The sequence below is a fragment of the Panacagrimonas sp. genome, from assembly GCF_965216805.1.
GTDB lineage: Bacteria > Pseudomonadota > Gammaproteobacteria > Nevskiales > Nevskiaceae > Panacagrimonas.
This window is the reverse complement of sequence record NZ_CBDCGN010000003.1, coordinates 2000630-2058300: the sequence shown is the minus strand read 5'-3', so window position 1 is coordinate 2058300 and position 57671 is coordinate 2000630. Positions and strand designations below refer to the sequence as shown.

Here is a 57671-nt window from a genome sequence, read left to right as displayed (position 1 = left end):
GGCGGTGCAGAATATTCTCGGTGATCTGTTCGCCAGTCTGTCCATCATTGTCGACAAGCCCTTCGTCATCGGTGACTTTGTGGTGGTCGATGATTTCGCCGGCACCATCGAGCACGTCGGCCTCAAGACCACGCGCATTCGCAGCCTCAGCGGCGAACAGCTGGTGTTCTCCAACAGCGATCTGCTCGGCGCCCGCGTGCGCAATTACAAGCGCATGTATGAGCGGCGCATCGTGTTCAAGTTCGGCGTGCTGTACCAGACCACGGCGGACCAGCTCGAACAGATTCCGCACATGGTCAAGCAGATTGTCGACGCACAGGAAAATGCCCGCTTTGACCGCGCTCATTTCTTCGGGTTTGGTGATTCGTCGCTGGACTACGAGGTGGTGTTCTGGATGAAGACGCCCGATTACGGGATTTACATGAATACGCAACAGGCCATCAATCTTGCGCTGGTGCGTCGGTTTGCCCAGGACAAGATCGAGTTCGCGTATCCCACGCGCACGCTGTTCATCGAAGGCGGCATCACACCCCTGAGCGTGAGCGCCACCACCAACGCCGCGCCAGGCAACCCGACAGAAGCGCCGCTCACCGCGCCGCAGCGCACGACCACACCGCCGGTCGCCTGATTGCGGCTGCGGCGGTCGCCGGATCGGTCGTGCCGCCGCTTGTAGCAGCGGGGTCCGCACCCTAGGCTGCGCACGTGTCCGTCCCGTCCCGGGGCGGACCGTCCAGGGAGCCATCCATGATCGTCACCCCGCTATACGCCGGCCTGCTTGCACTGTGGTTCGTCGTGCTGAGCCTGCGCGTGGTCGCACGCCGTCGTGGGCAGTCGATCAACCTCGGAGACGGCGGCGACGCCGAGATGCTGCGCCGCATTCGCGCTCACGGAAACTTCGCCGAATTCGTGCCGCTGGCGTTGCTGCTGATCCTGATTCTGGAAGTGGCTTCCACCGTGCCGCAGTGGGCGCTGCACGCGCTGGGCCTGATGTTGTTGATCGGGCGCCTGCTGCACGGCTACGCCTTCTCCTTCACCCCGCACTTCATGCTCGGTCGCGTGCTGGGCACGCTGCTGACTCTGGCGACACTGGTGATCGCCGGTGGCTTGTGTGCGTGGCGGGGCATCGCGGCGCTGCTGGTGTAAGCGAACCGATGGGTGCCGACGACGTATCCGCGGTGCTGGGCTTTTGGTTTGGCGACGAGCCGGACGACACTCGCATGGCAGCGTCACGCAACGAACTCTGGTGGAGCGGCTCGCCAGCCGTGGACGCCCGGGTTCGGCAATTCGCGCCGTTGCGCGCCGAGGTCATCGCGCAGGCCGATTCGATGCCCGTCGATGCCGCCCCTGCGCAGCTAGTCCGCATCCTGCTGGTGGATCAGTTCTCTCGTAACCTGTTTCGCGGTCAGCCGGCAGCTTTCGAGCACGACGCGATCGCGCGGCGCTGGCTCGCCAAGGGCTGCCGCTCCGGTCTGGATTTGCAGTTGCGCCCGATTCAGCGCGTGTTCTTCTACCTGCCGCTGGAACACTCCGAGGATCTGACCGACCAGGACCGGTGCGTCAGCCTGTTCCAGAACCTGCTCGACGCCGCGCCCGCGCCGCATCGCGACTTGTACGCGGGGTACCTGGACTACGCGGAGGCCCATCGCAAGGTCATTCGTCGCTTTGGCCGATTCCCGCATCGCAACGCGATCCTCGGCCGTCCATCGACGCCGGAGGAAATCGAGTTTCTGCGCCAGCCGGGCTCGTCGTTCTGAGACGCCGCGTTGGCCGCAGCGTGGGCTTTGCGCTCAGGCGTCACGGCGCGGCTTGGGCGCCTTCTTGAAATCCTTCTTGCCGTGCTCGGGCGCGCCCACCCGGCTGATGCGCAACTGCTGACCTGACACCCACACCTTCTGCAGATCGCGAAAGATCTTGCGCGGCATGCCGGCGGGCAGATCGATGAAGCTGTGGTCCTGCTGAATGTCGATGCGACCGATGTACTGACCCTCCAGGCCGGCCTCGTTGGCGATGGCGCCGACCAGATTGGCGGGCTTGACGCCGTGCTTTTCGCCCACCTCGACGCGAAAGGTCTCCATCGCCTCGTCGTCCTTGCGTTTGTCCTCGCGTGAAGGCTTGGTGCGCGGCGCTGCAGCGGACTCGACCGGCCGTGCCGCAGGCGCTGCGGAAGCCGGTCGCGCCGTCGCCGCAATAGCAGCCGGCGGCGGCGACACCAATCGCACACCCGGCGCCGGCGGTACCCGCGGCGGATAGGTGGGATCGTCGTCTCGGCTCAGCACTTCACGGCGCGGTCGCGGTCTGGCCGACGGTGGTCGCTCGCCGGCGTAGGCGGCGCTGGATGGCGTGAATTCCTCGGCCTTGCGGGCACTGGCCGCGGGCGGCACCAGCGCCGGCTTTTCCTTTTGCAGCAGGCGCGCCAGCGCCGCGGCGATGCGCGCGGCCGGCAGTTGCTGGTCGCGCTCGATGCGTTCGATCAGCCCCTGCAGGTGCGTCAGCTCCTGGATCTGGGCGGCGTCGCCGAGCACGTCCAGCAGCGCCTGCTGGAAGCGTTGCAGACGCTTGTCCTGCAGCACCTCGTCGCTGGGCAGGGCCATGGGTTCGATGACCTGGCGGGTGGCGCGCTCGATCGCCTTGAGCAGATGCCGCTCGCGCGGCGACACGAACAGGATCGCCTCGCCGCTGCGCCCCGCACGGCCGGTGCGACCGATGCGGTGCACGTAGGACTCGGTGTCGGTGGGTATGTCGTAGTTCACCACGTGGCTGATGCGCTCCACGTCCAGCCCGCGCGCGGCGACGTCGGTGGCCACCACGATGTCGAGTTGGCCGTCCTTGAGCCTCGCCACCGTGCGTTCGCGCTGCTTCTGGTCCAGATCGCCGTTGAGCGCCGCCGCCGCAAACCCGCGGGCGGCGAGCTTCTCAGCCAGTTCGGCGGTGGCCAGCTTGGTGCGCGCAAAGATCAGCATGCCGTCGAAGGTTTCGGCCTCCAGCACCCGCGTCAGGGCTTCGAGCTTGCTGGCGCCGGCCACCAGCCAGTAGCGCTGGCGGATGTTGGTGGCGGTGGTGGTCTTGCTGCGGATGTGGATCTCAGCCGGATCGCGCAGATGGGTCTGCGCCACCCGGCGGATCACCGACGGCATGGTGGCGGAGAACAGCGCCACCTGGCGCTCCGGCGGCGTCTGGGTGAGCACCCATTCGACGTCCTCGATGAAGCCCATGCGCAGCATCTCGTCGGCCTCGTCCAGCACCAGCATCTTCAGCGCGTCGAGCTTGAGGGTGCCGCGCTTGATGTGGTCCACCACCCGGCCCGGCGTGCCGACCACGGCGTGGACGCCGCGGCGCAGACCCTTCAACTGCGGCTCGTAGCTCTGGCCGCCGTAGATCGGCAGCACGTGAAACCCGGGCAGATGCACCGCATAGCGCTGGAACGCCTCGGCGACCTGGATCGCCAGTTCGCGGGTCGGTGCCAGCACCAGGGTCTGCGGCACCGCGTGGAACAGCTCGGTGCGCGCCAGCGCCGGCAGCGCGAATGCGGCGGTCTTGCCGGTGCCGGTCTGCGCCTGGCCCAGCACATCGCGACCGGCCAGCAGATGCGGAATGGTCTGCGCCTGGATGGGAGACGGCGATTCGTAGCCGACCTCGTCCAGCGCACGCTGCAGGGTTTCGGGTAACGCGAGGTCGCGGAAGCGGATGCCGGATTCGGCGGATTCGGAAGACATGAGGGGTCGCTGCGAGGGGCGTGGAGGCGCCGACGCCGTCATTGTCGCGTGGATCGTGTTTCGGCGCCGCCCGAAACCGAGCACGACGTACACGACCTATGGCGATCACTGAGGGGATCCGCGGCACGCCCTCGCCAATTACGGGAGTAGCCCCCTCTCACTCGATCACAGGAGACGTCGATGCCACACCCTACTCAAGCTGAGGTACTTCAGGCGCTGAACACCGGCGCCGCCATCTTCGGAGAACGCCACAAGGATCCGGCTGCAAGGAACATGGCGGTTGCTTGCATCAACGCCAAAAAGGTTCGCTGGTTACTGGTCGAAGCGCTGGAGGAGGAGACGAACCAGAGAGAAGTTCTCGCAGCCCTTCTCGACGGACACGTGCCGAACGTCGATCAAGGGTGCTGGACCCCGATGACGTTGCAGCCCAGCGGCGACTGGCTTCCTGTGATCAACGCCTGCTATCAGCAACGTACGCCCATCGTCTTCGCAGATTTTTCGCCCACGATCGTTGGCAAAGACAAGACGATCCGACTGAAACCGGAATCGCCTGACGGCATGACCATGCGGAACGAGCACATGGCCGGGAAGGTCAATCTCATCAGTAGCATCCAATTCCCGGGCACCACCCGCGGGCAGGGTGTTCTATTGGTCTGCGGAAACTCTCACGTTGCGGGGGTCATGGCCGGCGTGAAGGACTTTCCCATCGCCGGATTCGATTTCACCTGAGCCTTCAGCCGGTTCGCTCGCGCTGCACCGTCACCCAGCAGCCCAGTGGCCCGGGGTGCAACCCGGGGTTCCACGTGCCGGCGCAGGCAAACCCCGGGTTGCACCCGGGCATACGCTCGGAATGACAGAAAGGAATATCCGTACTTGAGTCGCAAAATGCTCTAGCCCGCATTTCTCACAGGGGGATCGAGCGATGGCCGTATGTCGAGGACGTGCAGTGCGCTGGGACGGAGCGAACCCCATAGTGGTTCTATGGGGTGAGTGAGTCCCAAGCGATGCGCGCCGCAGACAGGCCAGCGCCGATCCAGACGGAGAATCTCGCTACAGTCTGTTTCGGAACCGAAGTCGAAGAACGTTGTGCGGATTGGCGATGGCAAGGGATTCTCCGGCGACCTGTGAGAAATGCGGGCTAGCGCGTGACCAGGCCCTGCTCCCGCACCGCGCGCAGCAAGGCGGTGCGATTGCCGACTCCGAGCTTTTCGTAAAGATTGTGCAGGTACCACTTCACCGTGCCTTCGGAGATGAAGCAGCGCTTGGCGAGCTGGGCATTGCTCAAGCCTTCGTCGAGCAGTCCCAGGATCTGGCGCTCACGCTTGTTGAGCGTGGGTGCGGAGCCCGGGCGGGCGCCCGGCGCAGCGCGGTCCGCGCCCAATTCCAGCAGCCGGTCGGCCAGGGCGAGGGTCGGCCGGCTGGCATGAGTCCGGTGCCTGAGCCAGCGCGAGATCAACTCGCACAGCGCGGGACCCTCGTCGACGAACGAGCGCACGTAGCCTTCCGCACTGCCGATGTCCAGCGCCTCGACCAGCGCCGCGAATGCCGCCGTGTCGTTGCCGCAACAGGCCTCGGTGAGCGCCTCCTGCAACAGGATCTCGCACAGCCGATTCTGCCGGCCGAACTTGCGCGCCTTCTCCAGGACCGGCTGCAACAGCCGCCGGGCGGCAAGTCCGTCGCCATCGGCCAGGGCCAGCCTGGCCCGCAGCAGATTGACGGTGGTCTTGGCGCAATCCGGATCGGTCAGCGCATCGATGAGCTTGCGCGCCTGGCCCGGCGCTCCGCTGCGCAGCAGCAGCAGTGCGCGTTCGGCACGCAGGATGAATGTCAGACGCGGAAAGTCGCGCTGCAGGCCGATCAGTTCGCCTTCGGCGAGCAGGTCCAGTGCAGTGTCGAAGTCGCCGGCAGCGGCGCGCGCACGCGCTGCGGCAATGTAGCCCAGACCCACCGGGTCGACGGTGCCCTGGTCCGACAGCAGCGGCAAGGATTCGTCGAGCACTTCGCGCACGCGGTCGAGTTCGTTGCGCTCGTAGATCAGGAACGCTTCCAGCGCCCGCAGCAGGACGCGCAGGCCGCCGAAACCCTGCGATCCGGGACAGCGCACCAGGCCGCTCTCGGCCTGCGCCAGCGCGGCACGATAGTCGCCGGCCTGGATCAGCATGATCGCGCCGACCACGTGCGCCCAGCCGATACCGTAGGCTGACTGCGCGAGGTTGAAGCCGTACATCGCTTCGCGCAGCGCCACATGCGCCTCGTCGAAGCGACCGACGCACTTCAGGCTGAACGCAAACACGGTGGAGGCCACCCCCATCATGAAACTGTGATCGCCCTGGTGATGCCGGATCCAGCGCGCGGCCAGCTCGCCGCCCTGCACGTGATCGTCCTGCAGCGACAGCAATACTGCCCGCTGCAGCACCGTGGTCGCCTGCGGCTGCGCCGGCGCGGCCTGCTCGAACCGGGCGATCCGCGCCTCGGCTGCCACGAACTGACGCTGAAAGATCAGCGCCCAGGCAGCGGTTTCGTCGATCAGTGGGTCGGTTCGCCCCGACACCTGCTCCCACTGCGCCACCAGGTCCAGCAGGGTCTGATGCTGGCCGCTGCGAAAGACGAAGCCATGCCCGAGTTGCACCAGCCACTGGCAGGCGAAATCCAGCAGTTCGCGCCCGCCCTCCAGCGCGAGCCGCACCGCCGCGGCGCCGTGACCGCTGCGCCAGAACCAGTGGGCCGCCTCGCGGATCAGTTCGCGGCGACTGGGCGTGCGTTCGTTGTTGAGCAGTCGCAAGGCGCCGTCGCGAACCAGTGCATGCAGGCCGACGATCGCGCCCTCGTCGGCGTCGCGGTGATGCACGATGCCCAGCGCGCGAAAATGCAGCAGCGCCAGTTCCACCTTGGCCGGTGCCGGATCGAGTTCGGTCAGCAGCGCCACCGGCACGTTGCCCAGGCAGGACAGCATCCACATCACGTCCTGTTCGTCGGCCGACAGTCCGTGCAGGAAGCGTTCGTAGATGAACTCCCGCAGCGGGCCGCTCTCGCCGATGCTCGCGTCAGGCGCAGCATCCATAGGCGTGGCCAGTGCCAATTGCGTGAGCGCTGGCCAGCCCTCGGTGGCGCGATACAGCCAATCGAGCTGCGCCTTTTCAAGCCGCTGTCCGCGCAAGCCGGCGAAGGTGGCGACTTCCTGGCGCGTCCATGCCAGGTTCTTGCCGGGAATCCACGAGGCTTTGCCCTGTTGGGTGAGCCGCCCCAGTCCAACATCCAGCGGGATCGGATGCATGGTCAGACACAGTCGTACGCGACTGCAGGCGAGTTCCAGCAGCTTCTCCAGATACACGCGACTGGCGCTGCTGGCGATCACGTGGGCGTCGTCGTCGACGATGCGAAACCCCGCCGCTTCCTCGGTCAGTCGCACGCACAGGCGCGCGAAGCGTTGCGCGCGCCATGACTCGTCGTCGATACCCGCCTCCTGCCGGCAGGGTTCGTCGGCACCCGCCGCGCGCAGCACCTGCTCGATGAAACGCACCGGGTCGCAGGAGGCGGCGTCGAGCGACACCCAGCAGCGCCGCGCCGCACAGTCCTGGCGCGCCAGCCACATCTCCGCGAGCGAGCTCTTGCCGTAACCCGAGGGGCCTTCGATGACCAGGACCGGCAGACCCTTGTCCAGCGCCAGAACGCGATCGCGCTCGAGCAGCACGCGAGGGGCATCGGTCAGGGTTCCATCGAGCGCCTTGTGCAGGTACTGGCCGGTACTCATCCCAGATTCTCTCCTGCGCGCGGACTCACATTCTGCTCGCATCGGGGGTGTCGTGGCCGCCCGAACATCGGCAGCCGTCGCACGCGCCAGGACCGCGGCCATCCACCCGGCTGGGTGGATGACCGCATCGATTTCATGGCGAAGGACCCAGCGCTGCGTGTCGGCTGCGAGTTTCGGTGCGCCGATCAGTTATTCAGGGCGATGAAGTCGGGCTTCTCGCGCACGGCGCAATCGGGACAGGGCCAATCCTCGGGCAGGTCGGACCAGCGGGTGCCGGCGGGATAGCCCTCGTGCGGAACGCCCCGCGCCTCGTCGTAGATGTAGGCGCAGTTGGGGCAGCGGTGCTGCGCCGGCGTCAGTTCAAGCTGCGGCTGCGCGGTGTTGTCGGCATCGGCGCTATGCACCACCAACTCCTGCCGCGCCTGCGGCGCGTACTTGGCCAGCAGTCGCTCGCGCGCCGCCGGGTGCAGGTTGGCCTTGGTCAGGTCGCCGCCGTGATGCGCCACCACCAGCGGGTCCATCTGGCGGAACCAAAGGAACGGAAAGTAGGCGATGAGAATCATGCCGGCGTACCCGGAAGGCAGCTGCGGGCTGTCGTCAAAGTGACGCAGGGCCTGGTAGCGGCGCGTCGGGTTGGCGTGGTGATCCGAATGGCGCTGCAACTGGTACAGCAGCAGGTTGGTGACGACATGGTTGGAGTTCCAGGAATGGCGCGGTTGGCAGCGCTCGTAACGGCCGTCGGCCAGCTTCTGGCGCACCAGTCCGTAGTGCTCGAGGTAGTTCACCACTTCCAGCAGGCAGAAACCGTAGATCGCCTGCGCCACCAGGAACACCAGCGCCCAGGGGCCGAGCCAGACGGTCAGCGCGCCGAACATCACCACGGTCATCGCCCAGGCCTGCAGGTCTTCGTTCTCCACCGACCAGGCCGACTTGCCCAGGCGCTTCAGACGATCCGCCTCGATGTGCCAGGCCGACTTGAGGCTGCCGACCACGGTGCGCGGCAGAAAGGCCCAGAAAGATTCGCCCATCTTCGAGCTGGCCGGGTCCTCCGGGGTGGCCACGTTCTTGTGGTGACCCTTGTTGTGCTCTATGAAGAAGTGTCCGTAAGCCACTGGCGCCAGAGTTATTTTGGCCAGCCAGCGCTCCAGCGAGTTGGTCTTGTGACCGAGCTCGTGGGCGGTATTGATGCCGACGCCGTTGATCATGCCCACGGTCAGCGCCAGGCCGATCAGCTCCCACCACGCCAGATCGCCGGTCACTGCAAACCAGGCCCCGACGATGGTCAGGATGTACTGGCTGGGAATGTAGAGACCGACGATGACGCTGTACCAGCGGTCGCGATCCAGTTCGGCGACCGCCGACTCGGGTGCGTTGACGCGATCCTCGCCGATGAACCAGTCCAGAAACGGCACGATGCCGTAGAACACCAGCGGCAGCAGCCACAGCAGCAAGGCAGGGCCGCCGGCGACGGTGCCGAGCACGGACAGCAGGCCGATCAGCGGCAGCGCCGGACTGAGCAGCCACCAGTAACGCTTGCCGTCGGTCCAGCGTGCGGCAGCCGCGTCAACTTGCATGTTTACGGTTGAGTTCATGAGCTTTCCTCCTCTAATCGAGAGTTGCATCCTGCTCCCGGCTAGCACCGGGAACTTGTGATTTCGCGACACCCTCTTGTGAAAATGCGCCACCCTGGGAGCCTGGCCGCCACCAGCCGACCCCACCCGATGGTGTCCGGCCTCAGAACCCGCGCTTGGCGATCTGCAGGCTCAACCAGCGACGCAGCGGACGCGGCTGCAGACGGCCGAGCTCCACCGCAGCCAGATTGCCGACGCCGTTGACGTACAGCGGCTTGCCGGCCATGCAGGCCTCGAAGCCCTGTCGAGCGACCTCGCCGGGTTCCAGATTGCGGATCAGCGGCACGCTCATGGACTTCCTGCCGCCCTCCTTGGCGATCATGTCGGTGTTGACGAAGCCGGGGCACAGCGCGGTCACGGTCACGCCGCGGTCGCGAGCTTCGATCCACAGCGCTTCGGACAGCGACAAGAGGTAGGCCTTGCTTGCGGCGTATACCGCCAGATTCGGCAGCGGCTGGAACGCGGACGTCGACGCGACGTTGAGAATGCGGCCCGATTTGCGCTTGAGCATCGGCGCCAGAAACAGGTGGGCCAGCGCCGTGCAGGCCACCACGTTGACCTGCAGCAGTTGCAAGTGATCGGCCAGCGCAATGTCCGCGAATGCGGCGCTGTGCAGCAGGCCGGCGTTGTTGACCAGCACGTCCACGCGCAGCCTGCGTCGCTTCACCTCGTCGTAGAGCACCTGCGGCGCCTTCGGGTCGCCGAGGTCGCTGCCGATGACGACGCACTTCGTCCCATGCTGCGCTGCAAGTTCGAGCGCAAGCGCTTCGAGCTTGGCCTGCGAGCGCGCAACGAGAATCAGGTCATGGCCCTCGGCGGCGAACACGCGGGCGAACTCGGCGCCGATACCGGCAGAGGCGCCGGTGATCAATGCAGTGGGCTTGGTCCTGGCCATGTCGGAGCGCTCCTCAATCGGCTTCGAGTTCGTCCAGCGCCTCGCCGAGGTAGACCGCGATGCGCTGCAGGTGCGGCAAGGTGTCGCGGCTGCCGGTGATGCCCACCGCGAACTGTCCTGCGTAGCTGACGCAAGTGATGTTCAGCCCCAAACCCTGAAACGGGATCGAAACCGGGTACATGCCCTCCAGCCGCGCGCCGCCCAGGTACAGCGGCTCGCCGGGGCCGGGCACGTTGGAAATGACCACGTTCATCGGCGGGCGCAGGCGCGGCCCCAGCCCGCTCGCCAGCACCGCGATCGCCGGGCTCATGGCCAGGGTGGTGAAGGCCATGCGCGCCTGCGCCGGCAGGCTTTGCAGATGCTGCTTGCTGGCCTGCATCGACGCCTGGATCGCCCGCAGGCGCGCCCGCGGCTCATCGAGGTCGGTGCCGAGCCGGGCCCACAGGAACCCGACCGCGTTGCCGGCATCGGCCGGGCTATGCTCGTCGCGCAGGCTGACCGGCACGCCCGCAATCAGTGAGTCGCTCGGCAGCGCACCGCTCTCCTGCAGATGGCGCCGCAGCGCGGTGCTGCAGAGCGCAAGGAACACGTCGTTGACCGAAGCGCGGTGCTTCTTGCCCACCGCCTTGATGCGCGCCAGCTCCAGGCGCTGAGTGGCCACTCTGCGCGCCGCGGTGACCCGGCCGTTGAGCACGCTGCGCGGCGCCTCGAACGGCCGGCGGACCGGCTCGCTGCCGGCCTCGCGACGCAGCAGCGGCTTGAGCGCGCGCGCCATCAGGCGCGGCCATTCCAGGGTGGGGATCGCGTGCGGGCGCGCGGCCGCGGGTCGCGCGGTGCGTTCGCGTCCGGCGTCCTCGCGCTCGGCCCAGAACGCCTGCCAGTTGCCCTCGCCAGGCGCGCTGCCCAGGCAGCGCGTGAACAGTTTCATCGCACGCTGGCCGTCGACCAGCGCGTGGTGGATCTTCACGTACAGCGCGAAACGCCGGCCCTGCAGACCCTCGATGACATGGCAGGTCCACAGCGGCCGCGAGCGATCCAGAATCTGCCCGTGCAGGTGCGACACCAGCTCGCCGAGTTCGCGCTCGCCGCCCGGGTCCGGCAGCGCCGAGTGGCGCACGTGGTAGTCCAGATCGATGTTGCGGTCTTCTATCATCGCGGGCGCCACCCGACCGAGCGGCACGTCGGCGAGCTTGAGATTGAACGGCCTGGCCAGCGGCCCCGCGGCGCGCAGGGTGTGCACCACGCGCTTGATGAAATCCCGCGGCACTTTCGGCGGCAACTGGAACACCTGCAGGCCGGCGACGTGCATCGGCGCATCGCGCGTCTCGATGTTGAGAAACGTGCCATCGAGCATGGACAGTCGACGAGCCATCACGCGGTCTCCTTGTTCGGCGTCGCCGCCTTGGCCGGAATGAAGGACATCGCGCGCTCGGCCAGCGCGGTGATGGTCAGGCTGGGATTCACGCCCAGATTCGCACCGAGCATGGAGCCGTCCACCACATAGAGATTCTTGTAGTTGAACACCCGGTTCCGCGCGTCGATCACGCCGTGCTGCGGCGTCTTCGCGATGGCACAGCCTCCCATGCAATGCGCGGTGAACGGGATGTTGAAAAGGATCTCGGTGATGGTCGTCATCGGCGATCCACCAAACATCTTCGCGACCTTTTCGGTGAAGGCATTGGCCTGCGGGATGTAGGTGGGAATCGGACCGCCTTCGCTCGACAGCAGCTTGGCGAAGGGCCACCACCAGTTGCGTTTCAGGCGCATGCGCAGCGAGGCGTCCACGGTCTGCATCACCAGGAACACCAGGGTCTGGCGCGCGAAGCCCACCGGGTTGCTCATGCGCAGAAACACGAGCGGATGGCGGATCGCCGCGCCCAGCCAGGTGAAGATGCGCGTCCAGCCAGCGCGGCCGCCAACCATCATCGTGGTCATCAGGCCCATCGCGTCGGAACCGCACGGATAGCGCGTCGCCTCGATGTGGGTGTGCTCGTCGATGTAGATGGACGAGCCGATGCTGACGCCGGTGCTCATGTCCACGTCCTTGCCGGGAAAGCGCACGCCGAGGATGGATTCGGCGTTGGTGCGCACTCTGTTGCCGAGGTCGTCGGACACGTTCGGCAGCGAGCCGCCCTGCTTGAGGCGGAACAGCAGTTCCTGCGTACCGAGCGAGGAGCCGGCGAAGATCACGTTGCGCACCCTGTAGCGACGCGTCTGCTTGCGCAACCAGGCAGTCGAGCGCTGTGTGGTCACCTCGTAGCCGGCGCGGCCGTCGTCCCAGCCGTTGAGCGGACGCACGTCGACAACCTCAGTCTCCGCGAAAATCTTCGCGCCGCGCTTCTCGGCGAAGTACAGATAGTTCTTGTCGAGCGTGTTCTTCGCGTTGTGCTTGCAGCCCATCATGCAGCCGCCGCAGGCCGTGCAGGTGCCGCGCGCCGGGCCTTCGCCGCCGAAGTAGGGATCGGGATAGGTCTTGCCGCCGGCCTCGCCCTCGGGCGGAAAGAACGTGGCGACCTGGGTCGGCTTGAAGGTATGGCCGACGCCCGCCGCCTCGCCCATCTTCTTGAGCATGTGATCGGCAAGGCCGAGCAGCTTGTTCTCGGTCACGCCCAGCATGCGCTTGGCGCTCGCGTAGTGCTGCGGCATCTCGTGCTTCCAGTCGGCGGCGCCCGCCCACGATCCTTCGTCCCAGATGTGATCGGGCGGCACCAGCAAGGTGTTCGCATAGGTGATCGAGCCGCCGCCGACCGCGTTGCCGCAGATGATCATCACGTGGCGGAACGGTCGCATGTTGAAGAAGCCGAACAGCTTCAGCCCGGGCCGCCATACCCAGCGCCGCGTATTCCAGCTCGTCTTCGGAAAGTCCTCGGCCTTCCAGCGCCGACCCATCTCCATCACCGCGACCGAGTAGCCCTTCTCGGCCAGCCGGCAGGCCGAGACGCTGCCACCGAAGCCGGAACCGACGACCAGATAGTCGAAGTCGTAGACGCCGTTGCGCGGCGAGCCCGATGCGTCCGCGGGTGATGGCGTCATGGATTCATCCTTTGGTCAGCCAATGATCGGGAAGCGGCGCTGCATCGCCAGCAAGCCCACCGCTTCCTGGATCTGTTCCTGCACCTGGCCGTAGATCCGGTCGACGTAGGCGTCGTCCTTCGCGCGCGCGGGATCCGCGCTCACGCGGATCGGCGGCAGGATCCGGTTGACGATCTTGGACGGCAGCGGGATGTGGCTGGGCAGCAGCTCGGGCCAGATGCCGAACGGAAGTCCCGCAACAATCGGCGCGACCTCGGAGCGCAGCAGCTTCTTGAGGCCGAGTGCTTTGGCCAGCCAGCGACCCTCGGACAGCACGAACACGGTTTCCGCACCGCCGACCGTCGCCACCGGCACGATCGGCACCCCCGACAGGATGGCCTGCTTGACGAAGCCGCGGCGCCCGGCAAACAGCACCTCGTTGCGATGCCGGTAGGCGCGCATCGCATCCACCTCGCCACCCGGCCACACCACCACGTCGTGGCCGGCCTCCAGCGCCGCGGTGACGGATTCGCGCGCCGCCGGCACCACGCCGACCTTGCGAAAGAACGCGCCGAGGCCGGGCATGGCCATGAGCGCATCGTGGGCGGTGCCGTGCAGCGGACGCGCGCGACCGAAGTGACGCCACCAGTCCAGCACCAGCGACCAGGCGTCCATGGTCAGCCAGGTGCCGGAGTGGATGCCGACGAGCAGGCAGGGTCCCTGCGGCAGATGCTCCCAGCCGGTGGTCTCCACGCGGAAATAGCGGTCGAGCATGAAGTCGACCACCGGGCGGATCTTCTCCATGTACGCGGCATCGGCGCCGCGCGCGTGCCAGTTGCGGCGCGCGCGGTCGCCGAGCGCCTTGCGCACAGTGACGGTGGTGTCGGGGACCAAGCGGTCTTCGGTACGGGAATGCGGGGATGCGACGAGGGTCATGGCAGGCTCGGTGACGTTCGCCGGTGCACTCCCCGGCCAGAGGTCGAAGCGCTGCAGGCCATGTCGGGCGGGACCCCGGACGCTGCCAGCGTTCGCGGATTCAATGGTGTGGCGCACCGGCTGGCGCTTCTTGTCATCGCGCGCCATCATCTTGTCGTTTTCGGACAGCGTATCCGGGAGGAGAGACCATGACGCGCCGCGAGCTGCGGGTACCCGTGCGCTACTACCTGCGCCTGGCCGATGTGCTGGCGCGCCGCGGGGTGGATATTGCGCAGGTGATCCGCGAGCTGGGTCTGCCGGCCAGCCTGCTGACCGAAGCCGATGCGACGCTGAAGTTCACCGATGTCGAAAAGCTGATCGAACGCCTCAACGCCCTGTCCGGGCGCAGCGATCTGGGCTTCGATCTGGGGCAGTTGCTGAGCGTCGGCACCCACAGCTTCGTCGGCTTCGGCATGTTGAGCAGCCCCAATCTCGAACGTGCGCTGAGCTTCGTGGCCCGTTACTTCCGGCTGGTGATGCCGAGCTTTCGCCTGCGTTACCACGGCGGTGCGGACTTTGCTGAGCTGCACTTCACCCCGACCGTGGCGATGGGACGCACCTGTCTGGCCTTTCATCTGGAAACCATCGCGATGGCGGCGCTGCGAGATGTGCGCGACATGGCGGGCGAGCGCACGCCACATTGCCGGATCTTCCTGTCGGTGCCCGAGCCTGCGCACCTGCCGCGCTACGGCGAGCTGCGCGGCGTCGAGGTGCAGTTCGGGACCGAGCGCGTTCCCGGCGTGCGACTGCGCTTCGATGCCGACCTGCGCGCCTACCCGCTGGTGATGGCCGATCCCAATGCGCTCAAGGTCGCCGAGGAACGCTGTCGCACTCTGGTCGCGCAGGTGGCCGGCGTCCGCCAGTTCAAGGAATGGGTGACGATGACCCTGCGCGAGGTGGGTGAAGGCCTGCCGTCGCTGGCCGAACTTGCCGGCATGCTCAACATCTCGACGCGCACGCTCAATCGTTACCTGGAACGTGAGGGCACCAGCTTTCGCGAACTGTCGGGCCGTATCCAGTACGAACTGGCTTGCGAGCGGCTCGCCGCCGGCGGCATGACGGTGACCGAAGTGGCGTACTCGCTGGGCTTCGCCGACCCGGCCAATTTCACCCGTGCCTTTCGCGAGCGTGCGCACTGCTCGCCGCGCGAGTACCGGCAACGCACGCTGCAGCAGGACCGCTGATTGCCGCCGGCGCCCGAAACCGCGCCAAAAGTGCAGATCGTCGGGCGGGCAGAGCCGCATCAGTTGTCCGACCCGAACACCTCGCTTTCCGGTACCTGCTGAACGCCGCTTGCGGGCGGTGCCTCGTCGTCTGCGGCCGTAGCGGGTTCGGCCGCAGGCGGCGAGCCGAACACCTCGCTCTCCGGCACCTGCTGGACTTCGCCCGACGGCGCGGGGTCGCTGTCGGCCGTTGCAGCGGCATCCCCATCGGAACCGAACACCTCGGATTCGGGGACCTGCAAGGGTTCCTCCGCGGCGCCGGCCGACGATGGTGTAGGCGCCGAAAGGGTCGCGGGCATGGGCGTACTCGCGGGCCCCGGCGGCGCAGGTTCTGCAGCAGGCTCTGCCTCGGTCTCGGGCGGTGGCTCCGGCTCTGGTTCTGCTGCCAGGTCCGCCGGTTCCGAAGCCGGAGCTTCCTCGACCGGCGTTTCCGGCTCAGTGCTTGCAGGCGCGGTCATCCCGGCCGGATCGTCCGCGGGCGCGGGTTCGACCGCCGCGGCGGGCGCGGTATTGGGCGCAGGCGCCGCTGCGCAAGCGGCCAGGCCGGAGCCGGAACCTTCGAGGATCTTCAGCTCGACGCGCCGGTTCAGCTCGCGGCCTTCGTCAGTCTGGTTGTCGGCGACCGCCTGCGCTTCGCCGTAACCGGCCGGCGTCAGTCGCCCGGCCTCGATGCCCTGCCCGACCAGGTGCCGTGCCACCGAGCAGGCACGACGTTCGGACAGGCGCTGGTTGTAGTCGTCCGAGCCCAGTGCGTCGGTGTGGCCGCCCAGCTCGACGTTGGTGGTCGGTGCGGCCTGCAGTGCCTCGGCCACGCCCTGCATGATGGTCTTGGCGTTGGCGGTCAGGCGGCTCTGGTTGAACTCGAAATTGATGCCCTTGAGCACGATGACATCACCGCTGCCGCAGCCGGACAGATCCAGCTTCTCGCCCGGTTCGGGCGCCTTGCAGGCCGGCACCACCGAGCAGCCGCTGGCATCGACCTCGGTGCCGGCAGGCGTGCCCGGGCACTGATCGAGATCGTCGGTCACGCCGTCGCCGTCGCTGTCCGGCGGCGGCACCACGGCGACCACTTCGACCGGCTCGGGTTCGGGAGGTGGCGGCGGCTCGGGCACCGTGCCGAGCGGAATGTTGAGGCCGACATTGAGCAGCACGTCCCCAAAGGCCTTGCGGCCGTTGTCGACGGTGGAGCCGGTGCGACGGTCATTGTGCGCATCGAGCCGGTATACCGCTTCGGTGCGCAGCGACATGCCCTTGAACAGCAGGTCGAAGGGCTGCCACCAGTAACCGCCGCCGATGTTGAGCAGCAGTGCACCGTAGCTCTCGTCGCCACCCGGATGCGATTGCGCGTCACCGTAGCCGGCACCGAGCAACAGGTAGGCGGGAACCTTCTTGGTGGGGAAGAACAGGCTGTTGACGCCCAGGCCGATCAGGTCGGCGCTGTCCGAACCCTGTTCGTGATCGAAGCGGCTGTACTGCACGAAGGCTTCCAGCGCGAACACGTTCGACCAGCGCCGGCCGATGGCCAGCCCCACCGCCTGGCCATCGTCGGTCTCGCGACCGGAATCGGCGAACACCCAGGACAGCGAGGGGCTCAGGTAGTAGCGATCGCCCAGCTCGGTCCAGGCATTGACCTCGGAATCTGCCGCCGCAGGTTCCTGCGCGGCCGCCGCGACGCTGAACAACGCGACTGCGCTGCCGAGCATGATTCTTTTCATCATCTTCACTCCCCGGATGTACTGCACGGCGTCGCTCAGAAATCGTCGGTGGTCTGAAGATCCCGTGTCACCACGGCCGGGACGGTCGGTGCGGTCTTGGTCTGATAGGGCTGCACGCCGGATTCGCCGACCGTCATCAGTCCGCCGGGATGCCGCACGATGCCGGTGATGGTGCCGCTGCTGGCGACACCGGCGTAGGTCGCCACCCGCTCGACCGTTTCGTCCGGCTGTACCGTCAGCACCACAGCATCGGCGCCGACCAGGATGATCGAGCCGTCGCCCATCGCGTAGGCGCCGAACATCGAACTGATGGTGGCCAGATTGATCTTGCGCCACTGCCCGGCGCGCACATCGTCGGTCACGTAGGCGTTGCCGCGCATGCCGTAGATCAATGCGCCCTTCTCGCCACGCGGCAGTACGCCGAAGTAGCTGCCCTCGTAGGGCGACTCCAGGCGCCCCCAGTTGATGCCGTCGGCGGACAGGCCGAGCAGCCCGCTTTCGCCGACGATCAGGAACTGGCCATCCTTGAGCCGGGTCATGCCGTTGAGGTGAAAGCCCTCTTCGAGCACGGCGGGGGCATGCACCTCGGTCCAGGTCTTGCCGCCGTCGGCGGTCTGCCAGAACAGGCCGAAGGAACCGAAGGCAAAGCCCTGCCGGGTGTCGGCAAAGAAGACGTCGTGCAGCGGCTGCTCCAGCTCGGGGTTGAAGGCCTGCAGGCTCCAGGTGCGCCCGCCATCGGCGGTGTGGATGATGGCGGCGTCGTGGCCGACCGCCCAGCCGTGCTGGGTGTCGACGAACGACAGACCGGTGAGCGTCGCCCGAGTCGGGACGTTGACCTGCGCCCAGCGAATGCCGTCGCGCGACACCAGGATGTTGCCGCGTTCGCCGACCGCGATCAGCCGCTCGCCGGTGTAGGTGATGTCCAGCAGCAGGCCGTGGATGGCATAGGGCGACATCTCCGCCGGATTCGGCTCGATGTTCGAGCCCACCGGCGCTGCCACCGGCTCCGGCGGCAGCGGCGGAAGCTCGTCGGCAGCGGCATCGCCATCGGCCGGCACGACGCTATCTGCCACGGCCGCGGAGTCGGCAGACGGATCGGCCGGCTCGGCGGGGGGCTCATCCTGCGCGGACGCCGTTGCGAGCGGAATAAAGAGGGCCGCCGCCAGAGCGAGTGCACGCAGCGGGGAGGTCGATGCTGTCGCGCGGGAGGGCTCGTTCATGGTTGTCGGTCGACCAAGGAGGAGTGCGTGAACCCGGGCGATCGGGAAGGTCGGGGCAGTCATGGCGCTCATGTCCTCGCGGGCTCTGCGTGGGACTCCCCGCCTGTCGCCGGGAGCTCCTTGTTCGGCTTCAACAGGAAAGTGGCGAAGGCCGGCAGAATGATCACCGCGGCAATCGCATTGGCGGTGAACATGATCGTCAGCAGCAGGCCCATGTTGATCTGGAACTGCAGGTCGGACAGCACCCAGGTGGCCACGCTGGCGGACAGCGCCGCGGCGGTCACCGCCACCGCCTTGCCGGTCTTGCGCAGGGTGTCGAGATAGGCCTCGCGAAGCGCCATGCGCTTTTCCTTCACGTTTTCTTCGAGCACGCTGTAGATGTAGATGCCGTAGTCGACGCCGATGCCGGCCGCGAATGCCGCGACCGGCAAGGTCGCCACCGTCACGCCGATCTCCAGGAACACCATCAGGGCGTAGGTGAAGATCGACACCGCGATCAGCGGCAGCACGATCGACGGCACCGCGACCCAGCCCGAGAACGAGATGTACACCACGAAGGCGATGGCGACGAACAGGGTGATCAGCACGTAGCGATCCGCCACCCGCACGGTGTCGTTGGTGGCAGCCATGACCCCGACGTTGCCGGTGGCGAGCTGGATGGTCACCGGCGAGTCGGCGGGTTGTTCGGCGATGAACTGCTTGGCCGCCGCCACGATCACGTCGATGGTTTCGGCCTTGTGATCGACGGTGAACACCAGGATCGGCACCGCGCTGCAGTCCTTGTTGAGCAGGCCGGTGGAGGTCGGGAACGGCTGACCCGCCAGCACCAGACCGTCGGGGTTGCGCGGCAGGTTCCAGTACTTGGGATTGCCCTCGTTGAAGGCCTGGAACACGCTCTTCTGCGCCTGCGCCAGAGATAGCGTCGACTGTACGCCGGGAGTGCCGCGCATGCGCCACTCGAAGCGGTCGATTTCGGCGATGGTGTTGTAGTCGATACAGCCATCGGCCTTGCCTTCGGCCACGAACTTGATCACGTCGACACCGATGGCGAAGTTGTCGACGATGGCCTGGGAGTCGAGGTTGTAGCGGGTGTCGGGGCGCAACTCCGGTACACCGGGCTTGAGATCGCCATACTGCAGATAAGTGTGCTCGAAGTAGTAGGCGGCGACGAAGATGCCGGCACCGGTGAGCAGGATGCCGGCGGCGTACTTGCGCTGGGTGGTGAAGCTGGCGATGGCACGCCACAGGTGATCCAGCATGCGGTCGCGGGCGTGCTGCGAGGCGCGCCACTTGTCCGGATTGCCGAGCCGGGCGTAGGTCAGCAGCAGGGGCAGCAGCACCTTCTTGCACAGGATCACCGCGAGCAGACCGAACATGGCGTTGATGGCCATCTCGCGGATGATGGGCACCGGGATCAACAGGATGGTGCCGAAGCCGATGACGTTGGCCAGCACCGCGGTCAGGCCGGGGATCACCAGTCGCTTGTAAGTGTTGCGCGAAGCTTCGAAGGCATCGGTGCCGTGCTCGGCGACCTCGTTGAGCCAGAAACTGGTGATCTGGATGCCATGACTGACGCTGATGGCCAGAACCAGGAACGGCACCAGGATGGCGAAGGGATCCAGGCCAAACCCGGCCATGCGCAGAATGCCCAGTTCCCACACCACCGCCAGCAAGCCGCAGGACAGCGGCAGCAGCGCGATCCAGGGCGAGCTGCAATACCACCACAGAATGACCCAGGTCAGGAAGATGGTGAGCGCGAAGAACCCGACCACGCCCAGCACCGCGTCGCCGATGTCGCCGACCACCTTGGCAAAGCCGACGATCTTGATGTCGACGTTGGGGTTGTAATCCGGGTTGTCGACCTCGGTGACTTCCAGCTTGCTGCCGGGCACCTCGTGCCAGATGCTGGCACCTTCATCGCTGCGGGTTTCGGCCTTGATGGTCTCGAAGCGGAACAGCAGGCCGCGCTTGTCGATGTAATCGCGGTGGATCACTTCGCCGGCCTTGAACGGCTCATGGTCCTCGGTGATCTTGTACTCGTACATCTTGGGGTTGATGAAACGCTGACGTACGTTCTCGATCCGCGCGGCAATCTCGAAGTAGTCGGTTTCCACGCCGGTAACGGGGTGACGTTCGAGCATTTCGCTGAACACCATCGCGCCGGTCTGGTCGTTGGCCACAAAGCGGCCCACCGCCTTGGCCTTGGCCACGTTGCTGCGGATGCGTTCCATCATCTCCGGCGTCGGCGCGTACTCCGCCGGGATCACGTTGCCGCCGCGAAAGCCGCCTTCGATCGTCTCCAGGTAACGCACGTCCGGCGTGAACAGGGAGCTCACGCGCGGACGATCGATGCCCGGGGTGAAGAACACCGCCTGCGTCAGTTCCTTGAGCGTGCCCAGGAACTCGGGCTGATAGATGTCGCCCTTGCCCTCTTTCTGCATCAGCGCGAACAGAATCAGATTGGCACCGCCGAAATCCTTCTGGTACTTGTGAAAGATCTCGATGTAGGGGTGCCCGATCGGCAGGCCTTTCTCGTAGCCGGCATCGAGTTCCAGGTGCGCCGCGTTCCAGGCCATGAAGACGGTGATGATCGCCAGCACCGCCAGCGTGATCTTGCGGTTGCCGAACACGATCGGCAGCGTGACCTTGAGAAACAACTGGGCAAACTTGCCATGTGACTCGCCGTGCGCCATGGGATCACCTGCGGGTTGTAGGCTGGTGGTAGGTCACCAGCCGGGTGGCGAAAAGTAACGACAGCAACAGTGAATGCACGGGCGACGGCGTCGGGCGCCGACGCCCCGTCACCGGATCAGAACGCGTACTTGACGAACGCGCGGGCCTCGTCGCGATCGCCGAGGTTGTTGGCCACGCCGCCGCCAGCGATGGCGCGGTAACCGACGTTGAAGGAAAGACTGTTGCCGTAGCGGATCTCGACGCCGGTATCCCAGATGATGCGGCCTTCGATGTAGTTCGAAGCCAGACCCGGGGTAGTGTTGTAGATGTCGTGCTTGAAGATGATCTGCGGCTGGATGCTGATGCGCGGCAGCACCGACTCGTAGCGGATCAAGGTCACCAGCGAGTAACCGAGCGAGATGTCGTCGGGAAACAGATCGCGATCCTGCTGATGCGGATTGAAGCGCAGACCGTCGGGGCCGATGTTGCAGGCGATGTTGGTCGAGCAGGCCTGGCGCGATCCATCGGCGCCGGAACCGTCGGCACCGGCGCTGGCGTGATACTCGATGCCCGGCGCTTCCAACTGCAGGCGGTCCAGCGACGGCAAGGTCGGCACCCACACACCACCGAATTCGAGCAGCCAGATCACCTGATCGGCGCCGAGCAGTTGTGCACCCGGATCGGTATTGCCCTCGACATAGGTGGCGCCGATGTTGAAGGTGTAGGTCTCGAACTCCTCCCAGCCGCGGATATACGAATTTGCCGGGTTGTCGCCGACCACGCCGCCGCGATAGGGAACGACAAAGCTCGGAAAGGAACGGCCCGCTCCGGGCAGCGCGCCGACGATGGCGTCGACGGTGTCCGGAAAAGACCCCAGCACGCCGTCGATGCCGATGAAGTCGCTAGAGCCGTAGACCCCGATGCTGCCGTCCGGCTGCACGCCCAGTCCGGCGTTGCTGCCCAGGCATCCCGGCGCCAGATGGCAGTTGGTCAGCGTCGGCCCGTAGGCAGCGAACACCAGATCGACCAGCGCCACCTGCAACGGCTGCTTGGGGCGATACGCGAGTTCGGCCTGCATCGCCACCAGACCGAACGAGGTGTTGGCCGAGATGCCGTACATCTGGATGTCTTCGGGGTACTCGAGCACCGCCGCAGCGCTGTCCAGCGCCAGCGCATCGCCGGTCTCGTCCGGCCCCGCACTGCCCGGATTGTTTGGTGTCAGCAGGCCGCGGAAAATCGGCCAGTTCGGACAGGAGGTGACGAAACCGACCGGGGTCCTGACGTCCTTGGCACAGGAGCGGCTGGTCGAATAAAAACTGGCGATGGGCAGGCGCGAGTGGTAGTTGGCGAAGTACAAGCCGATATCGGTACCGTTGTTGAGATTTTCGGCGTAGTACTTCAGCTCGATACCGAACTGGTTCTCCCACTTGGGATCGCGGTCCGCCAGCCTGACGATCCGGCTCGACGTGTTGGTGATGGCGGTCAGCGGACTGTCGAGCTGAAAACCGAGCGCATCCGGATCGTGCGGAAACTGGCCGAAGCCGGTGGTCAGGAAATCGGGCCCGTCGTTGTTGGTCCCGATGTTCACCGGCGAATAGAACGTGCCCGCCGCCGGAACCACCAGCGGCTGCCATTCGAGCTGGTAGAAGCCGGAGATCGAGGCGCCGTCGAACAGGCTGGTGGAAAAGCTCAGCATGTTCACCGGCTGATAGAAGTCGTCGAGACCGTTGCCGCCGAGCCGGAACAGGTTGTGCAGATCCGCCGCATTGGCGACGTTGAGCGAGTCGAAGAACAGAATGGTGGACTCGCCCCAGTTGACCTGCTGGCGGCCGAGCTTGAGCGACAGTTCGCGTCCGCTGGGCAGGGTGAAAGTACCGAATACGTTGAGGTCCTGCAGCAGGAAGCCGAGTCCGGCGAGGCCGCGCGTCTGGCGATCGTTGCGCTTCTCGTAGACGGTCCCGCCGGGGCCGTAAACCAGACCGCAGGGCCCGCCGCCAGGATTGCGGGAAGCCGGGCACGGCCGCGAGTCGTTGCGCACGCCCAACACGGGAATCCCGGTGGGATTGGCCAGCAGTTCCGTGACGATGTTGGGCGGCAGCCCGAGCTGGTCCACCACCGGCGCCAGCAGACTCAGATTGGCGCCGGCACGGATGATCTCATCGCCGGGCATGGACGCGTAGCCGACCTGATCGACGTTGTCGGCGTTGATGTAGCTGGGATGGAATTCGTCGAAGTTGTAGTTGAACGGGTCGTAGAACGCGATACCCTTGAAGAACAGTCCGAAGTTGCCCCAACTCAGCAGCAGATCCTGATTGATCCGGATGCCGCCCTGAGTGACGTCGCCACGCGAATAATTGAGGTTGCCCTGGTCGAAATTGCTGGAGGCAAAGCCGGGTGCATTGACGATGCGTTCCGCCGGGAAAATCTGATCCTTGAAGATGCCCTGGCAGACCTGGTAGTAGACGCGCCCGTCGGGGCCGCGGCCGCATACCTCGGGGTCGAGATGCCCCTTGCCGATCATGCGCGTCTCCGGCGACTCGGTACGCACGCCCACGCCGAGGATGAAAGTCGAATTGGAAACCGCTTCGATACTCTGCCCCGCCAGATCGAAGGAAAACGTCTTGGCGTGTCCGATGTTGATCGCCCCTGCGAACAACGCCAACAACAATGTCGTGCTTGCAAGAACCGCCCGCAGCGGCAATCGGAATGACGAACTGGCGTACCCGGCTCTCATCTCGTCCACCTCTCCCCTACCCGATTTGTGATGACGCTTTTGTGATGACCCAAGCTAGACGGTGCAGCGGCTGCAATCACCTATGGTTCGATAGGTTTTGCGCTTCCCGTCCGGCGTCCCATGCGTCATCGCGAACCCGCCCCCGGGTGTTTTCGGCACGAACCGTCCCCGACGGGCGTGCCGCCTGCGTCGATCCGTGCAAGCCCTGAAGGAAACCGACTTTCCAACTAGCGGCGCCGGGCCCCTGCCCGTTTACGAACCGGGGAACCCGGCGCCGGATTTCCGCTTACTTCGATGCCCGCTTCTGCACCGAATTGGCGTTGAAGTAGTCGTCGCTGTAGTTCACCGAATAGTCGTTGGGTTTGCCTTCCGCGGTCAGCGCGGTGAGGAAGTAACGACCGGAGTCGAAGTGATAGATCACCTCCGGCACGGTGAACACCGTCTGCACGTTGTGCTGCGGCGTCAGATGCCCTTCCTGGAAGCGGAACAAGCCGTCGCGGGCGTCGTAGGCGTCGACCATCACGATGTTCCAGCTGTCTTCGTCGACGTAGAACACGCGCTTGGCGAAGGTGTGCGAAGTGCCCGGCTGCAGGGTCGCTTCCACCACCCAGACGCGATGCAGTTCGTAGCGCGGCAGGTCGGCATTCATGTGCTTGGGCCTGGCCAGTTCGTCGTACTTGGCCCGACCGATCTTGAAGCCGTTGTACGGCACGATCATTTCCTTCTTGCCGACGATCTTCCAGGTGTAACGCTCCAGCACGCCGTTGAACATGTCGACCTGATCGTAGAACTGATTGCCGTCGGTACCCTCGTACGGGTTGTCGCAGCAAACGGCCGGCGCGCGACGGATGCGCTTGAGCGCCGGCGAGTACAGCCAGGCGGCGCGACCCTGCTCGCCGGTGCCGCCGGACTCGTGAACCAGGATCATGGTGCCGGCGGTACGCGGCGGCGAGGTGATCAGCGAGAAGTACTTCAGGAACATGCCGGAGTCCTTGGTCAGCGGCACCGGGTTCTTCTCGTTGGCGTAGTCGAACTTCACTTCCTCGATCAGCTGCGCCAGGGCGTAAGTGCCATCGGGCTGCACGATCATCTGGTCGTTGTTGCGCTTGACGTTATTGCCGCGCCACTTGATGCGGTGATTCCAGACCACCTCGGCACCGGACTTAGGAATCGGGTAGGGAAAGCCCAGCTTGCAGTTGTCGGGCGAATCGATGCCGACCAGGTCGCAGTTGACCGCGTTTTCAGCGGTAGCCTTGTAAATGAAATCCGGGAACGCGGCCGGGCGGTGGCTCGGGTACACATTCATCTTGTAGCTGGCGTGCGTCTTGAGCAGGTAGCGATGACCGGCGCTGAGCTGGTCGGCGTATTGGTCGGCGTTGGCGCCGGTGATGGTGAACTTCGGCTGTTCGGCCTCGATCTTGGCATCGGTGGCATAGACGCCGCTCAGGGGGCCCGATTGCGGCGCAGGCGTCCAGACCGGAATGCTGCCGTCCTTGTTGGCCGCCTTTTCGGCCCCGATCGGCGTCAGTTCCTTGCCCAGCTTGGCGGCTTCTTCGGCACTCACCTTCGCCAGGGCCGCACCTGAGGTGACGGCGATGGCCAGACCCAGGGCACAGCCGCCGGCCGGTTTCCACATCGAGAACTTCATGATTGGCATCTCCTTAGTTTGTGCTGCCGGTTACGGGCACATCGCGATCCGTCCCGGGACCGGCCCAAGCGCCCGCGACCGTGCTTCGCATCAGGTGCTGGTTCCGCGATACGGCGTGTCGGGTGCACTAACGCCTCCCGCAGCATTCGGTGCTGATCACCCGGTACTCTCCTCGAAACACGGGACCGCCCCGAAGACGGCCCGACGACTCTGTAGTTATGGGGACAGCCGGATTGCGGTTGCCCGATGACAGCCGCTGATTGGCGCCCAGGTACGTTAGCCGGCACCGCTCGGGACATTCACCTATGGATCGATAGGTTTTGCGGAATCGCTGGGGCGCCGGTCAGGCCAGCCCCCCAAACTTGAGCATCATGATCACCTGGAACTCGCCGACCAGGGCACCGAGCACCGCGCCGACCATGATCAGAATCCATTCGTCCTGCTTGAAAGCCGGGCGCAGCAGGCCTTCGAACTCCTCGGCGGTGAGTTGCTTCATCTTTTCCGAGAGATCGTTCTGGATGTCCATGGCGTCTTCGGCATAGCGTTCCACGTGCTTGAGCGTCGCCGGCAGCCGTTCGATCAGCCGTTGTGCCACCAAGGTCTTCATCTCGTGGTAACGATTGCTACCGTAGGCGAACACCACCAGCGGACGCGCCACTCCGGCGCTGTCGTCGATGGTGCGCTCGACCTGGCGCTGTACCATGCCGAACAGCTTGTCGGACATCGGTCCGCTCAGGATCGATTCGATGATCGCGGCCGGCGTGAGCACCTCCTTGGCGATCAGGCGCCCGTACTCGCCCGCGACCTCCTTGCGCCGCTTCAGGAACAGACCCTGCCAGGTAAATACGCCGAAATAACGTTTGGGCTGCTTGGGCTCGAACACCATGCGCAACGCCAGCCAGTCGGTGAACCAGCCGGTGAGCCCGCCGAAGATCGGCATCACCCAGGGCGACTGGGTGACGGCCCAGGTCAGGGCCTGCACGATACCGAGCGCAAAACCGAAATAGATACCCGAGTTGCGGATGAAGCGGAACTCGCCGTGGCCGACGTCGCGAAAGATGCGATTAAGCAGCGGCTTGTTCTTGATCAGGTTGGTGACGACCATGTGCTTGAGGTCGAACACGCGGTTGACGTCCTTCTTGATCTCGTCCATCAGCTCGGCAATCAGCTTGGGCGCCTCGGCCTTGATGCGCCCGACCAGCGCGCGTCGCACCGACTCCGGCGCCGACTGCCACAGACCGGGCGAGTACACGATGGCGACCTCGCGCGTGATGTCCTCGATCGCCTCGATCAGGGGCTTTTCGATCTCGCTGGCGACCCGGCGCGCGTCCAGGCGGCCAAACAATTCTTCGGTCTTGAGCAGTTTCTGAGTCAGCGTATCGACCGCGATGGCCGCCATGCGCGCAGCATTGCGCGGCACGATGCCCTGCCAGCCGAAATAGGGCTTCTTGCCGACGAATTCGATCGGCTCGAACATCATGTGGATCGCCACGATCTTGGTGACATAGCCGATCAGCGCGGCGACGAAGGGCATCGACGCGTAGATGATCCAGTTGCGCTGAACGTCGACCAGAATCTCGGGGATTGTCTGCACGGCCTGCTCTCCTCATCCCGCGGTCCTGACCGTCAGGATGCGATCTGCTTTATCGGTATCGATTCGTCCGCCAGCCGCTCGGCCGCCAGCTCGGTGCGGTTTGCAATCCAGGTCTTGGCCAGGGCGAACTCGGCCGATCGATCGATCGCGTCGATCGCCAGCAGTCGCGGCCCGCGCAGGTAATAGACCGCAAAGGAACATCGCGACGGATTACCGCGCAGCACGCGCTGCTCGTGACCGCGTTGCAACCCGGCGCTCTGCAGCTTGACGTCGTACTGATCCGACCAGAACCACGGGATCGCACGGTTGGGCTGGCGCCTGCCGCAGATGGCGGCGGCCACCGTGCGTCCCTGTTCGATCGCGTTGGGCACCGATTCCAGCCGGATCTGTCGCTGGTCAATCGAACACGGTTGCTCGCTGCAGTCACCTGCCGCGTAGATTCCCGGCACCGAAGTTTCGCAGTACTCGTCGACGATCACGCCGCGGTTGCAGACCAGGCCGGCGTCTCGCGCCAGTTCGAGATTGGGCAGCGCGCCAACGCCCGCGACGACTACGTCGGCTTCGATGCGCTCGCCCGAGTCGATGCACACCACCGGGCTGCCCTGCGAGTCTTCGATGCGCGTCACCGCTGCCGCGCAGCGCACCTCGACTCCCTGCCGCATGTGCAGATCGCGATAGAACGCCGCAACCACCGGACTGGTGACACGCCACAGCAGATGCGCAGCGGCTTCGAGCACGTGTACGCGCAGGCCGATCCCGCGCGCCACTGCCGCAATCTCCAGGCCGATGTAGCCGCCTCCGATGAGCACCAGCCGCGCACCCGGCACCAGCTGCGGCTGCAAGGCGCGAGCATCGGCCAGAGTTCGCAGATAGAACAGTCGTGGATGATCGGCGCCGACCAGGTTGAGACTACGCGGCCTGCTGCCGGTGGCCAGCACCAGGTGATCGAACGCCAGGCTGCTGCCGTCGTCCATCTCCAGGGTGCGATCCGCCGGACGAATGCGGGTCACGGTGACGCCGAGCTGCAGTTCGATGTCGGACTGCACGTAAAAGTCGCGGCTCTTGAGCAGCAGTCGTTCCAAGGGGACTTCGCCGGCCAGGTAAGCCTTGGACAGCGGCGGGCGCTGGTAGGGCGGCAGCGGCTCGCTCCCGATCAGCACGATGCGGCCCACGAAACCCTCTTGCCGCAGGCTCGCCGCCACCTGCCCCGCGGCCTGTCCGCCGCCGACGACAACGACGATAGAAGCGGGCATGTCGTTCTTCGGAACCCTCGATCTGGATCGCGCCGGCTCGTGATGGGAAGCAGCGGACGTCCCCGGCCGGCGGCATTGACGCGGCCAATGACGGAATCGTTGCAGAGCGGGAAAGCCGCGACACCTATCGATCGGTCGGAATGCGCCGATGTCTCGCGGCGCGGCCACCCGCAGACCCGGAATGCCGGCCCATCCTACAATCCGGCGCGCCGGCGCCGACCCGCCCGGCGAACCACATCCCGGGGAGAACGATCTGTGCAGTCCGCCGCTGTAGTGCTGATGGGCATCGCCGGCATGTGTTTCGGCTGGTTCGTGTATTCGCGCTTTATCGCGACCCGCATCTTCCGGCTGGATCCGAACTTCGTCACGCCCGCGCACGCGATCAACGACGGCCGCGATTTCGTGCCCACCAATCGTTACGTGCTGTGGGGCCATCACTTCACGTCGGTGGCCGGCGCCGCGCCCATCGTCGGGCCGGCCATCGCGGTCTACTGGGGCTGGGTGCCGGCGGTGATCTGGGTGGTGCTGGGGACGATCTTCTTCGCCGGTGTGCACGACTTCGGCGCGCTGTGGGCCAGCAACCGCCACAAGGGCCAGTCCATGGGGGCGCTGGCCGGGGAGGTCATCGGCAAGCGCAGCCGCTCGCTCTACATGGTGGTGGTGTTCCTGGTGCTGCTGATGGTCAATTCGGTGTTCGGCGTGGTCATCGCCAAAGCGTTTGTCGATACGCCTGAATCGGTGTTCCCGGCCTGGGCGGCAATCGTGGTGGCGCTGGTCATCGGCCAGCTCGTGCATCGCAGGTTCAACCTGATCGTGCTCGGCCTGGGCGGTGTGGCAGTGCTGTACTGGACCATCTACGCCGGCAGCTCGATGCCGCTGACCCTGCCGGCCGAGCTGTTTGGACTGAGCGCGCAGGCCAACTGGATCCTGATCCTGTTCGTCTACGCCGCCATCGCTTCGATGCTGCCGGTATGGATGCTGCTGCAGCCGCGGGATTTCATCAACGGCATGCAACTGGTGGTGGGCCTGGTGCTGCTCTATGTGTCCGTGTTCATTTTCCTGCCGGACATCTCGGCACCTGCCTTCAACGATCAGGTCAGTGCCAGCGCACCGTCGATCATTCCCCTGCTGTTCGTGACCATCGCCTGCGGCGCGGTGTCGGGCTTTCATGGCATCGTCGCTTCGGGCACCACCTCCAAGCAGCTCGACAAGGAGACCGACGCGCGTTTTGTCGGGTACCTGGGCGCGGTGGGCGAAGGCTCGCTGGCGCTGATCACCATCGTGACCGTCAGCGGCGCGGCGCTGGCGGTCACGCCCGAAGCCTGGCACGCGATCTACGACGAGTTCGGCGCGGCCGGTGCCGGCGCTTTCATCTCCGGCGGTGCCAATCTGATCGAACAGGGCTGGGGCATTCCTGCGGATGTGTCGCGCACCATGCTGGCGACCATGGTGGTGCTGTTTGCCGGCACCACCATGGATTCGGGCGTACGGCTGCAGCGCTACATCATTCAGGAGTGGGGCCAGATCTACCGCATTCCAGCGCTCGGCAACGGCGTGATCGCGACCCTGATCGCGGTGGTCGCCTGCCTGGCACTGGCGTTTGGCGCGGGCGGCGCTGGCGGGACCGGCGGCATGGCCTTGTGGCCGCTATTCGGGTCCACCAACCAGATTCTGGCGGGCATGACCCTGCTGATCATCAGCGTCATGCTGATCCGGCTCGGCCGACCTTCGATCTACACCGTGGCACCGATGCTGTTCGTGCTGGCGATGTCCTTCTTCGCCGCCTGCGTGACCCTGGTGCAATTCTTCAAGGACGGCAACTACCTGCTGGTGGTGCTTGATCTGGTGGTGATCGTGACCAGCTTGCTGGTGATGCTGGAAGCCGGTTCGGTGGTCGTCGACATCCGGCGCCAGTGCAAAACTACCGGAGTGGAGTCGCGACCCTGAGCCGGCGCGTCATGCGGCGGCGGCAAACCACCGATTCCGCCTGCGCCGAATGTTTCGCGCCGGGGCGTTGAACCTCCGCGGCGGGCGCGTGTCTGTAGATTTCTCTCCCAGGCGGGCATTTCCCCAACCCGCCGAACTCCACTCCCCGGGCCTCGCGGCCCGGGATTTTTTTGGCCCGCATACGCCGGTGGTTTGCGGCAACGCCAGTTGATCGCGCCCGTCAGCCGCAGCGATCAAATCTCCACCATCTGGAAATCCGATTTCGGTGCGCCACAGTCCCGTACCCCTGGTGAAACCCGGGGTTCCACGTGCCGACGAAGGCAAACTACGCTGGCTTCCTTTGCGTTCAACCGCCTTTTGTAGGTTGATCGGCGCTGGCAAGAAGCCGACTTTCGATCCGTGTTATCCGTGAAATCCGTGGCCGATGCTTTTTTCCAGGTTCGTTGCCATTTCCTCCTATGCTTTCCCGCGGTGCGCTATCCCGCGGCGCCGTCGTCGAGTTTCACGAAATCCGCCTTGTCGCGTACCGCGCAGTCGGCGCAGGCCCAGTCCTCCGGGACCTGCGCCCACGGCGTGCCCGGGGCAAAGCCTTCGTGCTCGTCGCCCTTCTGCTCGTCGTAAACGTAGCCGCAGCCAGGGCATTGATAGCGCGCTCCGCTCGTTGCCCCGCTCGTTGACGTGTTCATGTGTCTGCTTCCCCCTTGGATTCGGCGCCGGCGTTGACGCCGTAGCGTGCCAGGATTTCGGCGCGCCGCGAGGGCTGGATGTTCACGCGGGTGATGTCGCCGCCATAGACCTCCAGCACCTTGGGGTCCATCACCGCGCGCCACAGCGGCGGAAAGTAGGCCAGCGTGAAGCACAGCGGATAACCCGATGGTAGCTCCGGCGCCTTGTCGCTGCGCAGCGCCTGGTAGCGCCGCGTCGGTCGCGCATGGTGATCGGAGTGGCGCTGCAGGTGATAGAGCATCAGGTTGGAGATCACGTGGTCCGCGTTCCATGAATGCTCCGGACGGCAGCGCTCGAAGCGGCCATCTGCCAGTTTCTGCCGCAGCAGGCCGTAGTGTTCGATGTAGTTGGAAGTGGACAGGAACTGCCAGCCCCAGAACGTGGAGATCAGCAGGAAGGGAATGATGATGGGCCCAAGCAGCACCAGCGCAGTGCCGTACAGCACCGCGGTGATGGCAAAGGACTGCAGCAGCTCGTTGGACGCACTCCACACCGGCTTACCTGCACGCGCCAGCCTGAGCTTCTCGTCGTTCCAGGCACGACCCAGCGCCCCGGGAATCTCGCGCAGCACGAAGCTGTACAGCGACTCGCCGAAGCGCGACGACGCCGGATCGTCCGGCGTCGCCACGTCCTTGTGATGGCCGCGGTTGTGCTCCGCCGAAAAGTGTCCGTAGGCCGGCACCGCGAGCACGATTTGCGCGAGCCGCTTTTCGAAGCGGCTGGTCTTGTGCCCGACCTCGTGCCCGACCACCAGCGCCAGGCCATTGGTCAGCGCCACCCCCAGGCTGACGCCCAGGTAACCCACCCAGCTATAGCCCTGAGTGGCTACCGCCCACACGCTGACGATCCAGGTGAGGAAGAACAAGGGGATCGAGGCGTAGACCAGGAACCGGTAGTAGCCGTCGGATTCCAGGGTCGGCACCGCGCTGTCCGGCGGATTGCGGGTGTCGCGTCCCACCAGCCAATCGGCGATCGGCAGCACCACGTACCACAGGATCGCGGTGATCCACAGCCAGACCTCGTGGCCGGTCACCGAGGTGAGGTAAATGCCCAGCACCGGGGAAACGGCGACGAACAGCGGCAGCCACCACCAGTGGCGCTTGTCGTCACGATAGGCGACCGCAGGGTCGGTGGCGGTTTCGGCGGTATTCATCATGCTGAGGTTCTCCGGAGGCAGACAGCGCTTGCGCTCGCCGCGGTGCCGGCCTCGGACCGGCCCGCAGCTTGTACGACCATGCTAGGCGCGCAGCCTCTGTCAAAAACCCCATCCAAGGATGGGTATGCTGACGCCCGTGAACGCACCTCGCCCCGCCCGCCGAGCACGGCCCGCACGCGCTGCCGACGCGCGGCCCACCGCCCTGCCCACGCCGTCGGCCAGCAGCGTGCTGCCGGAAGGGCTGATCGCCAGCAAACTGTTCCCGCCGGTGCAGGACATTCGCTCGATCGCGCGCACGCCTTTCCTGGCGCGGGCGCTGGACGATCTGCCCGGCGGTCGGGTGATCACCGTCGTGGCCCCGGCGGGCTCCGGAAAATCGAGCCTGATGACCCAGTTGCAGGCCGCCTTCAACGAGCGGCAGATCGCCACGAGCTGGCTGGGGCTGGACGCCGAGGACGACGATCCCGCCACCTTCGCGCTCTATTTCATCAGCAGCCTGCACGCGCTGGAACCCGGATTTGCGCAGGACGAGCTGATCGCCCTGAGCGCCAACCCGGTACGCGACTTCGATTCCCTGTTCGAGCGTCTGCGCAGTCGGCTGTCGATCCTGCCGGTCCCGGGCGCCATCCTGCTCGACGACTTCCAGCACATCCACGACCCACGCATCCTGCGCTTCCTGGATCAGTTGATCGCCCAACTGCCGCACAAGCTGTCGCTGGCCATCGCCAGCCGCCACCGCGTGCCGCTGCAACTGGCCCGCCTGCTGGTCTCCGGCGCAGTCATCGAGGTCGGTCAGGAAGAGCTGAATTTCGACAGCGCGCAGACCGATCTCTTTCTTAGGCGCTATCACCAGATCGAGCTGTCGCCCGCCGACCTGACCGCCCTGCTCGAATCCACCGAAGGCTGGCCGACCGGCGTGCAGCTCGCCGCGCTGGCGCTGCGCCGGCACAAGGGCGCCGCGGCCGAGCTGATCAAGACCTTCTCCGGGCGCGACCGCGACCTGACGCGCTACCTGGTGGAAAGCGTGATCCGCGCGCAGCCCGAAGCGGTTCGCAATTTTCTGCTGCGGACGTCGATGCTGCGGCGCATGTGCGCGGACCTGTGTGCGGTGACCACCGGCGAACCGCAGGGTCGCGAAATGCTGGAGTACATCGGCAGCGCCAACCTGTTCCTGATCGCGCTGGATCGTGAGGGACAGTGGTATCGCTACCATCACCTGTTCGCCGAATTCCTGCAGAACGAGTTCCGCAAGACCGATCCCGACGGCTACCGCGACGCCTGCCTGCGCGCGGCTCGGTGGTGCGAGGCGCAGGGACAGCCGGCCGAGGCGATCCGTTATGCGCTGGACGGCGAACACTTCGAGCAAGCGGCGCAACTCATCGCGCACCACGCGCTGCGCGCCTCGCTGTTCCGCGGCGATCACTACACCGTGCTGGACTGGATGCGCATCCTGCCCGCCGAATTCCACACGCGCCGGCCGGAGATTCTGCTGGCACACGCCTGGTCCTGCGCGTTCTCGCGCGACACCGGCCGCGCCATGGACATCTCCCAGCAGGCCATTGCCGAACTCTCGGTGGACGGCAGCGGACGCTGGGGCCTGTCACGCGCGGAGCGCGAAAAATGGCTGCTGTGGGCGCACAACGTGCAAGCCGCCACCAAGGCCTGCTCCGACGACATCGAGGATTGCGTGGCGCGCGCCACGGCGCTGTTCCCCCAGGTCCCGGCAACCGAGCCCTTCCTGATCGCCACGCTGTCCAACTGCCTGAGCTACGGCTATTTCGCGCTGCGCGACTTCGAGCGCAGCCGCGAATCCGCTGTCGCTGCACATGAGCACGGACATCGCGCAGACGCGGCCTATCTGTCCGCCTGGGGTGACTTCCTGCACGGCCTGATCGACGTCGAACTCGGCCAGCTGAATGCGGCCGAGCGCTTCAGCCGCCGCGTGCAGCGCGACTCGCAGGGGCTGGGGCTCGGTCAGAAGAGCTACGTGGCCGGCCTGTCGGCGTTGCTGGATGCCGAGATCGCGGTGCAGCGTTGCGACTTCGACAAGGCGCCCGCCCTGATCGAGATCGGCCGCGCGTTCAAGGAAATCTTCGGCCCGGTCGAGCCGCAGTTGGTCGCCTTGCGCAATCAGGCGCGATTGCAGGCGCACCTGGGAAATCTGGACCTTGCGCTGCAGACCCTGCAGGACGGACAGGACGCCGCCCTGCGCGAACAGCATCGCCGCCTGTACCTGTCGCTGGCGATGGAGGAGGTCGCGCTGCAGCTCAGCGCGGGCGATCCTGCCGCCGCCAGCGACACCGCGCGGCGCACACGCCTGCTGGACGACGATGCCGCCAGGCAGGGCGGCGGCTGGTACCGCGCCAAGCGCGACGCGCTCAGGCTGCTGGACGCGCGCCTCAGGCTGGCGCAAGGCGACGCCAGGTCGGCGACGCGCATCCTCACCAGCCTGCAGCAAGCGCGCAACGCCGAAAGCCGTGGCGGGTTCTTCCTGGCCGTCACCACCCACCGCGCCATCGCGCTGTGGGAGCAGGGACAGAAGAACGAGGCGGCGCGCCAGCTTGATCGGGCGCTGTCGTCGGCGGCCGCCGAGTTTCATGCCTATCCCATCACCACCGCCGGTCGCGCCCTGCTTCCGGTGCTGGAATTCATCATCGAGCGGCGGCTGGAGACCGCCGCCCACACCCTGCGCCCGCGGCTGCAGTTGCAGGCCTGGCTGCTGACCTATCTGCACGGCGAGCGCCAGACACCGTGGCCACAACCCGCCGCGGACAGCGCACAAACCACGGCGGCCACACAGAACGGCCTGATCGAGGCGCTGACCGGGCGCGAAGTGGAACTGCTGCGCCTGCTGCAGGCCGGTCTCGACAATCGCGCGATCGCGGACGCGCTACTGGTGTCGGTGCCGACCGTGAAATGGCACCTGCACAACGTCTTCGGCAAGCTCGCCGTGAGCAGTCGCGGCGCCGCCGTCGCCAAGGCGGTACAGCACGGGTTGGTGTGAGTCGGGACGCTCGATCTGGAGTAGGTCGGCACACCCATGCCGACGCACCGCCGCGCAAAAAGCACGGTGGCAACGGATTGCCGCTCTGCGGGTGCGCCAAACCGCCGCATGACATGTCTCGGGTAGGGCGGGCCGTGCCCGCCGTGAAAGGTCAGGTTGCGCACCAAACCCCGGCGGCCATGGGCCGCCCTACGGTGGCAGCGCTCGGTAACCTGTCCAGTACGACTCACGCCATCAACTGCAGGCTCGCCAGGCGCGCGTACAGCCCGCCGTTGGCGATCAGTTCGGCGGGCGTGCCGGTCTCGACGATGCGGCCTGCTTCCATCACCACGATGCGGTCGACGCGCTGTACGGTGGCGAGCCGATGGGCGATGACCAGGGTGGTGCGGCCTTGCATGGCGGCTTGCAAGCCGCGCTGAACGTGCTGCTCGCTTTCAGCGTCGAGCGCGCTGGTCGCCTCGTCCAGCAGCAGTAGCGGCGGATTCTTGAGGACGGCGCGGGCGATGGCGATGCGCTGGCGCTGGCCGCCGGACAGGCGCAGGCCGCGCTCGCCCAGGAAGGTCGCGTAGCCGTCGGGCAGGCGATCAATGAACTCGTCGGCGCGCGCCGTGCGTGCCGCGGCGCGCACCTCCTCGTCGCTGGCATCCGGATTGCCGTAGCGGATGTTGGCCGCGGCGTCGGCCGAAAAGATCACTGCGTCCTGCGGCACGATGCCGATGCGGGCGCGCAGCGCGGCCGGGTCCAGTTCGCGCAGATCGATGCCGTTGAACAGGATCGCACCGGCGCTGGCGTCGTGAAAGCGCAACAGCAACTGGAACATCGTGGTCTTGCCGGCACCGCTGGGCCCGACGAAGGCCACCGACTCCCCCGCACGGATGTCCAGCCGGATGTGGTCCAGCGCCAGAGTCTGCGGCCGCGAGGGATAGCGAAAACACAGATCGCGGAATTCGATCCGTGCCTGCCGCGAGTCCGGAAGCGCTTTGGGCAATGCCGGGGGCTGGATCGCACTTTCTGCATGCAGCAATTCGATCAAGCGCTCGGTGGCGCCGGCGGCGCGCATCACGTCGCCCCAGACTTCGGCGAGCACGCCGACACCGCCCGCGGTCAGCACCGCGTACAGCACAAAGGAAGCCAGTTGACCTGCACTCATGCTGCCGGCCACCACCGCCTGCGCACCCAGCCATAACACGAACACGATGGCGCCGAACACGCCGCCGATCATGCTCGCGGTGAGCAAGGCGCGCAGCCGCGTGCGGCGGATCGCCGATTCAAAACTGCGCTCCACGGTCTGCCGGTAGCGCTCATCCTCGCGGTGTTCCTGGGTAAAGGCCTGCACCGTCGGCACCGCGTTGAGGATTTCGCCAGCGATGGCGGAGGTATCCGCCACCCGATCCTGGGCGTCGCGCGACATCCGCCTCACCGCGCGCCCGATCGCCACCAGCGGCACCACCACCGCGATCAGCAGCACCGCGGTGATCGCGAACAATCGCGGCGAGGTCACGCCCAGCATCACCAGCCCGCCGCTGGACTGCATGGCGCTGCGCAAACCCATCGACACCGAAGAACCGACCACGGTCTGCACCAGGGTGGTGTCGCCGGTCAGTCGCGACAGCACCTCGCCGGTGCGCGTGGTCTCGAAGTAGGCCGGGGCCTGGAACAGCATGCGGCGATACACCGCGCTGCGCAGATCGGCAGTGACGCGCTCGCCGATCCACGACACAAAGTAGTAGCGCCCCGCCGTCGCCAGCGCCCACAGCAGCGCAATAGCACCCAACGCCAGGAAATGGCCGTTGATGTCGCCGCTGGTCGCCGTGCTGACAAAGCCCTTGTCGATCAGATCGCGGAACGCGAGCGGCACCGCCAGCAGCGCCGCCGAACTCAACACCAGCATGGTCGTGGCCATCGCCAGATAGCCGCGATACGGCTTCAGGAACGGCAGCAGACCCGACAGCGCGGACAGCTTGCGGCGAGGAGGCACTGCAGGCGCTGCTGCGCCGGGTGTCGCGGATGACATCGTGGGGTCTGCGTAACGGGAGCGACCGCGATTGTCGCCGCTTCGCCGTCGCCACGCTCTCCATGAACACAAAAAGACCGTCTGTCATGCTGAACGAAGTGAAGCATCTTCTTGCCGGCTGCCTGAGCGCAGCGACCGCGAAGAGGCGGCCTTAGAACCTGCACCTTCTCCCTCTTGTCGCGAGGGGTGGAGAGTAGATTCTTCGCTTCGCTCAGAATGACAGCTCGGATTTTTCTGGTGCATCGGGAATGTCGCCCTAACTCATGACTTCTGAGGACGAGGCAGTCGCCTCATTGAAGTCGCTCTGCGGGCGGCGTCTAATTCGCCATATGAATCGCCTGCTGCCCCGCATCCTCGCCTGGTGCCTCGTCGCCTGCCTGTTCGTACAGAACCCGGCGTCGGCAGCGGCAAGCCCCTGCGCGCATCAGCTTGCGCATGCGCTGCCTTCTAGCGATTCGACGACCCTGCAGCATCACAGTCATGGCCACGCGCACGACGGGCACGCCATGCAGGCATCTTCGGCAGACCCGCACGCGCCGCCGACGGTCATCGGTTGCGACTGCGGTTGCGATTGCACCCAGGCCTGCGCTGCGTCTTCGGCCCCTGCGGCGCATCACACGCCTGCACAGATCCGGATCGACTCCGCTGATCGATTCCGTTCGACCGCCATCGTCGCGGCCGCACCCCAGGTTCCGCTGGCGCCGCTGTTGAGACCGCCCATCGCCGTCTGACGCCTCAGTTGCGGGTCCGGCCCGGCCGGTCCTGTCTGCGTCCCGACGGAGAATCCCTTGAACCCGAATTCGCCTGTGCCGCGATGGCGCAGGGCACTATGGCTGGCTGCCTTGCTGACACTGGGCGGCTGCGCCAGCGTCCCCGCGGACCGCGGGCTGTCCGGCGTGCAGCGCCTGATCGCCGAGCGCGATGCCCGCCTCGCCGCCCTGCCCCATTCGCAGAACACCGCCCAGCCCGAGCTTGATCGTCAGGTCAATCGCCTGCTGGCCGACCCGCTCACCCCTGACCGCGCGGTCGCGGTCGCCCTGCTGCGCAATCCGAGCGTGCAATTGAGCTACGCACAGCTCGGGCTGGCGCAGGCCGATTGGCTGCAGGCGAGCCGGCTGTCCAACCCGGTGCTGTCCTTGTCGGTGCTCGAATCCGATGCCGATGGCGAGCGCAGCAAGCTCGGCTACGGCCTGGTGCAGAACTTCACCGATGCGCTGTTCCTGCGTCGCCGCGCCCGCAACGCCGACGGCGAGCTGGCGCACGCGCAATCCGTCGCCGCTGCGCAATGGCAGGCCCTGGCTGCGGACGTATACGCGCGCTACTACGCGGCGCTGGGTGCGCAGCAGATCGCACAGATGCGCGCGGTGATTGCGGAAGCCGCGGTGGTCTCGGCCGAACTGGCGGATCGCTTTCACGCCGCCGGCAACCTCAGCGATCTGGAACGCGCGCGCGAACGCGCGGCCGCCGAGCAGGCCATGCTCGACGTGGAGGCCGCGCAGGCGCAACGCGATGCCACCCGCATCGAACTGCTGACCGTCATGGGCCTGTCGCTGGACGCACCGGTCACGTTGTCGTCGGGTCTGCCGTTGCCGGTGACCGACGAGACGCCATTGGCGCACCTGATTGAGCTGGGCCTGAGCCAGCGGCTGGACCTGCAGCAACGACGGCAGAACCAGGCAGTGCTGCGCGCCAGCGCGGAGCTGGCCCGCAAGCTGCGCTGGATTCCGTTTCTGCAGGTGGGCGTGCAAGGCGAGCGTGAAACCGACGGCACCCGCCTGCTGGGGCCGACGCTGTCGGTGGAGCTGCCGATCTTCGGCCGCGACCGCAGCGGCGTGCTGCGCACCGAGGCACAACTGGAACAGGTGCAGGCGCAGACCGAGCTGCTGCGTGCTGCCATCACCGGCGAGATCGGCACTGCCTACGCCCGCATGCTCGCGGCGCAGGCCCGTGCCGCGCGGCATCGAGACGGATTGATCCCGCAGCGCGAGGCCATCGTCGCGCACACCCAGGCCATGCAGAACTACATGCTGGTCGGCCCGTTCGATCTGCTGCTGGCCAAGCAGCAGGAATACGCAGCGTACGAAGGCTATCTGCTCAGCCTGCAGGACTACTGGCAGGTGCGGGTGACGCTGGCACGGGCAGTGGGGGTCGCGCTACCCAGCGATGAAAACATCGGCCAAGCCAGCCAGTTGCCGGTGGTCTTGCCCGATAAAGCACCGGACAACGCCCATCAACACCACCACCATGCCGCGCCCGGCCAGGACGCACACGGCGGCGCGCACAGCAACGAACAGCAACCCGGAGGACATCCCTGATGTTCACACGCAGAAATTTCTTACAGGCGCTCGGCGTCGGCAGCGGCGGGCTGATGGCGGGCTTGAACGCTCGCGCGGCCGCGCAATCACCTCGCTCGGAACATCCGGGGCAGGAGCACGCATCGGCATCTACCGGGAATTACCGTCCGGTGCGCACGCTCAACGGCTGGACCCTGCCCTACGCGCTGCGCGACGGTGTCAAGGAATTTCATCTGGTCGCCGAAGAGATCGAGCACGAGTTCGCGCCGGGCTCACGCGCCAAGTGCTGGGGCTACAACGGCAGCACGCCGGGCCCGACCCTGGAAGCGGTGGAGGGCGACCGCGTGCGCATCCTCGTCACCAATCACTTGCGCGAGGGCACCAGCGTGCATTGGCACGGCATCGATCTGCCGGCCGGCTACGACGGCGTCAGCGGTCTCAACCAGCCTGCCATCGCGCCCGGCGAAACCTGGGTGTACGAGTTCACCCTCAAGCAGCACGGCAGCCACATGTACCACCCGCACGCCGACGAAATGACCCAGATGGCGTTCGGCATGATGGGCCTGTTCGTCATTCATCCGCGCGTGCCGGAAGCCGTGCCGGTGGATCGCGACTACGCGCTGCTGCTGCACAACTGGGCGCTGCATCCCGGCACCTGGCGGCCGGACCCTTCGGTGCTGCAGGACTTCGATCTGTGGACCTTCAACAGCAAGGCCTTCCCCGCCATCGAACACCTGGTGATGCGCACGGGCGAACGCCTGCGCATCCGCATCGGCAATCTGTCGATGTGGAACCACCCCATCCACCTGCACAGCAATCCGTTCTGGGTCACCGGCAGCGACGGCGCGCGCTGGCCGTCGTCGCAGTGGCGGCGCGAAGTCACCGAGATTGTCGGCGTAGGGCAGATGCGCGACCTGGAGTTCGTCGCCACCGAGCCCGGCGACTGGGCGTTTCACTGCCACATGGTTCATCACACCATGGGGCCGATGGGGCACGGCATTCCCAACCCGGTCGGCGTTGATCAGCGCGGTGTGGAGGAACGCATCCGCCGCCTGCTGCCAGGCTACGGCGCGATGGGGGAGCACGGCATGTCGGAGCACAGCGGCCATGTCGCCATGGGCTTGCCGGGCCCCACGAACACGCTGCCGATGATGGCCGGTGAGGGCCCGTTCGGGCCCATCGAGATGGGCGGCATGTTCACCATCCTGAAAGTGCGCGACGACCAGCCGCCTGGCGACTACCGCGATCCGGGCTGGTATCGCACGCCCGTAGATCGGATGGCGCAGCGGGTGAGCACCGACCCGACATTCGGCAATCCGCATCGGCGGCCGGGGTGAAAAGCCCAACGCATCGTGCCTATCACCACGCCGTCTTCAGTTCGCGGCCGCAGGCGGGCATCATTCGCGACCCCGATTTCACGAGTTCCCAGATCGATGCGCATTAGCCCGAATTTCTCGCGGGGGGATCGAGCGATGGCCGTAGGTCGAGGACGTGCAGCGCGCCGGGACGGAGCGAATCCCATAGTGTTTCTATGGGGTGAGTGAGTCCCAAGCGATGTGCGCCGCAGACAGGCCAGCGCCGATCCAGCCGGAGAATCCTCCGACTGTCTGTTTCCGAAACGAGGCCGAAGAACGCTGTGATAACGAGAGTTGGCAATGGATTCTCCGGCGACCTGTGAGAAATGCGGGCTAGCGCCGACCTCCACGGCGCTGCCCTGGGGCACGGTCACCTTGCTGGCGATGACCGCTTTTTCCTCCAGCGGCATGATGCGCATGCTGGATCCGATGCTGCCGCGCCTGGCGCTGGAATACGGCGTGCCGATCGGCCGTGCCGCCTGGACCATCACCGGCTTCGCGGTCGCCTACGGCCTGCTGCAGGCATTCTTCGGTCCGCTGGGAGATCGCCTGGGCAAGCTGAGGGTGATCGCCGGCACCGCCGCCATCGCGGTGCTCGCCTGTCTGGCCTGCGTGCTGGCCTCGGGTTCGTTCACCGGGCTGATCGTGGCGCGCGTGATCGCCGGCGCCTGCTGCGCGGCAGTGATTCCCCTGTCGATGGCCTGGATCGGCGACGCCGTCCCCTACGAGGGACGCCAGACCGTGCTCGCGCGCTTCATGATCGGTCAGATGACCGGCATGGCCAGCGGCCAGACCATCGGTGGCTTCGCCGCCGAACACAGCTTCTGGCAATGGCCCTTCATCTTCTTTTCCGCCGTCTTCGCGCTGGCCGCGCTACTGCTGTGGCGCTCGCTGGCGCAGGCTGAAGCGGCGCATACCCGCAGCCCGGCCCTGGCCGGAAACACCGCGCAAGCGCTGCTGGAGGTGCTGCGCCGACCCTGGGTGCGCGTGGTGCTGCTGGTCGTGCTGCTGGAGGCGATCTTCTTTCTCGGCGCGTTCACCTTCATTGCCACCCACCTGCACCTGGCCGGCGGCATGAGTCTGAAGGCGGCGGGGCTGACCTTGATCGCGTTCTCCGCCGGCGGGGTCGGCTTCGCGCTGATCATCAGCCGCTATTCCGGACGCATCGGCGAAGTGCGGATGGCCGCGCTCGGGACCTTGCTGTCGGCACTGCCGCTGATCGCCCTGGCCCTGTGGCCGCAGGCCTCGGTGGCGGTGGCCGCGGCGTTTGTCTCCGGCGTCGGCTTTTATATGCTGCACAACACGCTGCAGACCAATGCCACCCAGATGGCACCGGATCGCCGCGGCGCTGCGGTCGCCCTGTTCGCCACCAGTTTTTTCCTGGGACAGGCCATCGGCGTGGCGATCTTCGGTGCGGTCAACGACCGCGTCGGCACGCTACCGGCACTGTTGATCGGCGCGGTCGGTCTGCTGCCGGTGGGCTGGTGGTTTGCCTGGGCGCTTAGGGTCCGTCGCGATACGCTGTCGCGACTGAGTGCCTGACCGGGTCGCACGTCCGGCAGCTTACGAACGACGATATTGCTGCGGAATCGTCAGTTCGTAGGTCACACCGGTGCCCTTGGATAGCCAACCCAGATTGGGCCCCCGTTGCGAGCTGAAATACAGCCGGCTGCCGTCGGGCGAAAATGCCGGGCCAGTGAGCTCGGAATCCTGATGCCTGGCTTCCAGCAGGGTACGGGCGGGCCGGTTGGGCACCACCACGATCAAACGGGTGGATGCGCCGTCTTCGGTCACGATGACGTCACCGGCGGGGCCGACCACGAGATTGTCGACGTCGTTGACCGCCAGTTCGATCAGAGCATTGTCGAACACCGTTTCGATCAGGCCGTTGTCGACGTCCAGCGCATAGATGCGGTTGTCGGCCTTGCAGGCGAAGAATGCGAATGCCCGGCTCGGCACACGTCCACCGCTCGGCACCCAGCGCAGCGACGACGGCACTTGATACAGCCACAAACCCTCGGCGTTGCGAAAGCAGGTTCCGGGCACCGGCCGTCCCTGCCGCGCCAGCGCTTCGCGCACTCCCCACTGCGGCAAGCCGGGCTCGACCGCATCGACCCAGCGGACGGGCCGCAATGCACGTGCCTCGGCGTCGCTGTAGGCGTAGCCACCGTTCTCCAGGCCGGCTACTTCGAGCACTTGCAGACGGCCCTGCGTCAGCCTGAGGCGCTGGCCATCGGGCGTTCGATCACGCGGGTCTGCCAGGAAACGGTAGAACCGGCCGTCGCCGGCATCTTCGGTCATGAACACCGAGCCGGTCAGTAGATCCACTGCCGCGGCCTCATGATCGAAACGTCCCAGCATCGGCAGTGCGTGTGCCACGGTGCCGTCACGGAACGGATCGCACTCGAACACCTGCCCGTCACCCACTTCCTCGCACGACAGCCACGTGTGCCAGGGGGTAACGCCGCCGGCGCAGTTGCGGCGGGTGCCATCCAATACGCGATAGGCATCCATCAGCTTTCCGCTGCAGTCGAAACGCAGCGCACCCACGCCGCCCGCGGAGTTCGACTCGCTATTTGAGACGTAGACCCAACCGCCATCGGGGGCGGCGAAACAGCCGCCACCGTCGGGCGCCTTGTGCCAGGCGTAGCCGCGCAGACCCAATGGATCGAACTGGCCGTCGACAGGATTGAACAGGTGCCGTGCCACCGCCCGAAGCTTGAAACCGGGTGGCGCGAGGATGCCGTCGACGCCGGTTTCCACCAGGGGCCCGACACCCGCCAGCGGGCCAGGGGCAATCGAAAATTCGTGAATTTTTCCCGTCGACGTACCGCCGTCAGGCGGGCCCTGCCCCGCCTCCTCCGTACCGCGCATCATCCCGCGGGAAGCGCCGACTGTGGTCGCCGCGCCCAGGAACAGAATGCGCAGGAAATTCCTCCGGCTACATGATCGCACTCGATGACCCACGCCAAGTTCGTTTCGAAGTGGACGCGAGTTGACCGTGCGCGCTTTAACATCCGCATGAATCGGCCGTTCACCAATTTGTTAGTGGCGCGCCGGAACGCAGCGTCGCCATGCGATCCCGCAGTCGGCGCCCGGGCTCCTAGCGGGCTTCGGGGGGTTCCTGTGCGGCGTCCGTGCAGTCCCCACACAGGCCTTGCGCCTCGGTGACCTGGCGCTTGAGCACGAAGCGGTGCGAGCTGGCGGTCTCCGCGATCAAACCCTCCACTGCGGGTGCGCGCACCTCTTCGGCGCTGCCGCAGGCGGTGCAGACCAGGTACAGCGCCTGGTGATGATCCGAAGGATGGTCGCAGGCCACGAAAGCGTGGGTGGATTCCAGACGGTGCGCCAGGCCTTGCTGCACCAGGAACTCCAGCGGCCGGTACACCGTAGGCGGCGCCAGCGCCTTGTCGAGGCGCGTCTGCAGCCGTTGCAGCAGGTCATACGCGCCCATCGGCTGGCCCGCTTCCAGCAATTCCTGGTAGGCGGCGCGGCGCATGTCGGTCAGGCGCTCGCCGCGCTGCGCACACAGCGCTTCGGCGGCTGCCAGCGCCTTGCGGGTGGCGGCGCTGGCAGGCTTCGCGCTGACGGCAGATTTGCGAGTCATGTGTGCAGCATGCTGCAACATGCGCGGATTAAAAAGCTCATCCTGGGACCACGCGCGCATCGCGCAGGCGGTAGATCACGCCGCTGTCACTGGACGGCAGGGTCTCGAAACGCCCTTCCAGCACGATGGGGTCCCAGCTCGCGGCGATGCCCTTGTCGGAAAACACTTCGACCGCACCAGCGGGGCCGCCTGGCACATGAAAAAAGCAGTTGGGCGGATTGGAGGTGAGCAGGAAGCGCTTCTGCTTTTCCTCCGGCTCCAGCGGCATCATGAAACCGGCGAGCTTGACCTGCTGACGGTGGTGCTGGGACACCGCGGCCGGGAACTCGGCGACGACGCTGTCCTGGGTGTAACGCACGCGCGCGCTCATGAGCTGATCCCAGGGCAATGCGCCGTGGATGTCGTCAAGGCTGGCGTAGCCGGCGGCTTCCAGGCTGATCACGTTGAGCACGACCTGTTTGCTGGCGTCGCCGAAACTCACGCTCAGTTGGTCCGCACCCATTTTGCCGGCGAGCACGCCGAACTCGACCATGCCGCTGTCGTCGGAAGGGGTTTGCAATCCGGCAGAGGAAATCTCGGTGATGCGGCTGCTGCCCTTGAGCTGGAATTCCGGCGTGGCGCCGGACACCGGGTTGCCCTGGGCAGTTTCGAACTTGACCGCCAGATAGGCCATCTCGCGCTCCAGCAGATCGACCACATGCTGCTGTTGCTCGTTGTCGTAACCGCGTTCGGACAGCACACGAATGCGGATCTCGCCGGCCTCGCTGGCCGCCACCGGCGGCAGCACGGCTTCTTCGGGTTCCGGCGGCGCCATTTCAGGGTCGGCGTAGGGGGTGCCTTCGAATGCATCGAGCGGCGCGTCCAGCGCCAGTTCCGATTCGCTCAGGCCGGCGGTGGTGGGCGCTGCGGGCACGGTCGGCGGCGCCGGTTGCTCTGGCGCTGCGGACTCGGATGAAGCGCTGATCTCTTTCCACTCCGGCGTCTCGCCCGCAGGCTCGCAGGCGCTCAGCACGCCCACCAGCAAGACCACGCCCAACCCTCGAACCTTCGGCATTTCAACCCTCGGCCAGGATGCTGGCCACATCGACCCGGTAAGCCTGCCACGCAGGCAGCGCAGCCGCGACCAGGCCCACCAGCAGCAGTCCGCCCAACAGCAGCGTTTCCTGCGCCAGCCAGATCAGGCCGGTGAGTCCGACGCCACGCGACTGCGCCAGCCAATGACCCAGCATCTCGACCAGCACATGGCCGAGCGCAAAGCCCAGCACCGCTCCGGCCAGACTCAGCAGCAGGCCTTCGATGAGCAGGCTCAACAGCAGCTCGCCGCGGGTGGCGCCCAGGCAGCGCAGCATCGCCAGGTCGTAGCGCCGGGTCTTGAGCGCGCCATAGAGCGTGGCGAACAGGCTCAGACCCGCGGTGACGATCAGCACGCCCGCAAACGCGCGCAAGCCGTCCAACCCCAGACCCGCCAGTTGCAGCAGGCGGGTGATTTCGAAAGCCGGCGAGGCGGCCTGCAGACTGGATTGCGCATTGATCTGCTGCGGCAGGGTGGTGGCAGCCAGCGGCGAGGCGTAGCGCAGCAGCAGCGCGGTGATCTGGCGATCCTCGGCAACGGGCGCCAGATCAACGCGTTCGTACTGGTGATCGTCATGCTCGTGCTCGTTGTCGTGGTCCGCAGCGTGCGCCGCCGGGTCGTCGACGTGCGGATCGTGTTCTTCGTGGGCGCCCGCTTCATCGTGCAGATTCCACACGCTGTCCAGCGAGGTCAGGATCAAGCGATCCAGCACGGTGCCGGTTTCGGCCAGCACGCCGACTACGCGGTAGGGGTCGCTGTCGTGCACGTGACCGCCCGCGCTCAGGCCATGTGCACCGGCGAACGCGGCGCCCATGGCGAGTGCGCCACTGCGCGCCACTGCCGAGCCCAGCACCGCCTCCATCGGCGCCTGCCACAGCCGGCCGATCACCAGTTGCGCGCGATACAGCTCAAGGTACTCAGACGTGCTGCCGACGATGCGAAAGCCGCGAAAGCTGTCGCCCAGGGCCAGCGGCACCGCGCGGGCCACGCGCGCGTCATCGGCCCAGCGCATGGCATCGGCCTGGCTGATGTTTCCGGTAGGCACGTCGGCGTGATAGACGCTGGACAGGATCAACTGCACCGGGCTGCCCTTGGCGCCCAGAACCAGGTCGATGCCGCGCGCATCGCGCGACAAGGTGGTGCCGAGCTGCTGCCCGACCAGCAGCAGGACCATGATGCTGGCCGTGCCCAGCGCCATCAGCAGCACATTGAGCGCGCTGCCCATCGGCGCCGCGCGCAGGTTGGCCCAGGCCAGTCCACCCAGGGTCATGGTCGCGGACCCAGGTCCACTTCGCGGTCGAGTCGTCCACGCACGCGCTGGTCGTGGGTGACCAGCAGCAAGCCGGCACCGTGAGCACGTGCGCGCGCCAGCAGCAGGTCCAGCACCTTGCCGGCGTTGGCGTCATCCAGGCTCGAGGTGGGTTCATCCGCCAGCAGCAACACCGGCGCGTGCACCAGCGCACGGGCGATCGCCACCCGCTGCGCCTGGCCGCGGCTGAGTTGCGCGGGCTTGGCATCGGCACGGTCCGCCACCCCCAGTTCCGCCAGCGCCCGGCGCGCGGCGCCGACGTCGGTCGCCACCCGCGCCAGCCGCTGCGCCAGCAGAAGATTGTCCAGCACGCTCAGCGCACCCAGCAGGTGCAGGCGTTGCAACACGATGCCGAGGTGACGACCGCGAAAGCGGTCGAGCGCGGCCCCGCGCAGTTCGCTCAGCGCCTGTCCGGCGATGCGCACGGTCCCAGCCTGCGGTCGCAGCAGGCCGGCGACCAGGTGCAGCAGGGTGGACTTGCCGCAGCCCGACGGCCCGATCAGCGCGCAGGTCTGCCCGGCCTGCAGCTCCAGGGCTGGCAGATTCACCACCGGTTGCGGTCCGTAACCGAAGCGCAGGCCCTGCATCTGCAGTAGCGGGTTTTCCATGAATAGCCAGCGACAATGTTTTGTTATAAGTTAACAGGCAGATGAACGGACCCGCGCCCTTGCCTCAAGTTCCCTACCGCCCGCTGTGGGACCGCATTGGCGTGGTGGTGACCGCGGTCTGTGCCGTGCACTGTCTGGCCTTGCCCATCCTGCTGCCGGTGCTGGCGGCGACCGACCTAGCGGTGCTGGCGCATCACGAGTTCGAATGGATAGTGCTGGCCTTCACCTTCGTGCTGGCCGGCGTGGTGCTTTCGCATGGCTATCGCAAGCATCATCGCAGCCTGCTGCCGCTGACCCTGGCGGCCATCGGCGGGGTGATCTGTCTGTTCCGCCATGATCTGGGCCACGCGCTGGAGCCATTCGTGCTCGCCCTCGGCGCAGGCCTGATCGTGGTCGCCCACGTGGTGAACCTCAAACTGTCGCGCCACTTTGCCGCTCACGGCGGCGCGGCTCACGCGCACTGACCGCAGCAGCAGTCGCACGTCCTCCGCCAAGCCGGAGCCGACGCGCTCCACCCGGAGTCAGTACCCCGCCGCCAGTTCCTTCATCGGTATCGCCTCGTCGGCGATGCGGGCGGGCTCGATCACCGAACGCGCGGCGACCAGCTTCTTGGCCAGCATGAATTCCTGCGGCCGACTCACCGCGTCCGCCGCAATCAACACGCCGTCCTTGAAATAGAACGCGCCGAAACTGCGCTGTGCCGGATCACCACGCAGCACGCACAAATCGTAGCCGGCGGACATGCCGACCATCTGCAGTTTCAGCTCGTACTGGTCCGACCAGAACCACGGCACGTTGGCATAGCGCGTTTCCTTGCCCAACAGGTTGTGTGCCGCGGCGCGTCCCTGCTCCATCGCGTTCTGCACCGACTCCAGCCGGATGCGACGGCCGAAGAACGCGCTGGGATGCCAGGTGCAATCGCCGGCCGCGTGAATGTCCGGGTCGGAGGTGCGGGTGAACTCATCGACCACGATCCCGTTATCGACATCCAGGCCCGCGTCCGCCGCCAGTTCCTGGTTGGGCAGGATGCCGATGCCGACCACCACCAGGTCCGCGCTCAGCGCACCGGTGCCGGCCAGGTTCACCTGCAGGCTGCCGTCGTCCATCGACTCGAAGCCGGCGAGTTGCACGCCGGTGCGCAGGTCCACTCCTGCTTCACGGTGCACGCGCTCGTAGAACGCCGACATCTCCGGCGCGGTCACTCGCTGCAGGACGCGCGGCATGGATTCCAGCACGGTCACCTGCAGCCCGGCCTTGACCGCCACCGCCGCCACCTCCAGTCCGATGTAGCCGCCACCGACGATCACCAGGCGCGCGTCGGGTCGGAAGCGCGCGCGAATCGCATCAACGTCAGCGATGCCGCGCAGCGCAAAGATGCCGGGCAGGTCGGCGCCCGGAAGCGTGAGCAGGCGCGGCCTGCCGCCGGTGGCCAACACCAGCTTGTCGTAGGCCAGCTCGCGGCCGTCGGCCAGCTTGACCGTCTTGCCGCCGCGGTTGATGGCCTGCACCGCGGTGCCGCCGAAAAACTCGACGTTGGCTTTCTCCAGCCCGGCCTGCGACATCACGTACAGCGATTCCTGCGTGGTGCTGCCGGCAAGATAGGTCTTGGACAGCGGCGGGCGCTTGTACGGGAAATAGGGTTCATCGCCGACGATGACGATGCTCCCGGTGTAGCCCTGGCGTCGCAACTCGGCGGCCGTCTCGCCACCGGCCTGGCCGGCGCCGACGATCACTACACGCTGGGGCATCGCAGATTCGCTCATGGGATTTCAGATATCGAAAGAAGTGAACGCGCCGACTGCCGGCCGGCGCAGGCCAAGCGCGAAGTTTAACGCGGGCGGCGGCGCGCCTTGAAACAGGCTAGGTGCCGGAGGCTCCGGCCGCGGCCGTTTCGCGCGGCAGTGCCAGACGCGCGGAAAGGCCGCCCATCACAGATCGTTCCAGTTGAAAATCGATACGGTAAAGCGTGGCGATGTCGCGGACAATCGCCAGGCCAAGACCCGATCCCTGACTGTGGCGGTCGAGTTGAATGCCTCGATCCACCGCACGTGCGCGGGCATCATCGGGAATGCCCGGACCATCGTCATCAATCTGCAGATGAACCGTCTGCGCCGTCGCCGTCACTTGCATGTGCACGCGTTGGCGTGCCCACTTGACACCGTTTTCGAGCAGATTGCCGACCAGCTCCTGCAGGTCCTGCGGGTCCACCGCAACATCGGCCTCGCCCGCAAACGCGAGTTCGACCTCCACCGCACGCTCGCGCGACATGCCGCGCACCGCGACGATCACCGGCTCGACCGCACTGCGCAGATCGGTGTGTCGGTGCCGGCCCGCCGCACGCCCGGCGGCGGCCGCGCGCGCCAGGTGATGGTCAACGATGTCCTGCACCTGAGCCAGATCCTCACGTAACCCGGCCGCGTCCGGCGCCGGCGCCGCAACGCGCAATCGCATGGTCGCCAGCGGGGTCTTCAAGGCGTGTGCCAGATTGCCGGCGGTGGACCGTGCGCGTTCGATCAGGTCTTCTTGGTACGCCAGCACCTCGTTGATCAGCCCGGCCACCTCGCGCAGGTCCGCCGGCAACGCCGGATCGACGCGGGCACGACGGCCCTGCCGGACCGCTTGCAGGTCGCGCTCCATGCTGCGCAACGGCGCCAAGCCCCAGCGTATCTGCAGGGCGAACACCGCTACCAGCATCACGCCCAGCGACCCGAGCGCCAGCACCAGCAGCTTGCGGAACGCCAGCAGCTCGGGGCGAATCTCGCTCAGCGGCGCGGTCACCACCAGTTCCACCGGATCGGCCACACCGGCCAGGCGCAGTCGCAGCACCTGCGCGAGCAAGGCCTCGTCACGCGGGCCGGCGAGTTGGATGCGCCGGGCCGGGGCGGCGCTGTCGGCAATGCCGTCCAGGCTCGAATCCCACAGCGAGCGCGAAGTCAGCAGAACCTTGCCCTGACGACTTATCTGCCAGTACCACCCGGAATAGACCTGGTCGAAACGCAACTCCCGGGGCGGTCGCGAGAACCCGATCCGGTCTTGAGGCTGGACCTCGATCAGCCCGGCCAGCGCGCTGGCATAGGCTTCCAGACGGGCTTCCAGACCGGCAACGGCAGAGCGCTCGAATGCCTTGCCGATCACCGTGCCAGCCAGCGGCAGCAGCAGCAGCATGACGACACAGGCGAACAGCAGCAGCCGTGCGCCGACCGAAAATTTCATGCGCACAGATTCACGCGTCGACGCCGCTGGAACCGACGATAAACCCGCGACCTCGCACGGTCTGGATCACCTCGCGACCGATGCGCCGCCGCACGCGCCCGATCAGCACGTCGATGACATTGGAGTCGGGATCGCAGTCGCGCTCGTAGACGTGCTCGACCAGTTCGGTGCGCGACACCACCCGATCACGCGCCAGGAACAGATATGCCAGCAGCTTGTACTCCTGCGCCGTCAGCGCCACCGGCGCGCCGTCCACCAGCAGGCGACCGCGGTTCAGATCCAGGCTGCAAGTGCCGACGTTGATGACCGGGTTGGGCTCGCCATGACTGCGGCGGATCAGCGCCTGCAGACGCATGACGATCTCCAGCGGCTCGAACGGCTTGGTGACGTAATCGTCGGTGCCGGCCGCAAAGCCCGCCACCTTGTCCGCCCAGCGCGCGCGTGCGGTCAGGATCAGCACCGGTGCCGCAATGCCCGCGTCACGCCAGTTGCGCAACAGGCTCAAGCCGTCGATCACCGGCAATCCCAGGTCCAGCACGGCAGCGTCGTAGGTTTCGGTGCGCATCAGGAAATCCGCCTGATCGCCGGCGCTGGCCAGATCCACGCTGAATCCGGCGTCGCGCAGCACGGCGGTCAGAGCATCCGCCAGGGGCCGGTCATCTTCGGCGAGCAGGACTCTCATCGGCGACGCGCTGCTTCGAGATCGCGACCTTCAATGTTCAGCAGTTGTCCGCTGCGGGCATCGAATTCGAACTCCAGCTTGTCGCCCCGCGGGGTCAGCAGATCCACCTCGTAGATCAGCAGCTCGTCGTCATCGTCGTCTTCCAGTTCGACCTCGACGATCTGGCCGACATAGTTCTCCTCGATCCAGTCCAGGATGGTCTTGAAGGAGACGATCTCGTTGCGCTCCAGCGCCTGGCGCAGACCTTGATGATCGTCACCGCGCACGACGGCGCTGCCCGCGCCCAGCGTGATCGCGCCGACCAGCACCGCGGAAAAACGCACACGTCCGTTCATGCGCTTACTCATTACCCGATTGGTACGCCATGGCCATTGAGTATGGTCGTTCAATTCACTGTGAATCGATCATGAACGGGTGGTTCACGTTGTCGATTCCGCGCCTCATGAGAATGCGTCCGTCATTTCCAACCGGAGCATCCTCATGAATCGACCTCTTGCCCTCACCGCCGCCGCCGTCCTGACCGTCTCCTGGCTGGCACTCGCCGTATCGCCCGCCTATGCACAGCGCAACGCGGACGATGATCTGCAGCGTTGGAATCAGGCGCTGGATACCCTGGCCGCCAACGGCATGCAACACATCGAGGAGATCGAGCTGACTTTGACGGGTCGATTCGATGTGGAAGCCGCCAACGCGGAACGGGTGGAGCACGATCTCAAGCTGAGCAAGGACGGCACGCAGGTGCTGGCCTCACGCAGCGACGGTGACATCGAGGACGTCACTGAGCATCTGAGCCTGGACCAGGTTCGAGCAGCGCTGGGCTGGCTGCAGAGCGGTGGCTATCGCAATCTCAGCGAAATTTCCGCCGATGACGGCCTGCTGGAGATCCAGGCGGACAACGCCGAGGGTCGCAAGGTCGAGCTGACCCTCAAGCCCGGCACCCACGAACTGATCGAGATGGAATTCGAGCGTCGCCTGAGTCTCAATTGAAGTTCGGGTCAACCGCAACGTCGCGGCCAAAATCGCGCAGAAAAAAGCCGCCCCGGGAAGAAACTCCCGGGGCGGCTTTTTGATTCAACTTCTACAAGCTGTTGAGCGCAGCCTCAGATCGCGCCACCCAAGCTGACGCAGACGCTCTTGGTTTCGAGGTAGTTCTTCAGCACTTCATGGCCCATCTCACGTCCCCAGCCGGATTGCTTGTAGCCGCCAAAGGGCATCGAGGCGTCGAAGATGTTGTAGCAGTTGACCCACACGGTGCCGGCCTTGAGGCGGTTGGCAATCTTGTGGGCCAGGCCAATGTTGGTGCTGAATACGCCGCCGGCCAGGCCGTACAGGCTGTCGTTGGCGCGGTCGATCAGAGCCTGGTCGACGTCCTTGAACGGCATGGCGGTGAGGACCGGTCCGAAGATCTCTTCCTGGACAACCTTCATCTGGTCGTTGGTGTTGACCAGGACGGTGGGTTCGATGAAGTAGCCGTTGCCGGTGACGGGGTTGCCGCCGCACAGGGCCTGGGCGCCTTGTTCGCGTCCGGAGGTGAGAAAGCCGGAGACGCGCTCGTACTGGGTCTGGCTGACCATGGGGCCCATTTCGGTGCTGGGGTCGAGGCCGGGGCCGAGTTTGATCTTCTTGCCGATGTCGGCAATGCCCTGAACGACCTTGTCGTAGACCTTTTCCTGGACAAACAGTCGGGAGCCGGCACAGCAGGCTTGGCCGTGGTTGAAGAAGATGCCCATGGCAGCGCCGGGGATGGCGATGTCGAGGTCGGCGTCGTTGAGGATGATGTTGGGGCTCTTGCCGCCGAGCTCCAGGGTGACTTTCTTGAGGTCGTTACTGGCGGCTTTGACGATGAGCTTGCCGACTTCGGTGGAGCCGGTGAAGGCGACCTTGTCGACATTGGGGTGGGCGGCCAGGGGGGCGCCGCAGGTCTCGCCAAAGCCGGTGAGGATGTTGACGACGCCGTCAGGCACGCCGGCTTCCTGCATGATCTCGGCGAGCTTGAGGCCGGACATGGGGGTCTCTTCGGCGAGCTTCATGACGACGACGCAGCCGGAGGCGAGCACGGGGGCGAGCTTCCAGGCGGCCATCAGCAGGGGGAAGTTCCAGGGGATGATCTGGGCGACGACGCCGACCGGTTCCTTGCGGGTGAAGGCCTGGTATTCGACGCCAGGGGTGTAGGGGACGGACAGCTGCAGGCTGTTGCCTTCGATCTTGGTGGCCCAGCCGGCCATGTAGTGGAAGATGTCAGCGGCCAGGACGACGTCGGCAGCCCGGGCAATGCTGATGGGCTTGCCGTTGTCGATGGATTCGAGCTGGGCGAGTTCTTCGGTGTACTTGAGAATCAGGTCGCCAACCTTCCAGATGATGCGACCGCGCTCGGAGGGGGTCATCTTGGTCCACGGACCATGATCGAAGGCCTTGCGCGCGGCAGCCACCGCGGCGTCGACATCGGCCTTCTCACAGGCGGCAGCGTGCCCGATCACCGATCCGGTGGCGGGGTTGTACACCTCAAAGGTCTTGCCCGACTTGGCCGCCACCCACTGGCCATCAATCAATACCTTGCGCGGGGTCCCGATAAACGCCTGTACCGACGGCAGCAACGCCGTCAAATTGCGATCTCCATCCATTGCAGTCTCCTCAGTGTGCCGACGACCGTCGGCGTTCATAAATTCAAGAATGACCGGCTGACCGCCATGCACAATCGTGGCGGCAGTCGAGACCGGCAGAAAAGCACCGTTTTCAGGTCAGCGCAAGTGGGGTGCTCCCAGGGTTCGATACCCGCCCGGCAGACCCGGGACGGCGGGTCCACCGCGTCTGCTGCGATGCTCAAGCCGGCGGGGTCTGAAGCCATTGCACCAGATGTGGGTGCAGCACCTCGAAGGGCTGATAGCCGATGGTCAGCCGCTGCAGGCGCTGACCGCTGCGCAGCAGCACCGCCGGATAGCCCTCGATACCGCAGCGGCGGACAAAGTGAATGTCCTCGCCCAGCGCCTCGACCGCTTCCTGGGCCTCGAATCCAGCAAGAAAGTCGGCTCGCGCCACGCCGAAGGACTGCGCGTAGTCAGCCAGCACCTCGGGGTCCTTGAGGTCGCGCCGACCCACGTAGAACGCCTGCTGCAGGCTGCGCAGGTAGTCCAGCCCGCACAGCGGCTTGAGCCGGATCATCAAGGACAGGGCGCGGCAGGACGGCTCGGTGTTGTAGACGAATTCCGTATCCAGCGGATGGCTGAAATCGAAGGGCTGGCCGCTGCGGTTTGCGACCTCCTGCCAGTGGTGCATGATGTCGCGCACCTCGAATTCCGATAACGGCTGGCGGCTGTCGACACGCAGGCCACCCGGCAGAATCCTGAGCGCCGCCTTGCCGCGGATCAGCTCAGATACGTGCTCCATCACCGGCGAAAAGCCCCAGCACCAGGAACACATGGGATCGGCGATGTAGATCAGTTCCTTGTCCATAGCCTTCGCTCCGTTGGTTTGCCGAGGATAAATCCGCTCAGGCCGCGCTGGCTGCCGACTGTTTGGCATCCAGCTCGGCCCGGGCCTGGGCGTATTCTGCGGCCAGCCGCTGCACCAGCGCCGCCGCTGGCAGCACGGCCTTGACCGCGCCGATACCCTGGCCGCAACCCCAGATGTCCTTCCAGGCCTTGGACTTGTCGCCACCGAAATCCATCTTGCTGGGATCCGACTCGGGGAGCTGATCGGGGTCCATGCCGGCATTGCGGATCGACGGCGCCAGATAATTGCCGTGCACACCGGTGAAGAGATTGGAATAGACGATATCGTCGGAGGTGCTGTCGACGATGCACTGCTTGTAGGCTTCGGCCGCGCGCGCCTCGACGGTGGCAATGAAGGGCGAGCCGATATAGGCGAAGTCCGCACCCATCGCCTGCGCCGCCAGTACCGCGCGACCGTGGGCAATGGCACCGCTCAGGGCGATCGGGCCATCGAACCACTCGCGCAGTTCCTGCACCAGTGCGAACGGACTCTTGGTCCCGGCGTGACCGCCGGCACCGGCGGCCACCGCGATCAGACCATCGGCGCCTTTCTCGATCGCCTTGCGTGCGAAACGATCATTGATGATGTCGTGCATCACCACCCCGCCATAACTGTGCGCAGCGTCGTTGATATCGGTCCTGGCGCCCAGCGAGGTGATGATTACCGGCACCCGGTATTTCACGCACAAGGCCATGTCCTCTTCCAGGCGCGCGTTGGACTTGTGCACGATCTGATTGACCGCGAAGGGCGCGGCCGGCCGCTCCGGATGTGCCCGGTCATGTGCAGCCAGCGCTTCGGTGATCTCAGCCAGCCATTCGTCGAGCTGCGCGGCTGGCCGCGCGTTGAGGGCGGGCATAGAGCCGATGACACCGGCCTTGCATTGTTCGATCACCAACCGCGGACAACTGATGATGAACAGCGGCGCGGCAATCACCGGCAGGGATAAACCACTCAGGACGGGCGGCAGATTGGACATGGCGGGGCTCGACGAATCGACAAGTAAGGGTTGAGCGGCTTGTTCCGCAGGTTGAATCGGGGGACAGCCGGGCTAGCGCGCCAGGGGTCGTTTGCCGCTGAGCAGGAAGTCCAGCATCGTCTGCACGTGCGGATTGCCCGCCGCCAGTGCGGCCATTTCCTGCTTGACATCGGCGATGAGCTTGCCGGAGCGGTAGATCAGGCGATACGCCTCTTCGATCGCCTGCACGTCGGCAGGATCGAACTGGCGACGACGCAGGCCTTCCTTGTTGATGGTGCGTGGTTCGGCCGGATTGCCCTGAACGGTCACGAACGGCGGCACATCGCCCGAAACGCCGGCAGAAAACGCGGTGAATGCATGCGCGCCGATCCGGCAGAACTGATACACCAGCGTATAGCCGCCCAGAATGACCCAATCGCCAATCTGAACGTGTCCGGCAAGGCTGGCGTTGTTGGCGAACACGGTGTCGCTGCCCACCTGGCAATCGTGCGCGATGTGGCAGTAATTCATGATCCAGTTGCGATCTCCGATGCGGGTTTCGCCGCGCTTGGTGTCGAACTCCTTCATGGTGCCACGCTGCACGGTCACGAACTCGCGGATCACGTTGCCGTCGCCGATCACCACCGAGGTGGGATCGTCGGGCTTGGCGGTCTTGTCCTGCGAGATCGCACCGAGCGCCGCGTAGGGAAATATCTGGTTGTCGCAGCCGATACGCATGGGGCCGCTGAGCACCACATGACTGCCGATGCGCGTGCGCGCGCCGATGCGCACGCCGGGACCGATCACGCTGTAGGGGCCGATTTCGACGTCCGAGTCCAGCTCGGCGGCGGGATCGATGATGGCGGTGGGATGGATCGCTGCGGTCACGGACGCCTCCCGATCACGACGCTTCCTGACCTCGGGCCGGCTTTTTCAGCACGCACATCATGTCGGCTTCACAGGCCAGCTCGTCGCCAACCAGCGCCTTGGTGCGGAACTTCCACAGGTCGCGCTTCTGCTTGTCGAGGTCCGACACCAGCCGCAGCTGGTCGCCGGGCACCACCGGACGCTTGAAGCGTGCGTTGTCGATGCCGGCGAAGTACAGGATCAGCCCGGAGTCGGCGCGCAGGCCGGATTTGAGCACCGCCAGAATGCCGCTGATCTGCGCCAGCGCCTCCAGGATCAGCACGCCCGGCATCGTCGGCAACTCCGGGAAATGGCCGACGAAGAAGGCTTCGTTATAGGTCACGTTCTTGATCCCGGCGATGGAGACACCGACTTCGTGCTCGATCACGCGGTCCACCAGCAGAAACGGATAACGATGCGGCAGCAACCGCATGACCTCGCGGATATCGAAATTGACCTGATTACTCATCCCCGCCCTCTTCCCCCTGTTCGCCGGCTTTGCTGTCGATACCCAGACGGGACTCGACTTCGCGAAGGCGCAGCTCGGTTTGCCCCAAGCGGCGATAGCGGGCGACCTGCTTGCGCCATTGCCGCGCCTCGGCGATCGGCACGCCCGATCCGTACACCCCCTTGTCCGGCAGCGACTTGGTCACCATCGCCATGCCGAGGATCACCACGTCATCGCCGATGTGCAGATGGCCGCCGATCCCCACCGCTCCGGCGATCATACAGCGCGCTCCGATGCGGGTACTTCCGGCAATGCCGGTGCAGGCCGCAATCGCGGTGTGTTCGCCGATGTGGCAGTTGTGCGCCACCATGATCAGGTTATCGAGCCGCACCCCGCGCTCGATGATCGTGTCTTCCAGCGCACCGCGGTCCACGCAAGTCCCGGCACCGATCTCGACATCGTCGCCAATCAGCACCCGACCCAACTGCGGCACCTCTTCCCAGCCGTCGGGGCCGCGCGCGTTGCCGAAGCCGCGGGCTCCGATGATCGCGCCAGGCTGAAACTGGCAGCGCGCCCCGATCGCCACGCGCGCGCCCACATGCACCTGCGCCACCAGTCGGCAGCCCGGGCCCAGCACCGCATCGCGTCCGACCACGCAGGCGGGGCCGACGAAGCTGTTCGCGCCGATCGTTGCGCCGCGCTCGATGACCACATTGGGCCCGATGTGTACGCCATCGCCGAGCACCGCGGTGTCATGCACCACCGCGCTCGGATGGACGCCGGGATCAAAGGCCCGATCCGGATCGAACAGTTTGGCGATGCGCGCGAAAGCCAGATAGGGATCGCGCG

The 57671-nt window shown here is 66.0% G+C and carries 45 protein-coding genes (2 of these 45 running past the window's edge); 13 read left to right on the top strand and 32 right to left on the bottom strand.

Annotated elements, in window-relative coordinates:
• The 3 genes from ACOOHP_RS22425 to ACOOHP_RS22415 form a co-directional block, all read left to right on the top strand.
• Positions 1–628, top strand: partial view of a mechanosensitive ion channel family protein gene (locus tag ACOOHP_RS22425; RefSeq protein WP_420468675.1) — the 3' portion only. The gene continues 527 nt to the left of window position 1, outside the view; only the last 628 of its 1155 coding nucleotides appear in the window; its start codon lies beyond the left edge, outside the window; it ends in the stop codon at positions 626–628.
• Between the two features lie 116 nt (positions 629–744).
• Positions 745–1143: an MAPEG family protein gene (locus ACOOHP_RS22420; RefSeq protein ID WP_420468674.1), complete on the top strand. Its 399-nt coding sequence runs from the start codon at positions 745–747 to the stop codon at positions 1141–1143.
• Between the two features lie 8 nt (positions 1144–1151).
• Positions 1152–1754 (top strand): DUF924 family protein, encoded by a 603-nt coding sequence (locus ACOOHP_RS22415; RefSeq protein ID WP_420468673.1) that lies wholly within the window; start codon positions 1152–1154, stop codon positions 1752–1754.
• 33 nt (positions 1755–1787) lie between these two features.
• On the opposite strand, the gene ACOOHP_RS22410 is transcribed toward ACOOHP_RS22415, so the two are convergent.
• A complete protein-coding gene (locus ACOOHP_RS22410; protein WP_420468672.1) occupies positions 1788–3713 on the bottom strand; it encodes a DEAD/DEAH box helicase in 1926 nt (641 codons plus the stop codon).
• A gap of 180 nt (positions 3714–3893) precedes the next feature.
• Between ACOOHP_RS22410 and ACOOHP_RS22405 the strand changes: the two genes are divergently transcribed.
• Positions 3894–4442: a hypothetical protein gene (locus ACOOHP_RS22405; protein WP_420468671.1), complete on the top strand. Its 549-nt coding sequence runs from the start codon at positions 3894–3896 to the stop codon at positions 4440–4442.
• Positions 4443–4851: 409 nt separating this feature from the next.
• Here ACOOHP_RS22405 and ACOOHP_RS22400 read toward each other — a convergent pair whose 3' ends face one another.
• The 6 genes from ACOOHP_RS22400 to ACOOHP_RS22375 form a co-directional block, all read right to left on the bottom strand.
• Positions 4852–7464, bottom strand: coding sequence for a LuxR C-terminal-related transcriptional regulator (locus ACOOHP_RS22400; RefSeq protein WP_420468670.1), 2613 nt, complete (start codon positions 7462–7464; stop codon positions 4852–4854).
• A 185-nt stretch (positions 7465–7649) separates the two neighbouring features.
• Positions 7650–9056: a fatty acid desaturase gene (locus ACOOHP_RS22395; RefSeq protein WP_420468669.1), complete on the bottom strand. Its 1407-nt coding sequence runs from the start codon at positions 9054–9056 to the stop codon at positions 7650–7652.
• 142 nt (positions 9057–9198) lie between these two features.
• Positions 9199–9990 carry an SDR family NAD(P)-dependent oxidoreductase gene (locus ACOOHP_RS22390; protein WP_420468668.1) on the bottom strand — a complete coding sequence of 264 codons (792 nt, stop codon included), beginning with the start codon at positions 9988–9990 and terminating at the stop codon, positions 9199–9201.
• Positions 9991–10003: 13 nt separating this feature from the next.
• A complete protein-coding gene (locus ACOOHP_RS22385) occupies positions 10004–11362 on the bottom strand; it encodes a WS/DGAT/MGAT family O-acyltransferase (protein WP_420468667.1) in 1359 nt (452 codons plus the stop codon).
• Positions 11362–13023: a GMC oxidoreductase gene (locus tag ACOOHP_RS22380; protein ID WP_420468666.1), complete on the bottom strand. Its 1662-nt coding sequence runs from the start codon at positions 13021–13023 to the stop codon at positions 11362–11364. Before ACOOHP_RS22380 ends, ACOOHP_RS22385 begins: the two co-directional genes overlap by 1 nt.
• Before the next feature lie 15 nt (positions 13024–13038).
• Positions 13039–13938 (bottom strand): lysophospholipid acyltransferase family protein, encoded by a 900-nt coding sequence (locus ACOOHP_RS22375; RefSeq protein ID WP_420468665.1) that lies wholly within the window; start codon positions 13936–13938, stop codon positions 13039–13041.
• A 188-nt stretch (positions 13939–14126) separates the two neighbouring features.
• On the opposite strand from ACOOHP_RS22375, the gene ACOOHP_RS22370 reads away from it, so the two are divergent.
• Positions 14127–15161, top strand: coding sequence for an AraC family transcriptional regulator ligand-binding domain-containing protein (locus tag ACOOHP_RS22370; protein ID WP_420468664.1), 1035 nt, complete (start codon positions 14127–14129; stop codon positions 15159–15161).
• Positions 15162–15220: 59 nt separating this feature from the next.
• Here ACOOHP_RS22370 and ACOOHP_RS22365 read toward each other — a convergent pair whose 3' ends face one another.
• The 7 genes from ACOOHP_RS22365 to ACOOHP_RS22335 form a co-directional block, all read right to left on the bottom strand.
• Positions 15221–16918 carry an OmpA family protein gene (locus ACOOHP_RS22365; protein ID WP_420468663.1) on the bottom strand — a complete coding sequence of 566 codons (1698 nt, stop codon included), beginning with the start codon at positions 16916–16918 and terminating at the stop codon, positions 15221–15223.
• Positions 16919–16950: 32 nt separating this feature from the next.
• Positions 16951–17988, bottom strand: a complete 1038-nt coding sequence (locus ACOOHP_RS22360) for a WD40/YVTN/BNR-like repeat-containing protein (RefSeq protein ID WP_420468662.1) — start codon at positions 17986–17988, stop codon at positions 16951–16953.
• Between the two features lie 215 nt (positions 17989–18203).
• Complete coding sequence (locus ACOOHP_RS22355) at positions 18204–20828, bottom strand: efflux RND transporter permease subunit (RefSeq protein ID WP_420468661.1); 2625 nt, start codon at positions 20826–20828, stop codon at positions 18204–18206.
• Between the two features lie 116 nt (positions 20829–20944).
• Positions 20945–23542 (bottom strand): DUF1302 domain-containing protein, encoded by a 2598-nt coding sequence (locus ACOOHP_RS22350; RefSeq protein WP_420468775.1) that lies wholly within the window; start codon positions 23540–23542, stop codon positions 20945–20947.
• 286 nt (positions 23543–23828) lie between these two features.
• Positions 23829–25190, bottom strand: a complete 1362-nt coding sequence (locus ACOOHP_RS22345) for a DUF1329 domain-containing protein (RefSeq protein ID WP_420468660.1) — start codon at positions 25188–25190, stop codon at positions 23829–23831.
• 343 nt (positions 25191–25533) lie between these two features.
• Positions 25534–26724, bottom strand: coding sequence for a DUF445 domain-containing protein (locus ACOOHP_RS22340; RefSeq protein ID WP_420468774.1), 1191 nt, complete (start codon positions 26722–26724; stop codon positions 25534–25536).
• Between the two features lie 92 nt (positions 26725–26816).
• Positions 26817–28037 (bottom strand): NAD(P)/FAD-dependent oxidoreductase, encoded by a 1221-nt coding sequence (locus ACOOHP_RS22335; RefSeq protein ID WP_420468659.1) that lies wholly within the window; start codon positions 28035–28037, stop codon positions 26817–26819.
• Positions 28038–28292: 255 nt separating this feature from the next.
• On the opposite strand from ACOOHP_RS22335, the gene ACOOHP_RS22330 reads away from it, so the two are divergent.
• Positions 28293–29984: a carbon starvation protein A gene (locus tag ACOOHP_RS22330; RefSeq protein WP_420468658.1), complete on the top strand. Its 1692-nt coding sequence runs from the start codon at positions 28293–28295 to the stop codon at positions 29982–29984.
• A gap of 476 nt (positions 29985–30460) precedes the next feature.
• On the opposite strand, the gene ACOOHP_RS22325 is transcribed toward ACOOHP_RS22330, so the two are convergent.
• Both ACOOHP_RS22325 and ACOOHP_RS22320 read right to left on the bottom strand, forming a co-directional pair.
• The gene (locus ACOOHP_RS22325; RefSeq protein ID WP_420468657.1) at positions 30461–30670 is read right to left on the bottom strand and encodes a rubredoxin; all 210 of its coding nucleotides are present in this window, start codon (positions 30668–30670) and stop codon (positions 30461–30463) included.
• The gene (locus tag ACOOHP_RS22320) at positions 30667–31866 is read right to left on the bottom strand and encodes an alkane 1-monooxygenase (protein ID WP_420468656.1); all 1200 of its coding nucleotides are present in this window, start codon (positions 31864–31866) and stop codon (positions 30667–30669) included. The genes ACOOHP_RS22325 and ACOOHP_RS22320 overlap by 4 nt, the downstream gene beginning before the upstream one ends.
• A gap of 136 nt (positions 31867–32002) precedes the next feature.
• Between ACOOHP_RS22320 and ACOOHP_RS22315 the strand changes: the two genes are divergently transcribed.
• On the top strand, positions 32003–34870 hold the full coding sequence (locus tag ACOOHP_RS22315) for a LuxR C-terminal-related transcriptional regulator (protein WP_420468655.1): 2868 nt from the start codon (positions 32003–32005) through the stop codon (positions 34868–34870).
• A 226-nt stretch (positions 34871–35096) separates the two neighbouring features.
• Here the strand turns inward: ACOOHP_RS22315 and ACOOHP_RS22310 are convergent, their stop codons facing one another.
• Entirely contained in the window at positions 35097–36884 is a 1788-nt protein-coding gene (locus ACOOHP_RS22310) for an ABC transporter transmembrane domain-containing protein (protein WP_420468654.1), read from the bottom strand.
• 329 nt (positions 36885–37213) lie between these two features.
• Between ACOOHP_RS22310 and ACOOHP_RS22305 the strand changes: the two genes are divergently transcribed.
• The 4 genes from ACOOHP_RS22305 (at position 37214) to ACOOHP_RS22290 (ending at position 42075) form a co-directional block, all read left to right on the top strand.
• Positions 37214–37615, top strand: a complete 402-nt coding sequence (locus tag ACOOHP_RS22305) for a hypothetical protein (protein ID WP_420468653.1) — start codon at positions 37214–37216, stop codon at positions 37613–37615.
• A gap of 57 nt (positions 37616–37672) precedes the next feature.
• The gene (locus ACOOHP_RS22300) at positions 37673–39199 is read left to right on the top strand and encodes a TolC family protein (protein ID WP_420468652.1); all 1527 of its coding nucleotides are present in this window, start codon (positions 37673–37675) and stop codon (positions 39197–39199) included.
• Positions 39199–40515, top strand: a complete 1317-nt coding sequence (locus ACOOHP_RS22295; protein WP_420468651.1) for a multicopper oxidase family protein — start codon at positions 39199–39201, stop codon at positions 40513–40515. Before ACOOHP_RS22300 ends, ACOOHP_RS22295 begins: the two co-directional genes overlap by 1 nt.
• A gap of 318 nt (positions 40516–40833) precedes the next feature.
• Entirely contained in the window at positions 40834–42075 is a 1242-nt protein-coding gene (locus ACOOHP_RS22290) for an MFS transporter (protein WP_420468650.1), read from the top strand.
• A gap of 21 nt (positions 42076–42096) precedes the next feature.
• On the opposite strand, the gene ACOOHP_RS22285 is transcribed toward ACOOHP_RS22290, so the two are convergent.
• The 5 genes from ACOOHP_RS22285 to ACOOHP_RS22265 all read right to left on the bottom strand — a co-directional run bounded on the left by ACOOHP_RS22285 (position 42097) and on the right by ACOOHP_RS22265 (position 47129).
• Entirely contained in the window at positions 42097–43410 is a 1314-nt protein-coding gene (locus ACOOHP_RS22285) for an alkaline phosphatase PhoX (protein ID WP_420468649.1), read from the bottom strand.
• Positions 43411–43636: 226 nt separating this feature from the next.
• A complete protein-coding gene (locus tag ACOOHP_RS22280) occupies positions 43637–44140 on the bottom strand; it encodes a Fur family transcriptional regulator (RefSeq protein ID WP_420468648.1) in 504 nt (167 codons plus the stop codon).
• Positions 44141–44177: 37 nt separating this feature from the next.
• Complete coding sequence (locus ACOOHP_RS22275; RefSeq protein ID WP_420468647.1) at positions 44178–45194, bottom strand: DUF3299 domain-containing protein; 1017 nt, start codon at positions 45192–45194, stop codon at positions 44178–44180.
• Position 45195: 1 nt separating this feature from the next.
• Entirely contained in the window at positions 45196–46482 is a 1287-nt protein-coding gene (locus ACOOHP_RS22270; protein ID WP_420468646.1) for an FtsX-like permease family protein, read from the bottom strand.
• Positions 46479–47129, bottom strand: a complete 651-nt coding sequence (locus tag ACOOHP_RS22265; RefSeq protein ID WP_420468645.1) for an ABC transporter ATP-binding protein — start codon at positions 47127–47129, stop codon at positions 46479–46481. The genes ACOOHP_RS22270 and ACOOHP_RS22265 overlap by 4 nt, the downstream gene beginning before the upstream one ends.
• Positions 47130–47188: 59 nt before the next feature.
• On the opposite strand from ACOOHP_RS22265, the gene ACOOHP_RS22260 reads away from it, so the two are divergent.
• A complete protein-coding gene (locus ACOOHP_RS22260; protein WP_420468644.1) occupies positions 47189–47593 on the top strand; it encodes a MerC domain-containing protein in 405 nt (134 codons plus the stop codon).
• A gap of 57 nt (positions 47594–47650) precedes the next feature.
• Here ACOOHP_RS22260 and ACOOHP_RS22255 read toward each other — a convergent pair whose 3' ends face one another.
• The 4 genes from ACOOHP_RS22255 to ACOOHP_RS22240 all read right to left on the bottom strand — a co-directional run bounded on the left by ACOOHP_RS22255 (position 47651) and on the right by ACOOHP_RS22240 (position 51359).
• The gene (locus ACOOHP_RS22255) at positions 47651–48892 is read right to left on the bottom strand and encodes an NAD(P)/FAD-dependent oxidoreductase (protein WP_420468643.1); all 1242 of its coding nucleotides are present in this window, start codon (positions 48890–48892) and stop codon (positions 47651–47653) included.
• Between the two features lie 97 nt (positions 48893–48989).
• Positions 48990–50342, bottom strand: a complete 1353-nt coding sequence (locus ACOOHP_RS22250) for a sensor histidine kinase (protein WP_420468642.1) — start codon at positions 50340–50342, stop codon at positions 48990–48992.
• A gap of 10 nt (positions 50343–50352) precedes the next feature.
• The gene (locus ACOOHP_RS22245) at positions 50353–51024 is read right to left on the bottom strand and encodes a response regulator transcription factor (RefSeq protein ID WP_420468641.1); all 672 of its coding nucleotides are present in this window, start codon (positions 51022–51024) and stop codon (positions 50353–50355) included.
• A complete protein-coding gene (locus tag ACOOHP_RS22240; protein ID WP_420468640.1) occupies positions 51021–51359 on the bottom strand; it encodes a PepSY domain-containing protein in 339 nt (112 codons plus the stop codon). The genes ACOOHP_RS22245 and ACOOHP_RS22240 overlap by 4 nt, the downstream gene beginning before the upstream one ends.
• Positions 51360–51504: 145 nt before the next feature.
• Between ACOOHP_RS22240 and ACOOHP_RS22235 the strand changes: the two genes are divergently transcribed.
• Positions 51505–52011, top strand: coding sequence for a PepSY domain-containing protein (locus ACOOHP_RS22235; protein ID WP_420468639.1), 507 nt, complete (start codon positions 51505–51507; stop codon positions 52009–52011).
• A 113-nt stretch (positions 52012–52124) separates the two neighbouring features.
• On the opposite strand, the gene ACOOHP_RS22230 is transcribed toward ACOOHP_RS22235, so the two are convergent.
• The 6 genes from ACOOHP_RS22230 to lpxD form a co-directional block, all read right to left on the bottom strand.
• Positions 52125–53645, bottom strand: coding sequence for an aldehyde dehydrogenase family protein (locus ACOOHP_RS22230; RefSeq protein ID WP_420467041.1), 1521 nt, complete (start codon positions 53643–53645; stop codon positions 52125–52127).
• Positions 53646–53844: 199 nt separating this feature from the next.
• Positions 53845–54474: a DsbA family protein gene (locus ACOOHP_RS22225; RefSeq protein ID WP_420468638.1), complete on the bottom strand. Its 630-nt coding sequence runs from the start codon at positions 54472–54474 to the stop codon at positions 53845–53847.
• Positions 54475–54511: 37 nt separating this feature from the next.
• The gene (locus tag ACOOHP_RS22220) at positions 54512–55489 is read right to left on the bottom strand and encodes an NAD(P)H-dependent flavin oxidoreductase (RefSeq protein ID WP_420468637.1); all 978 of its coding nucleotides are present in this window, start codon (positions 55487–55489) and stop codon (positions 54512–54514) included.
• Between the two features lie 72 nt (positions 55490–55561).
• A complete protein-coding gene (gene lpxA, locus ACOOHP_RS22215) occupies positions 55562–56356 on the bottom strand; it encodes an acyl-ACP--UDP-N-acetylglucosamine O-acyltransferase (protein WP_420468636.1) in 795 nt (264 codons plus the stop codon).
• A gap of 13 nt (positions 56357–56369) precedes the next feature.
• Positions 56370–56843, bottom strand: a complete 474-nt coding sequence (gene fabZ / locus ACOOHP_RS22210) for a 3-hydroxyacyl-ACP dehydratase FabZ (RefSeq protein WP_420468635.1) — start codon at positions 56841–56843, stop codon at positions 56370–56372.
• A protein-coding gene (gene lpxD, locus ACOOHP_RS22205; RefSeq protein WP_420468634.1) for a UDP-3-O-(3-hydroxymyristoyl)glucosamine N-acyltransferase crosses the window boundary here: on the bottom strand, positions 56836–57671 show its 3' portion. 226 nt of this gene lie beyond the right edge of the window; only the last 836 of its 1062 coding nucleotides appear in the window; its start codon lies off the right edge, out of view; the stop codon is at positions 56836–56838. The genes fabZ and lpxD overlap by 8 nt, the downstream gene beginning before the upstream one ends.

Coding starts and splice junctions, on each gene's coding strand:
- ACOOHP_RS22235 (WP_420468639.1), top strand. CDS start 51,505: ATGAATCGACCTCTTGCCCTCACCGCCGCCGCCGTCCTGACCGTCTCC.
- ACOOHP_RS22390 (WP_420468668.1), bottom strand. CDS start 9,990: ATGGCCAGGACCAAGCCCACTGCATTGATCACCGGCGCCTCTGCCGGT.
- ACOOHP_RS22255 (WP_420468643.1), bottom strand. CDS start 48,892: ATGAGCGAATCTGCGATGCCCCAGCGTGTAGTGATCGTCGGCGCCGGC.
- ACOOHP_RS22335 (WP_420468659.1), bottom strand. CDS start 28,037: ATGCCCGCTTCTATCGTCGTTGTCGTCGGCGGCGGACAGGCCGCGGGG.
- ACOOHP_RS22220 (WP_420468637.1), bottom strand. CDS start 55,489: ATGTCCAATCTGCCGCCCGTCCTGAGTGGTTTATCCCTGCCGGTGATT.
- ACOOHP_RS22290 (WP_420468650.1), top strand. CDS start 40,834: ATGGATTCTCCGGCGACCTGTGAGAAATGCGGGCTAGCGCCGACCTCC.
- ACOOHP_RS22350 (WP_420468775.1), bottom strand. CDS start 23,542: ATGAGAGCCGGGTACGCCAGTTCGTCATTCCGATTGCCGCTGCGGGCG.
- ACOOHP_RS22420 (WP_420468674.1), top strand. CDS start 745: ATGATCGTCACCCCGCTATACGCCGGCCTGCTTGCACTGTGGTTCGTC.
- ACOOHP_RS22295 (WP_420468651.1), top strand. CDS start 39,199: ATGTTCACACGCAGAAATTTCTTACAGGCGCTCGGCGTCGGCAGCGGC.
- ACOOHP_RS22385 (WP_420468667.1), bottom strand. CDS start 11,362: ATGGCTCGTCGACTGTCCATGCTCGATGGCACGTTTCTCAACATCGAG.
- ACOOHP_RS22310 (WP_420468654.1), bottom strand. CDS start 36,884: ATGTCATCCGCGACACCCGGCGCAGCAGCGCCTGCAGTGCCTCCTCGC.
- ACOOHP_RS22275 (WP_420468647.1), bottom strand. CDS start 45,194: ATGCCGAAGGTTCGAGGGTTGGGCGTGGTCTTGCTGGTGGGCGTGCTG.
- ACOOHP_RS22305 (WP_420468653.1), top strand. CDS start 37,214: ATGAATCGCCTGCTGCCCCGCATCCTCGCCTGGTGCCTCGTCGCCTGC.
- ACOOHP_RS22380 (WP_420468666.1), bottom strand. CDS start 13,023: ATGACGCCATCACCCGCGGACGCATCGGGCTCGCCGCGCAACGGCGTC.
- ACOOHP_RS22395 (WP_420468669.1), bottom strand. CDS start 9,056: ATGAACTCAACCGTAAACATGCAAGTTGACGCGGCTGCCGCACGCTGG.
- ACOOHP_RS22285 (WP_420468649.1), bottom strand. CDS start 43,410: ATGATGCGCGGTACGGAGGAGGCGGGGCAGGGCCCGCCTGACGGCGGT.
- ACOOHP_RS22410 (WP_420468672.1), bottom strand. CDS start 3,713: ATGTCTTCCGAATCCGCCGAATCCGGCATCCGCTTCCGCGACCTCGCG.
- ACOOHP_RS22245 (WP_420468641.1), bottom strand. CDS start 51,024: ATGAGAGTCCTGCTCGCCGAAGATGACCGGCCCCTGGCGGATGCTCTG.
- ACOOHP_RS22400 (WP_420468670.1), bottom strand. CDS start 7,464: ATGAGTACCGGCCAGTACCTGCACAAGGCGCTCGATGGAACCCTGACC.
- ACOOHP_RS22270 (WP_420468646.1), bottom strand. CDS start 46,482: ATGACCCTGGGTGGACTGGCCTGGGCCAACCTGCGCGCGGCGCCGATG.
- ACOOHP_RS22240 (WP_420468640.1), bottom strand. CDS start 51,359: ATGAACGGACGTGTGCGTTTTTCCGCGGTGCTGGTCGGCGCGATCACG.
- ACOOHP_RS22415 (WP_420468673.1), top strand. CDS start 1,152: ATGGGTGCCGACGACGTATCCGCGGTGCTGGGCTTTTGGTTTGGCGAC.
- ACOOHP_RS22375 (WP_420468665.1), bottom strand. CDS start 13,938: ATGACCCTCGTCGCATCCCCGCATTCCCGTACCGAAGACCGCTTGGTC.
- ACOOHP_RS22280 (WP_420468648.1), bottom strand. CDS start 44,140: ATGACTCGCAAATCTGCCGTCAGCGCGAAGCCTGCCAGCGCCGCCACC.
- ACOOHP_RS22405 (WP_420468671.1), top strand. CDS start 3,894: ATGCCACACCCTACTCAAGCTGAGGTACTTCAGGCGCTGAACACCGGC.
- ACOOHP_RS22225 (WP_420468638.1), bottom strand. CDS start 54,474: ATGGACAAGGAACTGATCTACATCGCCGATCCCATGTGTTCCTGGTGC.
- ACOOHP_RS22250 (WP_420468642.1), bottom strand. CDS start 50,342: ATGAAATTTTCGGTCGGCGCACGGCTGCTGCTGTTCGCCTGTGTCGTC.
- ACOOHP_RS22320 (WP_420468656.1), bottom strand. CDS start 31,866: ATGATGAATACCGCCGAAACCGCCACCGACCCTGCGGTCGCCTATCGT.
- fabZ (WP_420468635.1), bottom strand. CDS start 56,843: ATGAGTAATCAGGTCAATTTCGATATCCGCGAGGTCATGCGGTTGCTG.
- ACOOHP_RS22265 (WP_420468645.1), bottom strand. CDS start 47,129: ATGGAAAACCCGCTACTGCAGATGCAGGGCCTGCGCTTCGGTTACGGA.
- ACOOHP_RS22370 (WP_420468664.1), top strand. CDS start 14,127: ATGACGCGCCGCGAGCTGCGGGTACCCGTGCGCTACTACCTGCGCCTG.
- ACOOHP_RS22355 (WP_420468661.1), bottom strand. CDS start 20,828: ATGGCGCACGGCGAGTCACATGGCAAGTTTGCCCAGTTGTTTCTCAAG.
- ACOOHP_RS22325 (WP_420468657.1), bottom strand. CDS start 30,670: ATGAACACGTCAACGAGCGGGGCAACGAGCGGAGCGCGCTATCAATGC.
- ACOOHP_RS22230 (WP_420467041.1), bottom strand. CDS start 53,645: ATGGATGGAGATCGCAATTTGACGGCGTTGCTGCCGTCGGTACAGGCG.
- ACOOHP_RS22365 (WP_420468663.1), bottom strand. CDS start 16,918: ATGATGAAAAGAATCATGCTCGGCAGCGCAGTCGCGTTGTTCAGCGTC.
- ACOOHP_RS22345 (WP_420468660.1), bottom strand. CDS start 25,190: ATGAAGTTCTCGATGTGGAAACCGGCCGGCGGCTGTGCCCTGGGTCTG.
- ACOOHP_RS22340 (WP_420468774.1), bottom strand. CDS start 26,724: ATGCCCTTCGTCGCCGCGCTGATCGGCTATGTCACCAAGATCGTGGCG.